Origin of the sequence: Dyadobacter jiangsuensis (assembly GCF_003014695.1) — a bacterium.
GTDB classification, from domain to species: domain Bacteria; phylum Bacteroidota; class Bacteroidia; order Cytophagales; family Spirosomataceae; genus Dyadobacter; species Dyadobacter jiangsuensis.
Genome location: NZ_PYAS01000029.1, coordinates 1 through 40,613 on the forward strand (window position 1 = coordinate 1; position 40,613 = coordinate 40,613).

Below are 40,613 nucleotides of genomic sequence, written 5' to 3' on the forward strand. Positions count from 1 at the left end.
AACTGCTTCTGCAGCTTTTTTCTGCTACCGGCCGCCAGATAATTAGGTGGTCAATTTGCCACGGAATCAGGTGGTCAACTTCTCCGAAATACCCACCAAACAGTCCGACCAGCTGAGCTGGACTCAGCCCAGACCAGACACTTCCCTGACCTTGATAGACGCCTTGCAACTCGATAAAAACGAGCCCATCATTGACGTTGGTGGCGGAGAAAGCAGGCTGGTTGACTACTTGTTACAAGAGGGCTTTACAGATATTACCGTTCTGGATATCTCACAAACGGCAATCGATCGTGCAAAGGCCCGACTAGGCTCGTTATCAGACCGGGTAACCTGGATTGCCAACAACGTTCTGGATTTTATTCCGTCGCGAGCCTACCGGGTTTGGCATGACAGGGCTACTTTTCATTTTTTGACTGGTAAGCACGAGATCGAAAAGTATGTCGGAATCGTTGAAAAATCCGTCATTAAAGGAGACGTGATACTGGGTACTTTTTCGATGGACGGTCCGGCAAAATGCAGTGGATTGCCCGTTAAACAATACGATCGGAGCTCGATTCAGCAAGTTTTCGGCCAAAGTTTCCGGTTGACCACAAGCGCTCACGTAGATCACATAACTCCATTCGGTACCAGTCAGAGCTTTATATTTTCAAATCTCAAAAAAAAGCCGTAATAAATGAGCAATTCGACATCTGAAATAACCAAAGAAAAGGAACACCAGGTCCGCGCAACTGATGCGATGTGCATCAATGAAAGCAAGCAAAGTCACCAATGGTATTACAACTTCAAATATCTGCTTGTAGGTGTGTTGTTCGGCATTGTGTTTGTCAAAGCCGAAGTAATCAGCTGGTTCAGGATCCAGGAGATGTTCCGCATTCAGTCTTTCCACATGTACGGGATCATCGGCAGCGCAGTGCTGATAGGAGCGCTCTCTGTTTGGCTCATCAAGACCTTCAAAATCAAGACCATACATGGAGAAGAAATTACTTTCTCTGATAAAAAATTCAACAGAGGACAAATTTATGGCGGGCTGACATTTGGACTGGGCTGGGGACTTACCGGCGCTTGTCCTGGACCCTTATTCGCCCAAATTGGTGTAGGAGCCACGGTGGTAATCGTGACCCTACTGAGCGCCATCGCCGGGACATGGGTATACGGGCGTTTCCGGGAGCAGTTGCCCCACTGACATTAACACTGAGGGGATGGGATATCAAATTAAATAAACCCGTCTCCCCTGACATTTTCAATCCATTTGGTAATCTTGTGACGAAAACTTCATTCAGTGATGAAAAAAGCCTCAATCTTATATTCTTTTGCGGGCGTAGCGATCGGGGCAGTCCTGGGGTATTTATACTACCACTTCATTGGCTGCTCCTCGGGTACATGCCCCATTGCTTCAAACCCTGCCAGCTCAACCGTGTATGGCGCTGTAATGGGCGGATTGTTGATCGGTTCAATAGCCAGAAAATAGTCCGTAGCGTCATGGAAGGTTTCTGGAAGGAAAGGTATTCCCGTGAAGAATACGTATACGGGACCAGGCCCAACGCCTGGTTAAAACGCCAGCTGAATCTGAAATGAAAAGCCATTGTCAAATATTAATAATCGGCGGCACGGCAGGCATTATGACCGCCGCACAGTTAAAAGCCAGCAGGCGTTCGCTGGAAGTGGCCATCATAGAACCGTCCGCGCCTCACTGGCACCAACCTGCCTGGACGTTGGTCGGGGCGGGAAGCTATGACTTTGAGGAAACGAGAAGAAATGAAGCATCTTTGATTCCCGATGGCGCAGACTGGATTCAGGATCGGATCACGAGGGTATTGCCGGACAATAATCAGGTACAAACCAGACATTCGGGCTCTACAACCTATGATTACCTTATTATCGCCCCAGGGCTACAGGTAAACTCCGATGCCCTTCCAGGACTAAAACAGGCTTTACTGACGGATTCGGTACAGCAACTACATCGATCCTCAAAAAAACTGGGACGTTTTACAGAAATTCAAAGGGTGAAATGCTGGATGATTGCTTTACACATTTTCGAAAAAAGATCAGGGATGTATGTAAGCCCACCCCTCGGCCTGGCGTATGATCAGCTCACCGTTGGCGCTGGGCGCAAATGAAACAAACGGCCACAGCTGGTCTTTGCCAATCTTTCTTTCCCGCAAAGTATTTTCGCATTGGGCCAGTATTACCCCATTATCCAGTAATGCCCTAAGTTCGGCCTGATAAGGGCCGTTGTTCATGTAAAGCGCCACCCCGCTTCCATGCACGATCAACTCTATCTGTAACTTCCCTTTCAGGCGCGGATCATCCAGCGCGTTCTGGATGTTTTTCAGCGTCGACTTTATTTTCTTCTCCTCCTCGGAATTAAGCTGATAAATCGCTCTGTACATCTTTTCTGTCGCCTGGGCACCGTTGAATGTCAAAGGATCGGCCTTTTGTGCGATAGTTTTATACGAGAACGCCATCAGCGTGGCCAGGCATGCGAGTCTGAATACTTTCATTTTGTCTGATTGGTTTAAAGCCGCCAACTTATACAAAAGCTGTATCACGCTTTGTGACAATTGTTACATAACAGCGGGGATAACATGGTTAATTTTGCCAACGATGATAAGAAAGACAAATCATATCCCCACTTATAATATTTGCAACCTAAATGGCCAGCAGGACACAGTCAAGGACATCACCGTTTATGACCTTCAATATTTTCTGGGCATCCGGATATGATTTTCCCTCACCGGCATTCGTTTTATCAGCTGTTATATATTTCGTCCGGTGCGGGGCGCCATGTCATTGATTTTGAGCAGTACGATGTAGAACAAGGTTCCATCTATTTTGTTGCTCCCCGGCAAGTCCACCAATGGCTTTTTGATCATTCAACTCAAGGCTCTGGACGACCGTTTTGATGCTTAGCAAAAGTGAGAATCTCAGAAAGCAAACCACAGTACTGGACAGCAAATACCTACTCATCAAAGGGTTATACTAAACAAAATAATCACACTAAACGCAGTATAGCGATTTGAGGAAAAACAAACCTAGAAAACACCGATGCAAATGATCGTATGTAACATTTATCACTGACCAGGGGTTTTGCGGCAGGTACTTTTGCAGAGTACTTAATTCAACAACTACTCAGAAATGCAAAGCTCAGAAGTTTTGGGATTTTCAGCTTCCATATTAATCGGGATAAGCCTCGGGCTGATCGGAGGGGGAGGCAGCATACTTACTTTGCCGGTGCTCGTTTACATAATGGGGATCAATCCGGTACTTTCAACGGCATATTCCCTTTTTGTTGTGGGTACGACTTCACTGGCAGGGTCATTCAATTTTATGCGCAAAGGGCTTGTCAACTACAAAGCCGCCCTTGTTTTTGCCGTTCCGTCATTTGTAGCTGTATTTCTCACGCGGAAATACCTGGTTCCGATGATACCGGATTCGCTGTTTACGCTCGGCGGCTTTGAGGTAACTAAAAATACGGGGATCATGCTCTTTTTTGCCGTGGTGATGCTGGCCGCGTCTTATTCGATGGTCAAGGAAGACAAGACAGAGTCCGAAGACGCCCGCGGTGAGCTGCAATTCAACTACCCGCTGATCGGACTCGAAGGAGGTGTTTTGGGGATACTCACCGGCATTGTTGGCGCGGGAGGCGGGTTTCTGATCATCCCGGCGCTGGTCTTATTGGCAAAATTACCTATGAAGATGGCCGTTGGAACCTCGCTACTGGTCATTGCAGCCAAATCACTGATTGGTTTTGCGGGCGATATTTCAAATACGACCATTGACTGGACTTTCCTTTTGGAATTTACATCGCTTTCCATAGCAGGTATCTTTCTTGGATCCTTTCTCGGCAAATTTATTTCAGGTGAAAAGCTCAAAAAATCTTTCGGTTGGTTTGTGCTCGTGATGGGCATCTATATCATTTCAAAGGAAATTCTTTTCAAATCGTAGTCGGCACAAGCAATGTCGCAAGCGCAGCACTTTCCGATGCAGCAAATAGGAAGCCATGAAAAGGCCAAAGCAAGCTTGATATACGTATATACCAAAGAGTTACATTCGGTACAAGCTTTGCTTAATTGCTCATTGAAGCTCAATGCAACAAAATAATCAGGATTATCAAAATTAAAAACAGCCTATTCTCCAATGATGTCTCCCGATGATTCCGTTGTTAAATTAATCCGCTCATTGAAGCTGCTTACGGGTCTTTTAGCCGTTGTTTTCGGGTTGTTTTCCGTGTTTTTGCTTGTTGTACTGTTCGGCAAGCCCGAGCCTGGTCCGGATCAAGCTGCCGGTGAGAAATTAACCGAAACCAAGACGGCCGACATAGCCCGCCTTATGCCGTGGAAGGGTCCGTCTGAAAGCGATCTTTCAAAGCTTACGCCAGCCGAGCAGCAAATGGTCAGATACGGGAAAGAGCTGATTGTCCATACATCGGATTATCTCGGCCCCAAAGGCAGTGTAAAACACCTCTCCAATGGAATGAATTGCCAGAACTGCCATCTGGATGCCGGCACCAAACCTTGGGGAAACAACTATTTTGCCGTAGAGGCCACTTATCCCAAGTTCAGGGCACGGTCTGGGAAAATAGAAAGCCAGGCCAAACGGATCAACGACTGTTTTGAGCGAAGCCTGAACGGAAAGGGCCTGGATGAGCAAAGCAATGAAATGCGGGCCTTGCTGGCCTATATGAAGTGGCTGGGGACAGGTGTTCCGCCGAAACAAGCACCTGATGGCATTGGGATCTATAAAATGAATGATCTTGACCGAGCCGCCGATCCGGTAGCGGGCAAAGCGGTATATGAACAAAAATGTCAGAGCTGTCATCAGCCCGCCGGAGAAGGTATGCTCGCCTCCGATGAAATACATTATTTATTTCCGCCTCTTTGGGGCAAGCACAGCTACAATACCGGTGCGGGGCTTTACAGGATATCCAATTTGGCTGGCTATGTGAAGGCGAACATGCCGCTCGGGGCTTCCTACGATGCGCCGCAGCTCATTGATGGGCAGGCCTGGGATGTGGCCGCTTTTATAAATTCCATGCCCCGCCCCCGGAAGGATCTAAGTAAAGACTGGCCCAATCCGGCAGATAAGCCCTTCGACCACCCCTTTGGCCCCTATGCGGATCCATTTTCCGAAAAGCAGCATAAGTATGGCCCATTCAATCCCATAAAAGACTGGCAAAAGCGGCACAAGAATCTAGATGCCAGATAGCTTTCGGGGAAGCGCCGGGAGCAGGTAAAACCTAAATTTATGAAAAAGCGCTTTTTTCTTTTCGTCCTCTGGTGGATACAGACAAGTTTCCCACTTCTCGCACAGGAAGTTCCAAAGTCGCAGGAGGCAATCAGGGATACGAATACACTTCGCCATTTTCTGAAAACGGGGAAATTTTACGGTCATGCAAGATCTTACCGGTCGGCAACCCTAAACCAAAATCGGCTTACCGATTACTATGCGTGGGCGGTGGGTGGTGGAATTGGTTATCAAACGCCAAAGCTGGCCAAGCGATTTCAGCTGGGAATCAGCGGCTTTTTCATATTTAACCTGGCCTCATCCGATCTTGCTCGTCCTGATCCGGCCACCTCTATGGTAAACCGCTATGAAATCGGTCTTTTTGACATCGAACGCCCGAATTATCGCCGGGATCTTGGTCGCCTGGAGGAATTTTACCTCAAAGCTCATTTTGGTAAAAAGTCGATACTGACCCTCGGCCGCCAGGTTCCTGAATCCCCCTTTATCAACCCACAGGATGGACGTATGAGCCCGACCTTAACTGAGGGTGCAGTGCTGGACGTTAATGAATGGCCACATTTGAAATTACGCAGCCAGTACCTATGGCGAATTTCGCCCCGCTCAACAATGCGCTGGCTGGAAATCGGCGAAAGTATGGGAATGTACCCCGTGGGGGTTGGTCTCGATGGGCGACCTTCTCAGTACAAGGGACAAACGGAGTCGGATTTCATTGCAATTTTTGGCGCTACTTACAAAAAGTCGAAATGGGAGATACAGCTTTGGGACACTTACGTGGACAATGTGCTGAATACTTTTTTTGTAAAAGCAGAGTGGAGGTCGCTGGCCAAAGGCGGAACAAACTGGATGACAGGAGCCCAGCTTACTATCCAGAAAATCACAGGGAACGGAGGAAACCCTAACGCCATGTTAGCCTATGCGCAGCCCGGCAGCGCGGTAGTAACCTCAGGACGCATAGGGAAAGAATCTGAAATATTTGACTGGTATCTGAATGCAACGCACATCTGGTCTCAGCAGCGGTACCTGATGCCAAGAGAATGGGGTAAAGAACCATTTTACACCTTTATGCCCCGTGAGCGTAACGATGGGTTCGGTAACTTAACGGCCGCTACCGTGAATACCCGCTTTAAACCCAAAAAGCACATTGAGCTAACACTAAGTGGAGGATACTTCCATTTGCCTGATGTCAAGAATTTCCGACAAAACAAATATGGGATGCCCGGCTATTCACAAATCAATTTGGGGCTCACCTACCAATTTGACCAATATCTAAAAGGACTCAGCGCTTTTCTGCTGGTGGTCCGCAAAGACAAGATGGGCAGCACCTATGATGACAGCCGGTATATCTTCAACAAAGTCAACATGGTTCATGCCAATCTTATACTCAATTACCGTTTTTGACATGGTCAAGACATAATTTTCCCATCCACCATCTCGATGATCCGGTCGCAATTCGCAGCAAATTCATCGTCGTGGGTGACGGCGATGATGGTTTGCCCCTTCTCTTTGGCTAACTGACGGAAGACATCAAACACAACTTTGGTATTTTTCGAATCGAGATTTCCGGTAGGTTCGTCCCCCATGATGATTGCCGGTTCGTTGATCAGCGCCCTTGCTATGGCCACCCGTTGCTGTTGTCCTCCCGATATTTTCGATGCCTTCTTCATTTCATGCCCTTTGATATCCAACATCGTCAGTAGCTCCATGGCACTTGCTTCTATCAACTCCTTGGGCTTTTTCCCTAGTTTGAGTGCAGGCAGCATCACATTGTCCAACACCGAAAATTCAGGCAACAGGTAATGAAACTGAAACACGAACCCGATGTGTGCATTGCGGAACCGCGACAATTCGTTTTGGCTAAGCCCGGTAACGGTGGTTCCATCGATGGTGATGCTTCCCTCATAGTCGGTATCCATCGTCGAGAGCAGGTAAAGCAGTGTCGATTTACCGGAACCTGATTTGCCGACAATGGCCACAAACTCTCCTTTTTTCACTTCAAAGCCCACGTCCCTGAGTACCTGGAAGGTATCCGGCTCATGAAAATATTTGTTCAGGCCTTTTACCGATAATGCTGCGTTCATTTGTTTATCATTGATTAACCTCTCAGTATTTCCACCGGATCGACTTTGGACGCTTTGCGGGCCGGCAGGTATCCTGCCACGAATGTGATGATCAGTCCAAAGACCATTGCCAGAATATAGTCGGCTGGCAGGTAAGAGATCGGGAGCGTATCAAAAGATGCGATTTTGAAAGGAATCCGGTCTACAATGGATGCAATGATAAACCCGAGCAACAGTCCGACAAAGCCGCCGATCAGACCAATGATGACGGATTGCACCAGGAAAATTTGTACGATGTCCCTGCCCTCGAAACCCATTGCTTTCAGGATCGCTATTTCCCGCATTTTCTCGTTGACGGTCATGTTCATAATGTTGTAGATACCGAACCCGGCTACGATCAGTATGGTAAGTGAAACCGCGATCGCGATAATATCGCGGAGCGTATTAGCCGACTCCAGCTGCCCGTTGCCTTCCTGCCAGGCCTCTGTCGTATATCTGATATCGGGGCGAACGGCACCGGCAACCGCTTTTGCTTTGTTATAATCGCCGATATTGGCAAGCACTTCTGTTGCATAACTTTTGTTTTTAGAAAGCAACTGCCTGGCCGTGTTGATCGAGATCAAAGCACGGGTCTTGTCCACATTGCCCGTTCCTGTCTGCATCAGACCGGCCACTTTAAGGATTTTGCTGACTCCGTCCGATGTGGTAAGCGTAACATTATCCCTCACTGACACGCTGAGCTTGGCCGCCAGCCCCGTCCCTAAGACGATGGCGTCGGAACGCCTTTCCAGCTCGTTCAGGTCCCCCTCGGTCATGTATTGAACGGTATTGAACATCCTTATCTCGTTGGTTACATCAATGCCCGACAGGGTCCCGCTTACTTTGGTCACCCCGTTCCGGAAAAACACGTTCTGGTTGACCTGCTCGGTAATGTTCACTACCTCTTTGTTGTTTTGCAATGCCTGTACGACCTCCTGAGCATTCCTTATGCCCTCGGTATAACTAATGTGCCTGGCATTGCTTACGCTGCGCAGGGTATCTCCACCGCTGTCCTGGGGGATAAGTATCGTTGGCTCTCCGCCCTGTTCATTATACACCCTGATGTGAGCCATGGTGGTAAAGGTGATCTCGGTTTGCGCGCCGTTCACGCCATTCATAAAGCTGTTCATGAAAATGTACATCGATATCCCGAAGGTTACGCTGAGCACCGCTACGATCAGCTGCCTTATTTTGGAAGTCAGATGGACCCATGATATTTTCGTATTTACGTTTGCCATTTGTTGTTTTATAAAATCCGGCAATCCAAAGCCACTTAATCTTGCTGTTGAGCGTGTACCGGTTCATGCTGCGAACAGGCGCCATGAAAACATCGGCGTACATGGTGTTCGGTTGTGTCAGGTGCCGGGTAGTTCAACGCCTTGCTTCGCGTCTTTATCATTCTCAGGTAAAAGGATGATGTCTTTTTCTGTCAGGCCGGCTTTCACTTCCACCCAGCTCCCAACTTTCTGCCCCGTTCTGATCGCCCTTTCCTTTCCGTCCCGCATTTGTACAAACTGCCCTCTGACCAAAGCCGCAGACGGGATCACCAGCACAGACCTGATCTCATCCTGCGTGATATTGGCCTGCAACTGGGTACCCGACAATAGTAGCGGCGGCGGGCTTACAAACTCTGCTTCTACCGAATACGATTGTGCCGTCTGGTCGAATGCAGGCAATATGCGCGTGACGGTAGCCGTGAAAGTCGTATCGGGATAATTGTTCATCTGTATGATAGCGCGCTGACCCAAGCCGAGCCGAGTGATATCATCTTCGGCGATAAAAAGCCTTATAATGTGGCGGCCGCTGCCAATCCTGGCAATGACCTCGCCCTTTCGCACCAGCTCACCCTTCTTTTTGAGTACGTCTAACACAATGCCCGGACGCTCGGTAATGGTTGCGTACTCACTCAATATGGCCTGCTGGGTTTTTACCTGTTGCAGACTTCGGGCGGCATTCAGGCGCAGTGCATCCTGAACCTGGCTGTAATTTTCTTCCAGCGCCACAAGGTTACCGCGTGAAGTTTTGTAAGCTAGCAGGGCTTTTTCCAATTCCAGCTGCGAGGCTGAATTTTTGGTTCGTAATTCTGTATAGCGCTCATAGTTGATCCGGTCCTGATCGAGTTGTGCCCGCGCCACAGCGATTTGTGATTCCAACTGTGCCAGCTGTGGCGCACCAGGGGCAGCGTTTTTCCGGGCATCGTTGTATACAATCCGCGCATCGCGCAACTGGGTGCTGGGAACATCGCTTTTGATACGGACCAGGACCTGCCCGACGCCAATTTGATCCCCTTCACGCGTATGGAGCTCGGTTATCGTACCCTCCGCCGTAGCGGCGATCACGTATTCATTTTCCTGTTCCAGATGTCCGCTGGCAAAAACAGCCTGGCGCAAACTTTTCCTGACCGGCCGGGTTTCCTGCGGGCTACTGCATGCCCCGAGGCACGTCAACAGAACCACTGTAATTACTGCCGTGCAATTTGACTTCATTGATTCTGATGTTATAGTTTTTTCCGCAGATACCGCTGGTAATAGCTGATGTAATAGTTGCCAAGGCTTTGCATGTACTGGTTTTGCACGACCAGCAGGTCCTGGAATTTCTCCAAGCGTTCGTCCAGGCCAATGATCCCGCTCTCATACCGGTCGTTGGTGTGGCTGTCGCTGCTGCTTTGCAGGCTCATGATCGCTTCCTGTTGTTTTAAGTCCTCCGTATTTTGCCGGTACTGGATTTCCAGGTTTTCGTCTTCCTTTTGGGTCACGAGGGCCTGATTGTCCAGCACCTGCTGCTGCTGACGGAGCTGTATTTGCGCCTGGGTGATTTTTTCCCTGGCAGACAGCCCGTTGAAAATGGGTATGGCGAGCTTTATACCCCAGAATTGCTGGGGTAAGCTATTGGCCGAGGCCAAGTTAAACATTTGATCGGTCGCCCAGTTGCGGTTGTATTGGTAACCCACAGAAAGAGAGGGATATGGCAGCGCCCTGCTTTCCGTGAGCTGCCGCTCATTCAATTGCAGCTGCGCCTTGTGGACCTGCCAAAGCGGGTGCATAAGGTTAGCCCTTTCCTCTTCTTTGCCGATGAGCTTCGGCGTAGAAAGGCCGCCAGAGAGTATAATCTGCTCGGAGGTATTCAGCTGAGACTGGAACTGGTTGTACAGCTGCGCCAGGGACGCCGAGAGGTTTCCTGCCTGCTGGACGGATTGAAGGTGCTGTATTTTGCTGCGATTCAGATTTTCCTCGGTAAATATCCCAGCTTCGTATTTGTCCTTCGCAATGCGGTAAATGCTGTCAGATGCTGCAATGTTGCCCTCGGCAATGCCGATGTATTTTTCGGTAAGCAAAATGGAATAATAGGTCTCGGCAAGCTGGTTATATAGCTGAAACCGGGCATAGCGGGTATTGGCCTGGCTGAGCGTTTGCGCTGCCTGCGCTGTCTTTACCTCAAACCGTTTTTGAAAATGGATCGCTTTCCAACTGGCCTGCACGCCTGTGCTGTACAGGTATTTCCTGCCAAAAGTATACTCTTGGAAAGTCCCCTCCGGGGCCGCTGGATTGAACAGGCTGGCAGGGACCAGCGTGGGCTGAAGCGTGATGTTATCGTTAAATCCCGCCGATGCATTCACCACCGGAAGCAAAGCGCCTTTCGCCGCCCTGATTTTTGATTCTGCAACTTGCTCCTGATTTCTTGCGCTTTGTATGCTCAACGCGTTCTGATCCGCATAGCCGAACACATCGTCGAGCGAACCGAACCTGATCTGTGCCTGGCCGGGAAAACCAACCAGGCAAACGAAAGGAAGCAACCCAAGTATTGACTTTAAATGAATCATATTCACCAACTCTTGGCTATATGCCAAAAAACTAAACAATCGATATCACATCATTTGCATCTTTTCCAAAGCCTCTTCTGGCTGATCACACCAACCTTTCCGGTAATTTCGAGTTCGTCATTGCTTGGCATTGCAATGCTGACACTAACATGTCGGTCACGTGCTGGCATATACGCCTTGCCGGTCCAGCGGTCCTTTTGGTAGGTGATGTTTATTAGCACGACATCTCCAACCTTTACGCTCGCGGCGGTATTTTTCAGCCAGATAATCTTTCCCGAATAACTTCCATTGCTGTCATAGATTTCGATTTTACGGTCGCCGTCCGGGCTGAGCCATTTTCCGGTAATTGCGCTCTGGCCATAGCCAACGCTACACCAAGAAATAAGGACGCCCGTGATTAGGTATCTCGATTTGCCGAATAAACTCATCGCAGCGTGTTTGTTTGATTTTTTAAAATAAGCATCTGGCCTGACGCCAGTTTTGCCAAAATGGAATGAAGAGGACATATTGCCGGTTAAAAGGGACCGAATAGATGCCGGAATGTTGTGCTGACGGATCCCTGGTCTGCTACCGCATGACCAGGGCATAGCTCACCCTCAGCGTCAGCGATGGCAAAAAGAAAGAGCTGAAACTTTCCTGGGTCCTTTCCTGCAATATCGGTTCTGCGAATTGTTTAATGAGTATGTTGCCAATGGGCGAACTGGATTCGATTGCGGTACCGCTACCTATATTCCACTGCGCCGACAACTCGGTATGAAATCCAAAACGTGGTATTTTGCTGAAACCAAAGCGTCTGCCGAGGGTAATACCCAATCGTTGCAGGGTGACTTTGGATATGATCCGGGTGGTTTCATAAAATTCCCTGAGCCGGGCATTTTTTTCTATCAGGTCCAGTATTTTGTCTTTTCGGCCCTGAGCATCCAGGAAGTCATAGTTTTCAACTAACTGCTGTGTTGTAGACGGGAGCGTAAACTTCTGGTTCTGGAAATTCAATCCCGCGTAAAACCTATTACGCTTCGCGAAATGATAAGCAAGGCCGGTTTCAAAGACGGTGCCATCCCTGAGATTGTCCTTGATAAACTTTCGCCGCATCTGCTGTTCCACTTTTTTGTTCGGTAGGGCATTTAATGCAACAGTCGTGTAAAACCGGGAAAATTGTCCAAAGCCCAGGTAGCCTGAAAGTTTCGGTTTCACCATCACTTCAAGGCCAATGGCTTGCTGAATCGGAAACTGACTTTTTAAGGAGACGATCAGGATCGCAGCACGTTTTCCGGCGATCTTCTTGTCGCCAGTTTGGGCCATTGGACCCGAATGGACAAAAAAAAGCAGGTAAACTAACGGCCAGTAAGATCCGGCAGCACGGATCAGCGCTATGTTTTTCATGCGGGAATACATTTGTTCAGGGTGCCGTTATTTCCCGTGTCTCGCTTGTGTGCGCGCTAAAATATCCCAGCGCGCCGCCTTGCATATTGCTGACCGGGTTGGCTGGGGACGCCGCGCTGCCATCGCCCAGCGCGCCGCGGTCGAGACTGTACCAGTACTGATACCCGGCCTGATCGATGCATTGCATTTCCACTTTGATCTTGTCGCCAGGCAGTATGTCATTATCATCGTCTGCCGGGTAACGCAACGGGGCAGTCACCTGGTTACCATCCGTCCGTTCGTCATTACGGATAAAAATCGTTTTTTCCTTCACCCCGTTTCTAAATTGAACAAAACGGTAAAAGTTGGTCTTGCCCGCCGGGTCTGTGTAGGTGACATTAGCAAGATAGCGCTCCCTGTTAGAAAGATTGGAACCGTCCGGTTTAACAAATAACGAGTCCATTTTGACCCATTCAGGCATGATCGAAGTTGCCGTATATTCGCTTCCGTTTAGTGTAACATGCAGGCGATAGGTCATTCCGGGCTTTCCCAGCAAAAGGGAGTCCTGATAAAATCCCTGCTGCGTTTCCGTTAATGGATAGACATTTCCCTGGGCGTCTGAAATTGTGACAATCGCGCCGGAAACGCCCGGATAGGTGCCTGGGTTTTCAAAATCAGTCGTTTGGGAAATCACTACCAGCGCGCCTTTCTTTTGATTGGTGATCTGTCCTTCAATCACATACGGCTGATCGGCCGGGCTCAGTTCGACATCAATCACCTTTTCACAGGAAAAAAGAAAGCATGTGAGCAGCAGCAACGCGGCTGTATATTTTCTGGTTGACATATCTTCGGTTAAAATTTGAAATTGTAGCTGATCGATGGAATGAATTTAAAAAGCGCCGTTTGGACTGCCTCCGTTCTGCGCGGAACCGACTCGCTGTCCCGGAATTCGATCGTGTACGTATTTTCCCTTCCATAAGCATTATAGAGGCTGAATGCCAGTTCCTGTTTCAGCTGTTTGCGGTCGCGCAGTTTCATCGTTGCGCCCAGGTCAAGCCGGTGATAATCCGGCATCCGGTAACCGTTCCGTTCGGTATAATAATAGTAGGCCGTCTGGCCATCCACCTGATATTTGCCGGCCGGAAAAGTGATGGCGTTGCCGGTGTAGTAGACCCAGTTCGCAGACAGCGTCCATTTGTTGTTCAGCTGGTAAATCCCTACCAGCGCAACATCATGCGTACGGTCCTGACGGGCGTTGTACCAAAGGTTGTCGTTGATACCATCTATTTTCCGTTCCGTTTTGGACAAAGTGTAGCTGATCCAGCCGGTCAGTTTGCCCGACTTCTTTTTGAGCTGCCATTCGGACCCGTAAGCGCGCCCCTTGCCGAATAACAGCTGGGTTTCAATCGCATCGAAATTGCTGAATATATTGGCCCCGTTGCGGTAATCGATCTGATTTTGCATGGTTTTGTAATAAATCTCCGTACTAAGCTCATACCGGTTCTCGGCGAGGTTTCTGTAATAACCCAGTGAGACCTGGTCGGATATTTCCGGTTTGATATTGTTGTTGCTCGCGATCCACTTGTCTGTCGGGTTGGAAGCGGTGGAATTGGATATCAGGTGCAGGTTCTGCACGTTCCGCGCGTAAGACGCCTTCACAGAAGCGAGCTCGCCCAGTTGATAGCTGGCAGACAGCCTCGGTTCCAGGTTGAGGTATGTTTTGGCGATCTGCCCCTTATTGTAATGCAGGGTGTCGGTTACCATCCCGGCCGGGGTCACGGTATAATAATCACCCCCGCCAATAGCGCTGAATGCCGTGAGCCTGAGCCCATAGGTCAGGTTCAGTTTGGAAGAGACCTGCCAGCTGTTCGACGCAAACGCAGCATTCTCCCAGGAAAACCGTTTTTGCAGTTCCGAAGCATTGATACTCGATGAACCGGTGGGCGTCACCTCGCCCGGCGTGATCGTATGGTGAATTGCATTCACCCCGAAGCGCACTGTATTTCTGTTATTGGGAAACCACTGGAATTCCTCTTTGAGGTTGTAGTCGCGGATTTGCGAAAAGATATCGAACTGGTTTCCACCATTCTGAATGGCGACATTGTAATCGTAGTTACTGAAAATCAAGGAAGTATTCGAAAACAGTTTGCTATTGAAGATGTGGTTCCAGCGCACGGTTGCCGTTGCATTCCCCCATTGCAACCCGAAGGTTTCCCCCATGCCCATATCATCCTTTCCAAAGTAGCCCGAAACGTATAGGCGGTCTCTTTCGCCAAGACTGAAATTGAGTTTGGCATTCAGGTCATAGAAATAGAGACGATAATCCCTGTACTCACTCGAAGCCTTTAGAAACGCGTCCGCGTAGGTTCGCCTGGCGGAAAACAGGAACGAGGATTTGTCTTTTTGAATGGGTCCCTCCACATTCAGCTTAGCCGAAATAAGCCCGATCCCGCCACTCACCTCATAGTCCTGGTTGTCCCCTTCGTTCATTTTGATATCCAGCACCGAGGAAAGCCTGCCGCCGTACTGGGCGGGCATTCCGCCTTTGTAAACAGTCATGTCTTTGATGGCATCGGCGTTGAAGGTAGAGAAAAAACCGAGCAGGTGAGACGCATTGTAAACGGGTGCTTCATCCAGCAGGATCAGGTTCTGGTCGGTGGCCCCGCCGCGAACGTAAAAGCCGCTCCCGCCATCCCCCGACGACTTGATCCCCGGCAGCAACTGCAAAACTTTCAGCGGGTCCCGTTCTCCGAACAGAACGGGAACAGTACTTATCTCCCTGATATTCAATTTTTCTGCACCCATCTGCGTGCTGGACACCTTGTCGTTTTTGTCGGCCGTAACGACCACCTCGTTCAGGGTGGTGGCCTGGTCCGATAAAGCAATGTCCAGTTTCTCGTCCTTGTCCAGCGATATTTCAAACGCCTTTTCGCTGAAACCAACCAGCGAGTAAATCAAAGTGTAGCTACCGGGCGGAAGGCTCAGCGAGTAAAAGCCGTATTCGTTGGTTACAGTACCGGTAGCGGGTAATTGCTTTACCCTCACCGTAGCGCCAATCAGCGTTTCGCCGGTAGCCGCATCCTTCACAGTGCCGACAAGAGTAGCTTGTTTTTGTTGTGCCAACGAACCGCCTGCCACCAGCAGGAGCAGGCAGAGCGTCAGCTTGATGAACCGGATCATAAATTGAAATGATGTTTAGTGCGGAAAATGCCCGTTAGTCGGGACATTGTAACAATTACTCCACCTTGCCGACCACCACATAACTTTCGCCCCCATTTTCGGAAACGGATTTTTCATAGTAAGTGTCGTTGATTTTGTAATATTTCCGGCCTGCGATGTAAACACTTTGGGCGCCTTCGGGCAATGCGGATAGTTGGGACGGATTGCTATTTACCGCCAATTCCTTGGGAGGCTCTACAACCTCGTACCGGCCCGGCGAATACTGTACATAATATACGCCACCGGCATAGAAATAAGGCATTCTGCCGATTGTGACGCTGGCGTAACCCACGGGCAGAACGGTTACACGAAGGCCAACAGGTGGCCTGACCACTACATACTGGCGACCATACGGTTTATAATAAACGCCGCCGTAGTAGTGATACCGAACACCGGCGTGCACGACGATTTTCGATTCGCGAGGCGGCCTGCGGATCACCGTAACTGAGGATTGGGCATTTGCATGCAATGAAAGGGCCATCATGGTCATGACCAATAGCCTGTTGAGCGTTTTCATGGAATGTTATTTTCATTTGAAATGACTAAAACCAACGGGCTGATAAAGCGTTGATTTCTTTTCAAATTTAAAACCAGTCACAAGGCCACTTCCGGACAATCGACATGAAAGGGACAAAAATGCGGCTGAACAGGCCAGGATCAATGGACTTCCAGCCAACGCAAAAATTCCGAAGACTTGACTTTGGACACGATCACCGGCTCGGAGGCCGGAATGGTCAGCTTCACAACAAGCCGTCTTGTAAAATAATGTTCGGCGTTGACAATGCTGTTGCGGTTAACGATAAACTGCCTGTTGGCCCGGAAAAACAGGGAACCATCTACCAGGGTTTCCAGCTCGTCGAGGGTTTGGTTAAGTACATATTTCTGACCTGAAAACGAATGGGCCCTTACCACGCTGTTTTCGAAGTGGAAGTAGGCAACCTCCGCTATTTTCAGCGGGATGATCTTATCCTGGTAGTGGATCAAAAGGGTCGATTTGTAAGAACCCGGACCTAGCTTTTGAAGCATCAACTCCATTTTCCTGGTCAGCGTCTGCTCATAGCCGCCATTGTCAGGCTGGCCCCCAAATACAGCCCTCATGTGTTGATATTTCCTCAGACTGGCTTCCAGTTTTTTTTCGTCGATGGGTTTGAGCAGATAATCGACGCTGTTCGTCTCGAAAGCGCGGACGGCATAGGTATCGTAAGCCGTACAAAAGATGACCAGTGCGCTGGGTTTGATCTGTTTAAAGATCTCGAAACTCAGGCCATCCGCCAGCTGGATGTCGGAAAATATCAGGTCAGGTGCGCTGTTTTCCGAAAACCATTTTACGACACTCTTTATCGACGGTAGTATTGCGGCTATTTCAATGCTATCATCAAGCATTTCCAGCTGAGCTTTAAGCTCCCTTCCCGTTTTTATTTCATCTTCAATAATCAATACTCTCATTTCAATAGGGGCAATTTGACGATAAAACAGGCGCTCGTACTAATGATTTCAATCTCCTGGTTGGAAAGTAGCTGGTAACGTTCCTTAATGTTATTCAGCCCTTTTCCCGTACTTTCTTCCACAGACATTCTGGGTAGAACATTGTTTTCTACACAAAGCATTTCCGATTCAATATAAATACGGATGCTGAGTGGCGCTTCCACAGATACAATGTTATGCTTTACCGCATTTTCTACCAGGATCTGTAAGCAAAAGGGAGGTATTCTGTGGCTGAGGCTGGTTTCCGGGAGTTCGATGGCTACACAGAGGGCGCGTTCAAACCGTTCCTGCAAAATGTAAATATAAGACCGGGCAAATTCCAGCTCCTTTTCCAGCGAGGTCAGGTGTTCCTGCTCGTTGCCAAGCAAATAACGGTATACATTGGCCAGTTGCATGACGTATTGTTTGGTCGGAGCATCTGCGGCAATCGTTCTGAGTGTGCTCAGCGAATTAAAAAGAAAATGAGGATTTACCTGTTGTTTGAGCAGACTGAGCCGCGCTTCCAGATTTTCCTGTTTAAGTCGTTCGTTCTCGATTCTGGAATTCTGACTGTCTGTGACCAGCTGGAGATAAAAGGATACAAAATATTCAAGTCCTCCTACCATGAGCCCTCTGAACGCCATCATCATCAGTTTCCGGTCCTGAGGAAGGCCGCGAAGACTCATCATTGGGAAGTTTTCCGTATGCATTTCCCGCAGAGGATAAAGAATAACAATGGCGACCGACGCGCAGGCAACGAGGGCGAGGCCCGTTTTCTGCGCCTTTCCCCTGATCCAGGTGGCACCAAGTATGTAATGATTTGTGATCCAGCAGGAAATAGCTATCAGAAATGTGATGCCGGCATTCCTTAATACGATGTCGCTCTTATCCACCTGGTCCAATCGTATCGCGCTCGATATCAAAACGATCAACGCTATGAATATCGAAATGATAAGCCCTGGCCAAAGATTGAATTTTTTCATCATTTAAAATAAATCAAAGGAATTGAAAATTAGACAACCACTGGGCGCCGATAAACATGAAGGGGACAAAATTGAACTTTAAGCGGCCGCCCTGGCCCTTAACCGGCCGACTATACTGCATCATCTAACCTTTATATTATTATATTTACAACCGGTAAAACAGCGGACTCATGGATAAATTTCACTGGGCAAAATATATTTTTAGCTTCTGGATCGTAGCGATCATAGCTGCCCTTACAGCCAAGTATATTACAAGTAATGCCTTTGTACTGATCATTCTATCAGCCGCTCTTTGCTGGCTATCCATCAAAGGCTTTTCGGCCACAAAAGCTTACCGATAACGGGAGCGATCTGCATTTTTCGCTGACATCGTCAATCGTTCGGACGTCACGGGCTTTGTAAAATGGAAACACTGATCATTTTTTTAATCATTTTCCTTCCAATGGGTTGGCTAATCTGGCGCATGGTCCGACATACGCGAGATACGATCGGGAGCAATTCTCCGATGAAAGTTCAGCGGATTTACCGGACGACCATGCAGTCATTTTTCGTCAGGTCTGAGTATTTGTTTGTCCTGATGGGGCTCATCATGTTTGGCGTGACCATGCACGCCGTATTTTTTGCGCGCTTCTCTACCCCATATCCAGAAATTGGCAGGGTTGTGGTCTTTTTACTCTCTTTGGCTTCGCTAGCCGTGCCGGCCATGATCGTTAGCGTCGATCTTAACCACTGGCCATATTCAAGAGGCGTTGTGATTACAAGCTTCCCCGAAGTGCATCAACTGAAAATTGAGCTTTCAGATGCGGTGCTTGTTTTGAAGGAGGGAGACATTTCCCGGATACAGGTTTTTCATAACAACGGCAAACTTCAACTCGGCTTCGCTGTATTCTATTTAACCAGCCGAGACCACTTCATTCTACCTTTCAAAACAGAAGGCATGTGGGTAATTCAGGAATATTTCAAAGGGCTACCTGTTGAGTACTTTGATCGGCTGGTACCGCTTATCAGAATCTACCCAATGGAATCCGCGACATGAGCGCGACACCGGCAGAAGGATATAAAAAATATCGCTGGTTCTGGTTTTACCTGCAAACTGGAATGGGGCTATTCATGCTGTTTGCCACATACATGATGTGGGCTAAAATGAAAGAAGAAGACGAGATTGTCAAAAATTCACCGCTGGTGTGCATGCAGGTTACCGCGCGAGAGCGTAGCGCAGGTATTTCCAAACTACCCGACGTTATCCATGCTAGCTATCAAGGGCGAAACTATACTTTCGAGTGCGGGCGCAAATATTTCAGAAGCACCCTTGGTGTAGATAGCATTCAGGTCCACTTTGATGCCTTGAAAGATCGGGCCGTTTTACCTGTCCTTAATTTCCCACACTACACATTTCTTGTGGTGATGATTGCCGGAGCCGCTGTGATGACGATTGCCGATGCGGCAGTCACTGCGCGGAAATATCGCTAAATCAGTTGCGAATCATAAATTGCCCCATCCGCCATGTGAAGAATCCAGCGGTCAGCTTTTTAAATACGCAAACACCTTTTTGCTACTGCCATTCCTAATTGAATTGATCATTAGTATCCCCGGCGTTTCTGAGATCGTCAAAAATCGAAAAAAACTGCTGATATCAACAGGTCATTTCACGCTCGTTGAACAGGCTGCGCATGTTACAAAGAAAAATCACCGCCTTTTCACTCCCATGTCCGGTAACTGCCATACCAGTCGTCGTCAACATTAAAAGCGCATTCGAAGCTGCACTTTTATTTACCTGAAAGCACGCCACAATGTCTTCAAACACCGCCCCTTCCTGCCGCTGCAAAAGCAAATAAGTGAAGTCCCTTGCGGAAATGGTCGTTAATCCTAAATGTTCTAAGTGCCTGCTATGCTGCTCAATCCGATCCCAGGGCTGTTGCAAATGACTAATGATTTATAAAGAAGCAAGTAATTTTTTTTCAGTTCTCATTCACCAATGGCTAATCGTTATTGAAGGAGATATGAACTTTTAGGTCCTTTCTTTGCTCTAAGAGATCTGCATACGATGAATGAGGAAATTATCAAGGAAGACAATGCATATGGCTGGATGGGTTTTGCCTTGCCTGGGTTACTTGGAGTAGTGATAATTCTAACGACATACATGATGTATTTGGACGCCAGGTGGAAAGATGAAATGTCGGCGCGCGCGCCAGTTGTCTGTATGAAGATCCAGTACGGTACAAGGGGCGCAGGAACAGTAAAAAATCCTGACGAGATTTATGCCGAGTACAAAGGCAAAACCTACCACTTTGCAATGGGCAGAAAATATTATCGGAGCCTGCTTGGCGTAGATACAATTGCAGTTTACTACGACGAAGCCAGTGACAGGGCAATTCTGCCGACTTCCGGAGAAGTTCGCCACTTCGCTCCTTTATATATTTGGATCGGCGCTATCGGGGCCTTGTTGACCGCAGGGAGTATCTGGCAGCTGGTTAAGACTACCAGAAGGTAAACTTACTTCGAGCAGACATTAAGACCTAGATATATTCACACACGAAATCACAACTGAATTTACATTAGTCAAAATGTCATTTATCATCGCTATTGATGTTTCTTTCAGCATCCTTATCGTCAAATTGCCGGATTAATGTGCGAAGTATTAGCTTCATTCTTGCCGAAATCGTTTCATATCCAGTCTGCCCATACACGTTAACTTGCTCGGAGGGATCTCTTTTCAGATCAAAAAGCTCCCATGAATCTACCCGGTTGTAAAACCTGATGAGCTTGTAATCCTTCGTACTGACGCCCAGATGCGGTGAAACCGAGTGCTCGCCATTTTCATAATAATGGTAATACACCGCGTCCCTGATTTCCGCAGCTTCGCTTTTGAATAGCGGCAGCATCGATTTCCCCTGCATCTCGGCAGGAGCCGCAATACCCGCCGCGTCCAGGAGCGTAGGCGCAATATCCAGGTTCATCACCAGCTGCTTGCTGACAGTACCCGGCTTAATGACGCCAGGATAACTCATTACCAACGGCGTGCGGAAGGATTCCTCATACATAAACCGCTTATCAAACCAGCCATGCTCTCCCAGGTAAAACCCCTGATCCGAAAGGTAGATGACAATGGTATTATCGCGGAGCTTGTGTCTTTCGAGGTAATCCAGCGTGCGGCCAATGTTGCGATCGAGCGATGCGGCGGTGCTGTAATAGTCTTTCAGGTAGCGCTGGTATTTCCACTCCACCAGCGCCTTGCCGGTCAGCTTCTTCGATTGCAGGTCCGCTTCGATCGCACCGTAGTAGGCATCGAACCGCGCCCGCTGCGCAGCATTCATCCTGTTCACCGAAGGTTCGCCCTTTTTACTGTAACTCAGCATTTTCAGGTCGTAACCCATTTGCATGGTTTTATCGATACTCATATCCTGAACCGCAGCCGCGGCCCGCGTGCGGTACTCGTCGTAAAAGTTCGGCGGTAACGGGAAATCGACGGAATCATAGCGCCCAAAATCCGCCGTATCGGGCAGCCAGGTTCTGTGCGTAGCCTTGTGCCCGATCACCAGGCAAAAAGGCTTGTCCGGATCGCGGGCATCGAGCCATTCTTCGGAAATATCCTCGATAAGGTTGGTCACATACCCTTCCTTTTTGATCAAACGGCCGTCCATTCCGATAAACTCCGGGTTATAATAGGAACCCTGGTCGGGCAGGATATTGTAAAAATCGAAACCCTGCGGCTGCCCGGCCAAATGCATCTTTCCGATCCAGGCCGTCTGGTACCCGCCCGCGCGAAGGTGTTTGGCAAAATTGTCCTGTCCGTGATCGAACTTCGAAGTTTCGTTATCCTTGAACCCGTTCTTATGACTGTACTTCCCCGTGAGGATAACCGCGCGGCTCGGCCCGCAAATGGAATTGGTCACGTAAGCCTTATCGAACCGGACGCCGTTTCGGGCAATCCGGTCGATGTTCGGCGTTTTAACCAGCTTGTTTCCGTAAGCGCTGATCGCCTGAAAAGCATGGTCGTCCGAAATAATGACCACGATATTGGGTCGCCCGGCCCGCGCACCGGTCGATTGCGCTTCCGCCCCTTGTGAACCAAAGGCGACCAGAACGCCGATTAATAGCTTGATTTTCTGATACATCGATATATTAATTTCTTCCAATTCCAAAAATGCATTGCCTCTCCTTCCCGCAAATCTAAACCGAGATCGTAAAAAGCATTGCCGTCAGGCGTGATAAGCAGCCAGATTCCTGAAAACGACACGGGCTGTCTGGTCGGTTACGTCGACCCGGATCGCGCGGCAAATTACATCGCCGAACTGTTCGATCCGCTTCTGTCCTACCGATTCCCCGGCCGCGACAGGCCGCCATTGACCGTCGCAGAGCGCTTCCAGGTTGTATTTTCTGATGCGCTCGCCTTGCGAAATATCTTCCTGGATTACTACGTGGTTGATTTTCTTATTCCCGCCGAAGTCCAGCGTCAGCTCCGGCCCCGAACCTTTCGTCCGGCCTACCGGCTTCTCAAACCGGCGCCGGATTTCATCGCCGAACGCTTTGAGGCGCCTGATATCCGATTCCGGCACTAGTCCTTCGGGTGTAATCACTTCGCCGATCACCAGATTGCAATTCCTGCCCACCGACTGGTAATACATGTCCACGAGTTTGTCTTTTGAAAAAGCGGCATTGTCCTGGTCCGGTGCCCAAAACCAGTTATGAACGTTTCCCTCTCCCCTCAGCGGCACGTCCACCATACCCGGCGACCAGATTGCCCCGTTTTTCTCGCCCGTACTCAGCAGAGGCCTCCAAACGGGCGAGTTGTGGGACAGAACCGGATTGTCGGGCATCGTCGACCAGCACGGATAGCCCGCATATCCCTGTTCGTTACCGATCCAGCGGTGATCCGACCTTTTTGATGAATTATAAAAGACGGAATCGGGCTGATAACGGTTAAAAATGGGCAGAACGTCGGGGCCTCCTTCATCGGGCAGCTTGGTTCCAGCATCGAACCATATTTGCACCAATGGCCCGTATCGGGAACAAATCTCCTCCACCATTTTTTCGGCCGCCCGGTTAAACGCCCTTTGCTTGTCGCTGCCGCGCCCCTTTCCGTGATCGACATAATAATCCCATAAATCCCAATAGCCGTTACGGTGCGTGCTGATGTACACGCCCGGCAGGATACCCGCCTTATGGCAGGACTTTACAAAATCGCCGAGTACATCCCCTTTTCCGTTCCGCCACGGGCTTTGTTTCAATCCGTAGGGGTAGGCGTCGCTCTGCCATTGAAGAAAGCCATTGAAATGCGTGGCCGTGAATACCGCATATTTTGCGCCCGCAGCCTTGGCAGCCTCCATCCATTGATCGGTATCCAGCTTCGCCGGATTATACCGGACGGGATCGAACTTCCCCTCGTACAGGTTATTGTGATGCGTAAAATCGGCAGCGGCCACCGACAGGTCAAAATGATAAATTAACCCGATTTCTGCTTCCTGCCATACCTGCTGTCCCTTCGTAGGACGGGGCTGGGTGCCGGTTTCGGAGGCAACGCGCGCATACCGCGGCGCACCGGCAAAAGAAGACAAATGCAGGCCGGTCGTGACTCCGGCGGTTTGCAAGGCGATATTTTTAATGAATTTACGTCGGTCGGATTTCATACACTCAAAGTTCGTTGGGCCATTTTACCTGATCATTTCCTTTTAAATAGCGGGGCATCTGAGCGTTGACCGCTTTCAGCCTGGCTGTCAGTTCGTCGGCCAGCTGCCTGGTTATTTCGGGGTTACTTTTCGACACATCGGTGAGCTCGCCAATATCCAGCCGCAGATTATACAGTGACACTTTCCGGTCTTTCATACTGTAAATCAGCTTCCAATCGCCCTTACGGATCGCACTCGCGTGGTTGATTCCCGGCCCCGTACCTCCCCAACGGTTAGGGTAATGCCATATCAGGCTCCGTTGGTCGTCTTTCCGGCCGGGTTGGAGCAGGTACGGCATAAAGCTCACGCCGTCGGTTTGCTGGATCAGCTTTCCAGGCTTCACTTTGGCTATTTCCAACAGCGTCGGAAAAAAGTCTTCGATGATCAGATACTGGTCCGAAACAGATCCCGGCCTCGCAACACCCGGCCAGCGTACCAGCATAGGCTCGCGGATACCCCCTTCGTGAAGGGACCCTTTGCCTGCTTTCAGCGGGAGGTTCTGTGTATGCGGCTGCCCGCTGCGGGGTGGCGTCAGGCTCAGCCCTCCGTTGTCCGACATAAATATGATGACGGTGTTACGCGCCAGGCCGTTTTTATCGAGATACTCCATAATGTCGCCCAGGCTAGCATCCATCCCTTCCACAAGCGAGGCGTACTTGGCTTCTGTGGAATCGAGGCCGGCAGCGAGGTAGCGGCCAAAATACCTATTGTCGGCCTGCAATGGCACGTGCAAGGCATAATGCGCCATATACAGGAAGAACGGGCGCTTTTCCCGTACCGGCTGTGCCAGGGCTTTCAGCGCATTCTTCGTGACCGCATCGCTGAGGAATGTCTCGGACCCATAGTATTCTTCCAGGCCGGGAACGGCGTGATAAGTAATCTTACCGAGCTTGTTCCCGTAATTTTCCGTCCCAAGGTAGCTTTGGGGATGCCCTGCCGCATGGCCGCCGATATTGACCATAAAACCCACGTTGGCCGGATTGGCGCCTGGCGTGCCCATGGCTCCCCAATGCGCTTTCCCGGCGTGGATCGTGTAATAACCGGCATCCCTGAGCAGCTGTGGAAGCGGCGTTGCATGGATGGTCGCCGGCACACCGGGCTCTGGGCTGAACCCATTGATATTCCAGTCGACCCGTGCAAAAGTATCGTCGGCGGCATCCGCGTTGTTGCCGCGCATGATCTGCGTCCAGTTGGTCACCCTGTGCCTGGCCGGGCTCATACCCGTGATCAGGCTCACGCGGGTGGGCGTGCATACGGGAGCCGCGTAGGCGTTCGTGAATTTGACCCCTTCGCGCGCCATGCGCTCCATGTTGGGGGTGCGGTAACGCTTGTTAAGGGGCGTCACCTCGGTATGGAACGGGACGGAGGTATCCTGCCAGCCCATGTCGTCGACCATGAAAACAATGATATTGGGCTTCGTTTTCTGACGGGGCTGCGCCGAGAGCGGGCAATACGTCACGACTGCCGCGAATGCCGGCAGGCCTATTTTGTACAATAATCGGATCATATTACGGGATCAGTCAAAGGAAAGCAGGTGCAGGCAGTGCTGCCCACACCTGTTAAGCTAAATAGGAAAGAATGAATGTTACTGGTAACCCGGGTTCTGTTCCAGGTTCTTGTTGGCATCCCGCTGCTGCTGCGGAATAGGGTACAATACCTGGTGCGGCTGTGCATTCCATCCGCGCGCCTTACCGCCCGAAATGAATTTCTCATGCCTGATCAGGTCTTCGCGCCGCAAGCCTTCGCTGTAAAATTCGCGGCCCCTTTCGGCCAGCAGAAAATCCCGCAGCGCGGCTTTACCGGTAAAGTCGGCCAATTTTACTTCGGTCGCGGCAGCCCTTTTCCGCACCTGGTTGACCAGGTCCAATGCCTTCTGGGTCGGGCCATCGATTTCGTTCAGCGCTTCGGCAAGACTCAGCAAAATATCCGCGTACCGTACATACACGATATCGTTGCCGTTGTTTTCGCCTACTGCATGCGGATCGGGGACGTATTTGAAACTGCGCACATTATCGAGTGCCTTTCCCGTTGCGTCCTGCAACAGCTCTACCTGCTTGCCACTCAGATCGGTATAATTGGTTACCAATAGTTTACGTCTCAAATCGCCTTCTTCGAAGGTTTTGTAAAATGACGTATAGGTCCTGAACTGTGCTCCGAAATTTACCCAATTCGATTGAATCGGATAGTTGGGGGGAAATGCATGGGGCATGTAGTTGTTCTGGTAGCCCGACTGTGCAATGCAGGGTGCCCGGTAAATATATTCCTTGTTTGCTTCTCCCTGGACCGAGAACATGGCCGGATAGTCGGCGTAAAGGCTGTAATAGTTCAGGTCGATAACCTTCTGCGCGGTTTCCGCTACCTTTTGCCAGTTCTTTTCATGCAGGTAAAGTTTTGTAAGAACCCCCAGCGCGGCGCCTTTGCTGGCCCGGCCGATCGGCTCCTCAGCCACCGGCAGTTTGTCGGCAGCAAATTCCAGGTCGGCGATCAGGTAATTGACAAACACGTCATTCGCCGGCCGCGGGGTCTCTTTTCCGATCCGCTCGATTTCCTCCGGTGCGGCATTCCGGGGGATCTCGATGATCGGTGTCGGCCCGAAGAGGTTCAGCAGGAAATAGTAGGACGACGCACGAATGAAACGCGCCTCCGCCCGGGCGAGGTCGACTGTCGCCGGGTCAACGCCCTGTAAGTCACTCGCAACATCTAGTACGGAATTGGCGCTGGCGATCGCCTGGTACATTTTCACCCAAAAAGAGTTCAGCAATGTTTCATTCGCCGGCCAGTTGAACTGGATGAAAGGCACCGCTTGCGCTTCCAGCCCTCCTCCGGTTTCCCAGGAAACATCCGTATTGAATTCATTGAACAGGAAGGTATAGTTCCGGCTGTCGTACGCGATGATACGGGAACGCGCATAAGCGCCGGTGAGCAGCGCATCGAGGCCGGATTTGTCTTTCAAAAAAGCCGACGGGTCATATTCGGTGTAAACTTTCTCTTTGAGAAAATCTTCGCACGACGTCGCACCGGTCAGCAGGGCAATGGCGAACAGGGTATTTTTTATAATTCGTGTCATCGTTTCGGATCGTTAGAAGGTTACATTCACACCCAGCCTGAGCGTTCGGTTGAGCGGATAGTCGTTGTAATTCGCTTTGGTGACGCCTCCCGTAGCATTAGCGTCCGGATCGAAGCCGATCATTTTCGTGGCGGTAAAAATGTTGTCCATAGCCGCATACACATTCACTTTCGAAATAGCCGGGTTGGATTTGAGCGGCACATTGTACCCCAGTACTACATTTTTAAGCCTGAAAAACGATGCGTTCTGAACAGTAAGCGAATTAACTATACGCCCGGAAAAATAGTTGGCGGCATTTACCCCGGAAGGATATTTCGTCGACGGGTTTTCGGGTGTCCAGCGATTCAGGGCTACTTCCGCCAGGCGGTTTCGATATTCGTTAGTCGGCAGCAGCGTCTCGGCCATATTTCCGTTCAGGGTATGGATACCGCTCACCGCCTGGACGAAAACATCGAGGGTAAAGCCTTTGTAGGCAACATGGTTGTTGAGGCCGAACGTCAGTTTCGGAAACGGGTTGCCCAGCACTACCTGATCGTTGGTATTGATCACATTGTCGCCATTCTGGTCACGGAAACGCGGCTCGCCCGGTTTCGCACCGGGTTGCGCCGACTCTTTTATTTCGGCTTCATTCTGGAAAATGCCGTCGATCTGGTATCCGTAATACGACTGCATGGCGCTTCCTTTCTGAACAATCATATAGTTGCTGATAAAGCTGCCCAGCGTGCCGGTCAGCACTTGCGGAATGAAGTCGGGGAGCTGGGTCACTTCGTTTTTCAACGTGGAAACGCTGAGCATCGAAGTCCATTCCAGGCCCTTCCGGCGAATATTGACGCTGTTCAACCCAAAGTCGAACCCGGAATTGCGCACCTGCCCGAAGTTGACGCGGATGCTGGAATACCCCACCACGGCCGGGAGCGGCTTGTTGAAGAGCTGGTCGTTGGTTTTGCGCACATAATACTCGATGCTGCCGTATATCCGGTTTCCGAACAGGCCGTAATCCAGCCCGATGTTGTATTCGGAAGTAGTTTCCCAACGCAGGTTTGCATTAGGCAGGCGCGCGGGGATCACTCCCTGGCTGATCGAATTACCGAATATCGCCGAGCCTCCCGATACAAGCGTTTGCAGGGTTTCGTAATTCTGAATACCCTGGTTACCAAGCTTTCCGTAGCCTGCACGCAGTTTCAAGTCGCTGACTGTTCGTGAAAGCCCCCGGAAAAATGCTTCGTCGGACACGCGCCACGCGAGCGCGAGGGAAGGGAAAACTGCATATTTATGATTTTCTGCAAACCGCGAAGTGCCGTCTACCCGCACCGAGGCCGTTAGCAGGTACCGGTCGTTGATGCTGTAATTGGCACGTCCCAGGATACTGTGCAGCCGGTTTCTGCTGCGGTCCGAACTGACCGCGTCGCCATTCAGGTTATCCCCGCTTTGCAGCAGGTCCGAGCCCGTCACATCCGACAGGAACCCGCGGTTGGAGGCCGATAGCCCTGCCGTTCCGAACTGCTCGAACGTCGTCCCGGCCATGAGTCCGAGCTGGTGCGCCTTGCCCAGTTTTTTGTTGTAATTCAATAAAAATTCCGAAAGCCAGTGGTTTTGCTCCGAGCCGCTCTTCGAACCGATCCCTCCCGACGATTTCCCGTTGATCGTCATGCGGTTATTGTAGTACGACCCTTGTGTACTAAGCACATCTCCGCCCACCCGGATCGTCCCGGTGAGATCTTTCGAAAAATGAATATCGGTGGAAAGCGTCCCGTAAAACGCATTTCTGACATCCACCATATCCACGCCATCGATCAGCGCCAGGGGGTTATCTAGTGCGATAAAGTTGTTGAGGTAGTATTTTCCCGACTGATCCAGGCCGGCGGGCAAGGTGGGGTCGAACTGAATAGCCGTATTGATCGGCCCGGCCGCTTCGTTGGCGGCATTGCTGACGAGAATCTGGTTGTTGACACCCCGCGTGAAGTTCGCATTCAGTTTAAAATCAATGAAAGACTTGGGCTTAAAGCTGACATTGGTCCTGAGATTGAACTTCTTGAACTGGGATTCCTTCACCAGCCCTTGCTGATTGAAATAGTTCAAACCGACATAGTAATTACCTTTCTCGGTGCCGCCCGACATCGATAACTGGTGATTTTGCACCGGTGCGGAATTCCTGAAAATCTCATCCTGCCAATTGGTACCGGCCCCTACCCGCGCGATTTCGTCGGCTGAGTAAACCGGCTCCCGTCCAGCAGCCGCACGAAGGTCGTTCAGCAGGTTCATATACTGATTACCATTGAGGACATCGATCCGTTTGGCCACCGACTGAATGCCGTAATACCCGCTGTAACGCAATTCCGACTTGTCTTTGCCGCCGGTTTTGGTCGTAATGAGGATTACCCCGTTCGCAGCCCTTGTGCCGTAGATCGCCGATGCAGAGGCATCTTTCAGTACTTCAATGGATGTAATATCCTCCGGGCTGAGGTCGGCGATGGACACCGAAGGCAGGCCGTCGATCACATAAAGTACATCGTTGTTCCCGTTGATGGAATTGGCCCCGCGTACCCGCACGCGCGTGGCGCCCCCGGGTGCTGAGCTGGCCTGGCTGACATTCACACCGGGCGCCCGGCCGTTGATCAGCTGCGCCGCATTCTGATTGGGCCCCTGCGTGAAATTGCCTTCACTCACCGATACGATCGCCCCGGTGACATCACGCTTCTTCTGAACCCCGTAGCCGACCACCACCAGCTCGTCGAGCGATTTGCTATCGGTCACCAGCTGAATATTGATCGACGTTTGCGCGCCTACCGTTACCTCCTGCGAGACGTACCCTACAAACGAAAACGACAACACGACCGGTGCTCCGCCTTCTTCAAATGAAATGGTGTACTTGCCGTTAATGTCTGTCGAGGTACCCGTTGTTGTTCCCTTCAAAACCACGTTGACGCCCGGGAGGCCCTCGCCTTTTTCGTCTGTCACCTTTCCCGAAACCTCGCGGAGCATCACGCTCGCAGCGGCGCTCTTCACAGGGCTGCGTTTCGGAATCGCAGCCCCGGTAGGGCCGGGCTCAGCTTTCCGTTTGATCACGATCGTTTTGTCTATCTGGGTGTAAGTGAGCCTGGTGCGATTGAGCAGCCGGTCGAGCACCTGTGTTATCGGCGCCTCTTTGACCGAAATGCTGACATTTCTGTCCAGCTCGGTCAGGCCGTTGTCATACCAGAAAATAATGCCGGTTTCCCGGGCGATGGAATTCAGTACTTCCTTGATCGGCACGTTACGCTGCGAGAGGGTGACCTTTTGGGCATTCACCCCCGCGAAGGCGTACACGCAGGAAAAAAACATTAAAAAAAGCATTGGTTTTACCCTCATAAGTAGTTGTCTTTCAAATTCGGGAGTAAGTTTCAAATTGCGAAAAAGGCCCTGCCTCCCTCGCCGGAAGCACAGAGAATACCTGCAAAATTTCATAATTTTGTCGGATTGGGGTTGGATAATAAGTTCTCGATACTTGGTGTTTACACCGGTCTGGCTCCATAACATCCGCTTCGGATGTTGGAGGCCGTCAGTGTTGGTAGCACTTTCGGCCTTTTTTGGAATTAAAGTAAGGGTTTAGTTCATAGGCTGGGGTTAGGTGGATATTAAGGCAACACTACAAGTCGCCGGCCTTCCGCGCGGACGTGTATATCATTGATTTCCAATATTTTTAAAATTTGAGAAAGGGATGAACTTCTCGAGATCCCGCCGTTGAAGCTGCGCTGCGGCACCGGGCCTTCGTAGGCCACCTCGACGTTGTACCAGCGCTCGATCTGCCGCATGATCGTCGGGATGTCGGCTCCCTGGTAGCGGATGATTCCTTCCTTCCACGAAACGGCCTCCCCGGGGTCCACATCCGACCTGACATGATAGCTACCATCGGAGTAAATCGATTCCTGTAACGGCTTCAATATCACCCCCCGAGCTGATCCCGGGCGGCTCACGCTCACGCTGCCTTCGATCAGCGTCGTACGGATTGCCTTTTCGGCGGCATATGCCATGATGTTGAAATGCGTACCCAGTACCTCCACCGTTTCTCTCCCGCCTACCCTGACCCTAAACGGCACCGAAGCATTGCCGTTCCTGCTTTTGGCGACCTCAAAATACGCTTCCCCTGAAAGCTCCACCTCGCGCGCCGCGCCCGTAAAGGCAACCGGGAATCTCAAAGAAGATTCCGAATTGAGCCAGGCTCTGGTACCATCCGCTAACACCACGTGAAACTGCCCTCCCCGAGGCACACGGAGTACATTATACGCAGACGTCTCCGCACCGGTTCCTTTGTTTTGGTACACGACCTTATCCTCTTCTTTCGAGAAAACGGCCCCGTCCTGCTCCGTGCGGGTGCCGTCGGCTATCTCTTGCAGCGCCAGCTCGCTCCCATCGGCCAGTTCCAGGGTAGCCCTGTTGCCGGCAAAGTAAATCTCGCCGGGACTTGTCGCGGCAATTGTTCCCTTGCTGGTACCTTGCTGTTTCTTCCAATAAAAATACCCTCCTGCCGACAGCAGTACAATGCTCACCGAAGCAGCAACCGCGGCCCTGAACCACAACGGCCTATGGCGGCCTTCATTACGGAGCCGGCCGGATATCTGCGCGAATAATCTGTTGCGGTACGCCTCATCGCTATCTCCCCGGTCGCCGGGTATCATCACGCCGTCTCCGCCGGTTTCTGCGAACCATTCATCATACTCGCGCTGCTCCGCGGGCGTGGCGGTGCCTTCCAGCCACTTTCGGGCCAGTTCAGCGTACTTTTCGGGAACTTCGGGATCTTCCATTACATGCCTTTTTTAAACATGTGTCAAAACCCACCGCTACCCCTTAGTCGACCTATACTTTTTTTAGATTTTTTTGAACGCTGTCAGAAGAGCGACAACAGCAGTCCGTTGATTCCCCGTTTAATGGCTTTGAGCGCCTTGCTGATATGCGCTTCTACCGTCTTTTCGGAAATATTCAATGTTTGGGAAATTTTCCTGTGCGAGTAGCCCGACTCTCTGCTGAGTTGGTAAACGAGCTGACATTTTTCGGGAAGGCTGGCAACAATGTGTGCCAGGCGGGTTTCCAGCTGCTCGAATTCAAGTCCGTCATGCGCAGAAAAGTACCCGCTTCCCGAGGCGGCGAGGTTGTCGTCGAGCGTATCCTTTTTCAGGCGGGCAGCGAGCAGCCTGGACACCCTGTATTTAACCGCGACTGCCAGATAGTGGTTTAGCGATGTAGAGATTTCAAGCACTTCCCGCCGCGACCAGATCGAAACGAAAATCTCCTGTACTACGTCCTCCGCCTCATCTATATTTCCTAGTTTTTTTGCAGCAACGTACAGTAGTGGTTTCCAGTAGCGATTGAATATTTCACCAAATGCCTGGTTATCACCTTTTTTCAAAAGGCATAATAAATCTTCGTCGCTGCAACCATCAATCATGCTTTTATTTGGTAATGAAAGCCAAATATAAGTCAGAACTTTGTATAACGATGAAACATCAGCTGGTTACCGATGAAATATATAAGCTAGATTGCATTCATCCTATTCTCGTGTATCGTGGAGGAAATCCAGATCTACTTTCAAGACATAAAAATGGCCGGAATTTCTTCCGACCATGAAAGGCTCAATCTAGCAACCAATTTCTCATAGAAATCAGGTGGAATCAACCAAGAAATTTCTTGTCCCCTCTTTCTCTCTCGAACTACGGAAGAATTTCAAGCCCAGACATTGATGAGCCGCCAGAAACTTGTAACCTGAGGGGCTCAAAAATATCAATAAATCTTGGTCAATTCTTGTTCTTGCCCTGAGCCTTAGCAACCAAATCTCGGTCTCACCTCATAACGTGCAATTTTTCCGTCAGCGAGATCATGACTATACTAATTTTCTTGTCAACGATTTTTGCATAATACTGGGTAGTTTTAATGTTCTTATGCCCCAGCATTTTCGAGATACTTTCAATGGCCACATCGTTAGCTAACGTGACCGTAGTGGCAAAGGTATGCTGGGCGAGGTGAAAGGTAATTTCCTTATTTATCCCACAAACATCACCAATCTCTTTTAGGTAGGCGTTCATTTTTTGGTTGCTCAGAACTGAGAGAACGCGATCGTTTTGACACTTGACGTGCCCCAAATATTTCTTGAGAATCGCTTCTGGTACGGGTAAAAGCGGAATCCTGGACGGAACATCTGTCTTTTGACGCTTTATTGTTATCCACCTTCTCCCATCAAAGCCACTGAAAATATGGGAATTCGATAAATTCTTGACGTCGGCATAAGATAACCCGTTATAACAGCAAAAAAGAAAAATATCCCGAACTATTCTAAGTTTTATTATTTTTTCAATGGTAGGGTTCGTTTCAACGCCATCCCCCGACTCTGCCTTGATCGCTCTGAGACGATGCTTTAATTTCTTCACCACAGCCTTGTACTCCGCTTTTCGAAAATTCTGACCCAGAAATTCTGTCTTCTGAGGACGTAGTAGTTTGCCTTTCACAAATTGCTTACGAAACATCAGGCAGTACTGCTTGTGCGAGTAGCGCATTCTCGCTGAACCCTTTCATCGAATAATACAGTAGATCAAGCTTGTTGAGCACAATACTTTCTCATTGAAGCCTTACCCTTAGCTCAGAATTTTCCTTGCAACTGAAACAAATCGATCTTTCTTTACGATGACTCAGGAATTTGCGCATATGGCATTTCGAAGCCTAGTCTAAGTATATATCATTCTACTATCGATGGCGAAAGCTCGTGACAAGTATAGCAAAGTCTATCAGATCGTAGGAGCGGCACGCCTACATCGGACACCTTTTCGTTCTAATATTGACAAACCCACCGCCTTGGCTGGAACCAAGACGATGGATTTGAATTTTCCTATTTTGGCATCAGAACCGTGTCAATTACGTGAATCACCCCGTTTGACTGAAAAACATCAGCAATGGTGACCATTGCTTTGTTGCCTTTGGCGTCGGTCAGAATGATTTTCTTACCCTTTTGCATTGCTGTAAGATCTCCACCTGCCACGGTTTTTAACATGGCCTTGCCACCCCCGTCCTTAATAGCCTTCATCAGGTCGGCAGCGCTCATATTGCCGGAAACAACGTGGTAGGTCAGAATGCCTGTTAGCATTGCTTTGTTTTCCGGCTTTACCAGCATATCAACAGTTCCCTTCGGCAGTTTATCAAATGCCATATTGGTCGGAGCGAATACCGTGAATGGACCTGGACTCGATAAGGTTTCGACCAGTCCGGCGGCTTTTACAGCTGCAACCAGTGTTGTGTGATCTTTTGAATTTACGGCATTTTCAATGATGTTTTTGGATGGATACATAGGCGCTCCACCGACGGTTACGGTTTTCTCTTGTGCGAACGAATGATTTCCAATCACTAATAAAGTGATCATTGCGAGAAAGAAATTTAGCTTTTTCATTGTGTAAGTCAGCTTGAAAAGTGAACAGTTAAGTGTGTGTGTGATCGATCAACACGACCAATCTACGTCCGCCAATCTGCTCCTGGATCATTCTGCAACAATATTGAGGCTAAACGCAGCCAGATTTTACACACAAATAACTAATTATTAGACAGTTAAATCTCATCAAATCGTATACTCATACGTCAATAACGTATAGTACATATGGACAAAATCAAGATTCACTTGGAAAAAATATTTTTTGGGGGTCTTCGATCTTATTCTGTAAAGCCCGCGTAAGTCTCCCCGAAACTCATTCAAAATGAAAGGGAAATAAGCTCATTAACTTTTACTTACGAAGATCATGCACACAAGCAAGAAGTACAGCTCCAACAAAGCAGAGGATGAAAGAGCATTACATGTCAACAGACGACTGTTTTTAAGTTCGGCGGGATTGACCACCGCCTTCGGGACGATTTTGATCGTAACGGGTTGTACCAAGGAAGACCACCAGATACCTGGCATGGGCGACGCGGTAGACCTTGGCTCGGGCGACATTGGCGTGCTCAACTATGCATACGCACTCGAACAACTCGAAGCGGCATTTTACGCGAAGGTGATCGATTCGCCTTTTTCCGGCATGACCGACGTGGAGAAAACGATCCTGACAGACATCCGTGACCACGAGATCGTTCACCGCGAATTTTTCAAGGCCGCATTGGCAGACAAGGCTATCAAAGGGCTGACTCCAAATTTTGACGGAATCGACTTTGGCAGCAGAACCGCTGTACTCGGCGCCGCCAAATTGTTTGAAGACACCGGTGTAGCCGCATACAACGGCGCGGGAAAGCTCATTAAGGATCCGAACTACCTGCTCCTGGCAGGAAAAATTGTTTCTGTGGAAGCGCGTCACGCGGCTGTTATCCGTGACTTGATCAACCCCAAATCTGCTGATTTTGCCGGTGACGACATTATCGATCTGAACGGAATGGACAAGGCCGTTGCGCCGGCCGACATTCTTGCTGCAGTTAAGGGCTACGTGAAAGACACGATTACTGGCGCCAACGTAGGTAAATAATCATTCACACTAAGAGGATCAGAAACAATGGATATTTTCAAAATTATAGATCAGTTTCAGCAAATCGACGGCGATGCAACGGGAAGACTCGAATATGCTTCACGACGTTATTTTATGAATAAGGTGGGGAGTAAATTGGCTTCGGCAGCTATTCCGACTGCATTTGCAGCGATTGTCAACAAGGCCTTCGCACAATCCGCGGCAGCCGTCGACGTGCTTAACTACGCACTGACGCTCGAATACCTGGAAGATGAGTTTTACAAAGGAGGGCTTGTAGCTGCAAATCTTATTCCTGCGTCGGACAAATCGATATTCATGCAGATTGGGAAGCACGAGTCGCAACACGTGGCATTTCTGGTAAAAGCACTAGGCGCGAAAGCCATTGCCAAACCGATGTTTGATTTTACCTACAAAGGTGCATTTGGCGATGTATTCACCAATTACAAAACGTTCGTAACCGTTTCGAGTGCGCTTGAAGATACAGGTGTGCGAGCTTACAAAGGTCAGGCGGGGGTTTTGATCGCGGACCCGCAAATTCTGGAATACGCTTTGCAGGTTCACTCCGTTGAAGCCCGCCACGCGGCGGTTGCTCGCAGGTTAGCGGCTTCATTGCTTGGTATGCCTGCGATGAAAGGTTGGATCACCGGCAAGGAGGGTGCAGTACCTGCTATTTACGCAGGTGAAGAAAATATGACTCAGGGCGGAGTGAATATCAAAGGCCTGGCTTCAAAAACGGATGCGGCTGTCACGGAAGCATTCGACGAGCCGCTGACGAAAGATGCGGTACTGGCGATTGCCGGTCCATTCATAAAAGGTTGATTGAGTTGATAGTAAAGCAATTGATTGTCAATTTAAAAACCGTTGTGCTATCACAACGGTTTTTTTCCAGTCTAATCAAGCAGACCAAGAGCCGCTTGAGGCTTCTTCGTGCATCAAGGCGATTTGGGATAAAAACCAAACGTAATTTTATATTACTAATAAATCCAAAGTCCAACTGGCGGCGTAAATGGGCTATTAAAACTACGTAACTCGATCACGTTCCCATGAAATCACTCAACTTTCGCCTGAGGCTGGCGACTGCTGCCCTTAGTTTCATCCTTTCGTTCTTTATGTTTTCTTGCCACGATCACCGCGTGCCGCCAACCGGGCCGTCACTTCCCGACAGGATTTTCTATGCATTGTCGGATGACAACCAACAGCATGGGATCAATATCCGAAATACAAGCGCGCCGTTACGCACTTTTGCAGTGGTTGGTCTTGAACAGGGCGATATAATTAAAGGCATCGATTTCCGCCCTGCCACCGGACAACTTTACGCGATCAGTTCGATGAATAATCTCTATCAAGTGAATGTTAAATCCGGCGATCAGCAGGGAAAGGCTACCCGCATTGGCTCAGCGCCGATTGCCGCCACTCTGAACGGCCATATCGGTTTTGACTTCAATCCCACCGTCGACCGCATCCGGGTCGTGACCAGCTCGACTCAAAACCTGCGCCTGCATCCTGAAACCGGCGCAATTGTTCCGGGCGATTCACCATTGAATGGCTATGCCAATCCAATGATCGGTGCGGTGGCTTATACCAACAGCCGCGCGGGCGTTACCTCTGCCCCCGCGGGCGCAGGCACGACCCTCTAAGACATCGACCCTTCGACAGACATGTTATACATCCAAAATCCTCCCAATCCCGGAGGTTTGGTACCCACTGTTAACGAGCTTATCGTTCTGAACATTGGCCGATTCCCAGGACTTGGCAACACCATTCAGAATCGTAGCGGTGACTTTGTCGTGAAAGTCTTTGAGCAGCTTATTCAGCCTCGCGTTGAGCTGGGGATAGTCCGCAAGCGAGAATGGCCTGTCTGGGTTGTATGAAAGTGGGCCAATTCGGCCATGATCTACCGAGTAACCCATCCTGATCAATTCCTTGATCGCATCGTCGAATAGACGTCTTACGAGCCTTGCGTAGTTCTCGCTCCTCTGGATCTGTTCGAACCAGGATTGATAATTTGTCATTGTGGTAATGACTAAGTGTGTGTAAATAACTTATCACAATAATAATGATTTTGAGCGAATTACCCAAGGAAAGCAGACGTTTCGACGAGGTGAGAGGTTGTCTTACGGCAAGATCTTACCGCAAACGAAAAAGGGCATTCGACTGTGAGTCAAAAGCCCTTAATTGTGTGTAAAAAAGTGTGCATTTTTCATAGCTCACTGATTTACAGCCTTATTTGTGCAACCCCACGGTACAAAAGTCGAATCATTTGCTGGATGATTTGAGGAAATTGGCGGCGTTGTTTCAACGCCAGCCATCTCAACCATCTACTGGCGTTCTTTCGCTTCGGGGGTAACCGGGGTAAAGAAGTTGACCAGGTTACCATCAGGATCGCGAAAAAGCAGCGACCGGTTGCCCCATGGCATTGTGGTCGGTTCCTGCACTAGCGCTGGTCCAAGGTAGTCTGCAAGTCGTTTGAAATGAGAATCCACATCGTCGACGCGAAATTCAAGGATGAGCGAACGGTTTGCGGCAGGTGACGCCACGCTGTCGCCACCAAACAGCTGCAGAGTTCGCGTGCTTCCAATCGCAAGTACGGCCAGCGGAGTGCGGAGCTCTGCAAAATCATCCGTGTAGCGGACAGCAGGGTAGCCGGTAACCCGCTCGTAAAAATCGACAAGGCGGGCGATATTGGCGGTGATAATACGGGTCGAAACAAATGTCATAAAAGGAATCGTTCAGTTTTTGGATTCCCAAAGAAATACCCGCCGGTTGACAGCCGTATGTCAGTAGATACAAAAAATACCTATGCAGTTTTGAGAATTTCCTCGATTTGCATCAAATGATTGATATCATGGCCTGCATAGTACATGACAATATCACGTATGCTTTCTACACCGCGTTCCGCGTGGATACCATAATAATTCCATTGGTTGGGTTCCAACAAATCAAACAACTGGATATTGGCTTGCCGTAAACACTTAAACAATGCCAAAGAGTCGGCTACTGATATATTCTTATATTTTCCTCTGAGAGCCCATTCTGCTTGGTCGAACGCCTGTATTTCGGTTCCAGGTTTGCTCAGAATTGTGCGGATTCGATATGCACCAACTAATTCGTCATCGGCAAGATGTGCGACAATTTCCGTAATGGACCATTTTCCTGCCGAAGGACTCTTCAGTAGTACTTCAGGATGAGCGCCCCTTACTAGGAATTCAAGTGTGGCTGGCATCTTGGCCTGCAACTCCAGGGGGTTCCTACCTTTTACATAACTTAGTATGCGGTTTGTATAAGCTTCAAAAGATTCCGTCATAATATTGATCTTAATTAAAGATGCAATTTCGGAGACACGAACTAGAGACGCCTGATTTATCGACAAACAACGCATTCTAGCAGACGGACAACTATCCCTGTCTTACACATCATTAAACATCTATGGCTATCCGAAAGTCTTACGGTTTGGCTTAGTAATTAAACTTACTTCAGCGGTGACCTTTGCTTTTAAAGAGCTTAGTTCAGGCCAGGCAACACGAATCGAAATTCTTGCCTCTAAAAACTGTTGGTCTTCCACTAAACAGGATGTAACCGAACCGGCAATCAGCCACAGTTGAAAGTAACCTTATCTGCAATAATTCTTCTGCCACAAGCTAACGCTTGAAGCCAATAATCCTGGCTGCTGTATTTTTGCGGCGTGAAGCTCTGAAAAGCAGGCTTGAATATTTATGTGTATTACTTTGGTGAGCAAAATCCTCCCACAAAGCGAACGTCAAATCGCGTCTAACAATATCAGGAAGATAAATTTCACCACCAGACACGGAGAGAAATGCCCTTAGATAGTCTTTCTTTGAGGCCAGCTTCGAAATATAGGCATTCGCGCCTTCCCGGAGGTATTGCAGCAAGTCGAATTTTCGATGAGTTGCTTTACTGTGTAGTATGGTCCTGCAATCAGGCATCACATTTCTGCAAAACATAAAAAGGCGCATCGCCTCATGCGGATCAGGGAACAATGGATCGACAAAAATGATATCCGGCACTAAATCAAGGATTTTAGCCTCAATGTTGTCAAAACTCGCCACTTGAATTTGCAAGTCGGTAAAGTTCTGTTCCAGTATTGATTTCACTCTTTCTATACTGCTCTGCTGGTCATCAAGAATGATTACCGTCTTCATAGTCATATTGCGTGCTTGCGATCACAAAGTTACTACAATCTTCGACAACCGTTGTCATAAATTACCTGTCCCGTATCCTTAGAATGGATAATTAATCCCGTAGTTGGAAATCGAAGCTTTTTTACGACTTTTGGGTGAAAAACTGGCTGAGCATAGGTTCTGACGTACATATTAGTGACCCGGTGGTCAAAAATAACTCACGGCTGTTTTCTTGGGGCTGCGATCCTTTGTTACATTATAAAGTGCGGGGTGCACCGAATTGACACGACATACTTCCATAAGTTGCAGGCTATTCAACGCTTATTAACCCTTACCTTCAAACGCCTTATCTGTATCCAGATCTTTTCCACTCCAAACTTTTTTGGCTATTCAGTCCGCTGGTGCCCCAGACCAAAACCTATTGCTTTCCGACAATCCAAGCGGCAGTAAAACCTGTGAGCAGAGAATAGCTACCAGTCGAGATGTAATACTCTCCCAGGTCGCCCTGATGGCCGTACAGTCCAGTCCCCCCGATCACCAAATGTGTCGGGGTTTTCGGTTGTTTTACGAGTTACGGCAGTGAGTGCGCAACGCACTTATTCGGGTGTAACGTTTACAGGAAGTTTTTATTGTAATGCCATATTGGCCAGGTGCTGGAATGCTCCGGCACGATAGTATATTGATCGTCCGATAACCGGAAAGGTGCCGTCGGTATTGATCAGTCGCTCCTGAATGGCAGCATATCTGACCGCTCTGCCCAAAGCCTGTTCAGAAAGCCGCTGGTATCCATCTTTGGGCGAGACTATCAGAAGAATGTCGAAAAGAAACGGCTGTATCACATAGCTGTTGTAATAATCCCAATGAAAGTCCGGCCCGTCGCCGTAAACGCCGTCCCCTTGTACCATTGCTCGTGGGCGTGCAATGCGTAATCTATCCGCATCCGGTCATCTGCATATCCGTATTTGGCAAAAAAGCCTCAATCATAGCACTGAATGGGTATTTCGGAGAAGTTGACCACCTGATTCCGTGGCAAATTGACCACCTAATTATCTGGCGGCCGGTAGCAGAAAAAAGCTGCAGAAGCAGTT

41 protein-coding genes are annotated in these 40,613 nt (G+C 49.4%); 14 read left to right on the forward strand and 27 right to left on the reverse strand.

Annotation, left to right across the window (positions count from 1 at the left end):
* The first annotated feature begins 55 nt into the window (after positions 1 to 55).
* From CLV60_RS32890 to CLV60_RS32905, 4 genes are all read left to right on the forward strand, one after another.
* Positions 56 to 670: a class I SAM-dependent methyltransferase gene (locus CLV60_RS32890; RefSeq protein ID WP_106599641.1), complete on the forward strand. Its 615-nt coding sequence runs from the start codon at positions 56 to 58 to the stop codon at positions 668 to 670.
* Positions 671 to 736: 66 nt separating this feature from the next.
* A complete protein-coding gene (locus CLV60_RS32895; protein WP_229211243.1) occupies positions 737 to 1,183 on the forward strand; it encodes a DUF6691 family protein in 447 nt (148 codons plus the stop codon).
* 99 nt (positions 1,184 to 1,282) lie between these two features.
* Positions 1,283 to 1,468, forward strand: a complete 186-nt coding sequence (locus CLV60_RS32900) for a DUF6132 family protein (protein ID WP_106599643.1) — start codon at positions 1,283 to 1,285, stop codon at positions 1,466 to 1,468.
* Between the two features lie 103 nt (positions 1,469 to 1,571).
* On the forward strand, positions 1,572 to 2,117 hold the full coding sequence (locus CLV60_RS32905) for an FAD-dependent oxidoreductase (RefSeq protein ID WP_106599644.1): 546 nt from the start codon (positions 1,572 to 1,574) through the stop codon (positions 2,115 to 2,117).
* Here CLV60_RS32905 and CLV60_RS32910 read toward each other — a convergent pair.
* The gene (locus CLV60_RS32910; protein ID WP_106599645.1) at positions 2,046 to 2,501 is read right to left on the reverse strand and encodes a DsrE family protein; all 456 of its coding nucleotides are present in this window, start codon (positions 2,499 to 2,501) and stop codon (positions 2,046 to 2,048) included. The genes CLV60_RS32905 and CLV60_RS32910 overlap by 72 nt on opposite strands.
* 219 nt (positions 2,502 to 2,720) lie before the next feature.
* Here CLV60_RS32910 and CLV60_RS35120 point away from each other — a divergent pair, with 219 nt between their 5' ends.
* The 4 genes from CLV60_RS35120 to CLV60_RS32930 all read left to right on the forward strand — a co-directional run bounded on the left by CLV60_RS35120 (position 2,721) and on the right by CLV60_RS32930 (position 6,642).
* Positions 2,721 to 2,903, forward strand: coding sequence for an AraC family ligand binding domain-containing protein (locus CLV60_RS35120; protein ID WP_106599646.1), 183 nt, complete (start codon positions 2,721 to 2,723; stop codon positions 2,901 to 2,903).
* 232 nt (positions 2,904 to 3,135) lie between these two features.
* On the forward strand, positions 3,136 to 3,945 hold the full coding sequence (locus tag CLV60_RS32920) for a sulfite exporter TauE/SafE family protein (protein ID WP_106599647.1): 810 nt from the start codon (positions 3,136 to 3,138) through the stop codon (positions 3,943 to 3,945).
* 192 nt (positions 3,946 to 4,137) lie between these two features.
* On the forward strand, positions 4,138 to 5,205 hold the full coding sequence (locus tag CLV60_RS32925) for a c-type cytochrome (protein WP_374755667.1): 1,068 nt from the start codon (positions 4,138 to 4,140) through the stop codon (positions 5,203 to 5,205).
* Positions 5,206 to 5,244: 39 nt separating this feature from the next.
* On the forward strand, positions 5,245 to 6,642 hold the full coding sequence (locus CLV60_RS32930; RefSeq protein ID WP_106599648.1) for an OprD family outer membrane porin: 1,398 nt from the start codon (positions 5,245 to 5,247) through the stop codon (positions 6,640 to 6,642).
* A 5-nt stretch (positions 6,643 to 6,647) separates the two neighbouring features.
* Here CLV60_RS32930 and CLV60_RS32935 read toward each other — a convergent pair whose 3' ends face one another.
* The 11 genes from CLV60_RS32935 to CLV60_RS32985 form a co-directional block, all read right to left on the reverse strand.
* Complete coding sequence (locus tag CLV60_RS32935) at positions 6,648 to 7,322, reverse strand: ABC transporter ATP-binding protein (protein ID WP_106599649.1); 675 nt, start codon at positions 7,320 to 7,322, stop codon at positions 6,648 to 6,650.
* A 14-nt stretch (positions 7,323 to 7,336) separates the two neighbouring features.
* Entirely contained in the window at positions 7,337 to 8,578 is a 1,242-nt protein-coding gene (locus CLV60_RS32940; RefSeq protein WP_106599650.1) for an ABC transporter permease, read from the reverse strand.
* Between the two features lie 117 nt (positions 8,579 to 8,695).
* Positions 8,696 to 9,826: an efflux RND transporter periplasmic adaptor subunit gene (locus CLV60_RS32945; protein ID WP_106599651.1), complete on the reverse strand. Its 1,131-nt coding sequence runs from the start codon at positions 9,824 to 9,826 to the stop codon at positions 8,696 to 8,698.
* Between the two features lie 11 nt (positions 9,827 to 9,837).
* Positions 9,838 to 11,160 carry a TolC family protein gene (locus CLV60_RS32950; RefSeq protein ID WP_146151640.1) on the reverse strand — a complete coding sequence of 441 codons (1,323 nt, stop codon included), beginning with the start codon at positions 11,158 to 11,160 and terminating at the stop codon, positions 9,838 to 9,840.
* Positions 11,161 to 11,210: 50 nt separating this feature from the next.
* Positions 11,211 to 11,666 (reverse strand): DUF2147 domain-containing protein, encoded by a 456-nt coding sequence (locus CLV60_RS32955; RefSeq protein WP_170118929.1) that lies wholly within the window; start codon positions 11,664 to 11,666, stop codon positions 11,211 to 11,213.
* Between the two features lie 61 nt (positions 11,667 to 11,727).
* Positions 11,728 to 12,543, reverse strand: coding sequence for a hypothetical protein (locus tag CLV60_RS32960; RefSeq protein WP_146151641.1), 816 nt, complete (start codon positions 12,541 to 12,543; stop codon positions 11,728 to 11,730).
* Between the two features lie 16 nt (positions 12,544 to 12,559).
* Complete coding sequence (locus CLV60_RS32965; protein ID WP_106599655.1) at positions 12,560 to 13,366, reverse strand: DUF4249 domain-containing protein; 807 nt, start codon at positions 13,364 to 13,366, stop codon at positions 12,560 to 12,562.
* 8 nt (positions 13,367 to 13,374) lie between these two features.
* Positions 13,375 to 15,702, reverse strand: a complete 2,328-nt coding sequence (locus CLV60_RS32970) for a TonB-dependent receptor (protein ID WP_106599656.1) — start codon at positions 15,700 to 15,702, stop codon at positions 13,375 to 13,377.
* A gap of 55 nt (positions 15,703 to 15,757) precedes the next feature.
* Positions 15,758 to 16,258, reverse strand: coding sequence for a DUF6515 family protein (locus CLV60_RS32975; protein ID WP_106599657.1), 501 nt, complete (start codon positions 16,256 to 16,258; stop codon positions 15,758 to 15,760).
* A 140-nt stretch (positions 16,259 to 16,398) separates the two neighbouring features.
* Positions 16,399 to 17,187, reverse strand: a complete 789-nt coding sequence (locus tag CLV60_RS32980) for a LytR/AlgR family response regulator transcription factor (protein ID WP_106599658.1) — start codon at positions 17,185 to 17,187, stop codon at positions 16,399 to 16,401.
* Positions 17,184 to 18,191 (reverse strand): sensor histidine kinase, encoded by a 1,008-nt coding sequence (locus CLV60_RS32985; protein WP_106599659.1) that lies wholly within the window; start codon positions 18,189 to 18,191, stop codon positions 17,184 to 17,186. Before CLV60_RS32985 ends, CLV60_RS32980 begins: the two co-directional genes overlap by 4 nt.
* 400 nt (positions 18,192 to 18,591) lie before the next feature.
* On the opposite strand from CLV60_RS32985, the gene CLV60_RS32990 reads away from it, so the two are divergent.
* Positions 18,592 to 19,224 (forward strand): hypothetical protein, encoded by a 633-nt coding sequence (locus CLV60_RS32990; RefSeq protein WP_106599660.1) that lies wholly within the window; start codon positions 18,592 to 18,594, stop codon positions 19,222 to 19,224.
* A complete protein-coding gene (locus tag CLV60_RS32995) occupies positions 19,221 to 19,658 on the forward strand; it encodes a hypothetical protein (protein ID WP_106599661.1) in 438 nt (145 codons plus the stop codon). The genes CLV60_RS32990 and CLV60_RS32995 overlap by 4 nt, the downstream gene beginning before the upstream one ends.
* Before the next feature lie 163 nt (positions 19,659 to 19,821).
* Here the strand turns inward: CLV60_RS32995 and CLV60_RS33000 are convergent, their stop codons facing one another.
* On the reverse strand, positions 19,822 to 20,109 hold the full coding sequence (locus CLV60_RS33000; protein ID WP_106599662.1) for a hypothetical protein: 288 nt from the start codon (positions 20,107 to 20,109) through the stop codon (positions 19,822 to 19,824).
* Positions 20,110 to 20,232: 123 nt separating this feature from the next.
* Here CLV60_RS33000 and CLV60_RS33005 point away from each other — a divergent pair, with 123 nt between their 5' ends.
* Positions 20,233 to 20,679: a hypothetical protein gene (locus tag CLV60_RS33005; protein ID WP_106599663.1), complete on the forward strand. Its 447-nt coding sequence runs from the start codon at positions 20,233 to 20,235 to the stop codon at positions 20,677 to 20,679.
* A 76-nt stretch (positions 20,680 to 20,755) separates the two neighbouring features.
* Here the strand turns inward: CLV60_RS33005 and CLV60_RS33010 are convergent, their stop codons facing one another.
* The 9 genes from CLV60_RS33010 to CLV60_RS33050 form a co-directional block, all read right to left on the reverse strand.
* Complete coding sequence (locus tag CLV60_RS33010) at positions 20,756 to 22,303, reverse strand: sulfatase family protein (RefSeq protein WP_106599664.1); 1,548 nt, start codon at positions 22,301 to 22,303, stop codon at positions 20,756 to 20,758.
* An 84-nt stretch (positions 22,304 to 22,387) separates the two neighbouring features.
* Positions 22,388 to 23,815 (reverse strand): alpha-L-fucosidase, encoded by a 1,428-nt coding sequence (locus CLV60_RS33015; protein WP_106599665.1) that lies wholly within the window; start codon positions 23,813 to 23,815, stop codon positions 22,388 to 22,390.
* A gap of 4 nt (positions 23,816 to 23,819) precedes the next feature.
* A complete protein-coding gene (locus CLV60_RS33020) occupies positions 23,820 to 25,361 on the reverse strand; it encodes a sulfatase (RefSeq protein ID WP_106599666.1) in 1,542 nt (513 codons plus the stop codon).
* Positions 25,362 to 25,439: 78 nt separating this feature from the next.
* Positions 25,440 to 26,921 carry a RagB/SusD family nutrient uptake outer membrane protein gene (locus tag CLV60_RS33025; RefSeq protein ID WP_106599667.1) on the reverse strand — a complete coding sequence of 494 codons (1,482 nt, stop codon included), beginning with the start codon at positions 26,919 to 26,921 and terminating at the stop codon, positions 25,440 to 25,442.
* Between the two features lie 12 nt (positions 26,922 to 26,933).
* Positions 26,934 to 30,242, reverse strand: coding sequence for a TonB-dependent receptor (locus CLV60_RS33030; protein ID WP_170118930.1), 3,309 nt, complete (start codon positions 30,240 to 30,242; stop codon positions 26,934 to 26,936).
* A 293-nt stretch (positions 30,243 to 30,535) separates the two neighbouring features.
* Entirely contained in the window at positions 30,536 to 31,702 is a 1,167-nt protein-coding gene (locus CLV60_RS33035) for a FecR family protein (RefSeq protein ID WP_106599669.1), read from the reverse strand.
* 83 nt (positions 31,703 to 31,785) lie between these two features.
* Entirely contained in the window at positions 31,786 to 32,343 is a 558-nt protein-coding gene (locus CLV60_RS33040; protein ID WP_106599670.1) for an RNA polymerase sigma-70 factor, read from the reverse strand.
* Positions 32,344 to 32,734: 391 nt separating this feature from the next.
* Positions 32,735 to 33,445, reverse strand: coding sequence for a site-specific integrase (locus tag CLV60_RS33045; RefSeq protein ID WP_146151642.1), 711 nt, complete (start codon positions 33,443 to 33,445; stop codon positions 32,735 to 32,737).
* Positions 33,446 to 33,774: 329 nt separating this feature from the next.
* Positions 33,775 to 34,329: a fasciclin domain-containing protein gene (locus CLV60_RS33050; protein WP_106599671.1), complete on the reverse strand. Its 555-nt coding sequence runs from the start codon at positions 34,327 to 34,329 to the stop codon at positions 33,775 to 33,777.
* Between the two features lie 343 nt (positions 34,330 to 34,672).
* Between CLV60_RS33050 and CLV60_RS33055 the strand changes: the two genes are divergently transcribed.
* From CLV60_RS33055 to CLV60_RS33065, 3 genes are all read left to right on the forward strand, one after another.
* Positions 34,673 to 35,386, forward strand: coding sequence for a ferritin-like domain-containing protein (locus tag CLV60_RS33055; protein ID WP_106599672.1), 714 nt, complete (start codon positions 34,673 to 34,675; stop codon positions 35,384 to 35,386).
* Positions 35,387 to 35,413: 27 nt separating this feature from the next.
* On the forward strand, positions 35,414 to 36,205 hold the full coding sequence (locus CLV60_RS33060) for a ferritin-like domain-containing protein (protein ID WP_106599673.1): 792 nt from the start codon (positions 35,414 to 35,416) through the stop codon (positions 36,203 to 36,205).
* Positions 36,206 to 36,429: 224 nt separating this feature from the next.
* Positions 36,430 to 37,023 (forward strand): DUF4394 domain-containing protein, encoded by a 594-nt coding sequence (locus CLV60_RS33065; RefSeq protein WP_229211242.1) that lies wholly within the window; start codon positions 36,430 to 36,432, stop codon positions 37,021 to 37,023.
* A 24-nt stretch (positions 37,024 to 37,047) separates the two neighbouring features.
* Here CLV60_RS33065 and CLV60_RS33070 read toward each other — a convergent pair whose 3' ends face one another.
* The 5 genes from CLV60_RS33070 to CLV60_RS33090 form a co-directional block, all read right to left on the reverse strand.
* Positions 37,048 to 37,398 (reverse strand): hypothetical protein, encoded by a 351-nt coding sequence (locus tag CLV60_RS33070; protein ID WP_106599674.1) that lies wholly within the window; start codon positions 37,396 to 37,398, stop codon positions 37,048 to 37,050.
* Between the two features lie 306 nt (positions 37,399 to 37,704).
* Positions 37,705 to 38,103, reverse strand: coding sequence for a VOC family protein (locus CLV60_RS33075; protein WP_106599675.1), 399 nt, complete (start codon positions 38,101 to 38,103; stop codon positions 37,705 to 37,707).
* A gap of 80 nt (positions 38,104 to 38,183) precedes the next feature.
* Positions 38,184 to 38,690 carry a DinB family protein gene (locus CLV60_RS33080; RefSeq protein WP_170118931.1) on the reverse strand — a complete coding sequence of 169 codons (507 nt, stop codon included), beginning with the start codon at positions 38,688 to 38,690 and terminating at the stop codon, positions 38,184 to 38,186.
* Positions 38,691 to 39,024: 334 nt separating this feature from the next.
* Positions 39,025 to 39,546: a response regulator gene (locus CLV60_RS33085; RefSeq protein WP_170118932.1), complete on the reverse strand. Its 522-nt coding sequence runs from the start codon at positions 39,544 to 39,546 to the stop codon at positions 39,025 to 39,027.
* Positions 39,547 to 40,151: 605 nt separating this feature from the next.
* Positions 40,152 to 40,430, reverse strand: a complete 279-nt coding sequence (locus CLV60_RS33090; protein ID WP_170118933.1) for a DUF2264 domain-containing protein — start codon at positions 40,428 to 40,430, stop codon at positions 40,152 to 40,154.
* Positions 40,431 to 40,613: the final 183 nt, after the last annotated feature.

What these genes read in the sequence shown, in the direction of transcription:
- CLV60_RS33075 (WP_106599675.1), bottom strand. Translation starts at nt 38,103, where the DNA reads ATGACATTTGTTTCGACCCGTATTATCACCGCCAATATCGCCCGCCTT.
- CLV60_RS32950 (WP_146151640.1), bottom strand. Translation starts at nt 11,160, where the DNA reads ATGATTCATTTAAAGTCAATACTTGGGTTGCTTCCTTTCGTTTGCCTG.
- CLV60_RS32940 (WP_106599650.1), bottom strand. Translation starts at nt 8,578, where the DNA reads ATGGCAAACGTAAATACGAAAATATCATGGGTCCATCTGACTTCCAAA.
- CLV60_RS33005 (WP_106599663.1), top strand. Translation starts at nt 20,233, where the DNA reads ATGAATGAGGAAATTATCAAGGAAGACAATGCATATGGCTGGATGGGT.
- CLV60_RS32895 (WP_229211243.1), top strand. Translation starts at nt 737, where the DNA reads ATGTGCATCAATGAAAGCAAGCAAAGTCACCAATGGTATTACAACTTC.
- CLV60_RS33025 (WP_106599667.1), bottom strand. Translation starts at nt 26,921, where the DNA reads ATGACACGAATTATAAAAAATACCCTGTTCGCCATTGCCCTGCTGACC.
- CLV60_RS32970 (WP_106599656.1), bottom strand. Translation starts at nt 15,702, where the DNA reads ATGATCCGGTTCATCAAGCTGACGCTCTGCCTGCTCCTGCTGGTGGCA.
- CLV60_RS32930 (WP_106599648.1), top strand. Translation starts at nt 5,245, where the DNA reads ATGAAAAAGCGCTTTTTTCTTTTCGTCCTCTGGTGGATACAGACAAGT.
- CLV60_RS32980 (WP_106599658.1), bottom strand. Translation starts at nt 17,187, where the DNA reads ATGAGAGTATTGATTATTGAAGATGAAATAAAAACGGGAAGGGAGCTT.
- CLV60_RS35120 (WP_106599646.1), top strand. Translation starts at nt 2,721, where the DNA reads ATGATTTTCCCTCACCGGCATTCGTTTTATCAGCTGTTATATATTTCG.
- CLV60_RS32905 (WP_106599644.1), top strand. Translation starts at nt 1,572, where the DNA reads ATGAAAAGCCATTGTCAAATATTAATAATCGGCGGCACGGCAGGCATT.
- CLV60_RS33070 (WP_106599674.1), bottom strand. Translation starts at nt 37,398, where the DNA reads ATGACAAATTATCAATCCTGGTTCGAACAGATCCAGAGGAGCGAGAAC.
- CLV60_RS33085 (WP_170118932.1), bottom strand. Translation starts at nt 39,546, where the DNA reads ATGAAGACGGTAATCATTCTTGATGACCAGCAGAGCAGTATAGAAAGA.
- CLV60_RS33050 (WP_106599671.1), bottom strand. Translation starts at nt 34,329, where the DNA reads ATGAAAAAGCTAAATTTCTTTCTCGCAATGATCACTTTATTAGTGATT.
- CLV60_RS33015 (WP_106599665.1), bottom strand. Translation starts at nt 23,815, where the DNA reads ATGAAATCCGACCGACGTAAATTCATTAAAAATATCGCCTTGCAAACC.
- CLV60_RS32910 (WP_106599645.1), bottom strand. Translation starts at nt 2,501, where the DNA reads ATGAAAGTATTCAGACTCGCATGCCTGGCCACGCTGATGGCGTTCTCG.
- CLV60_RS32935 (WP_106599649.1), bottom strand. Translation starts at nt 7,322, where the DNA reads ATGAACGCAGCATTATCGGTAAAAGGCCTGAACAAATATTTTCATGAG.
- CLV60_RS32960 (WP_146151641.1), bottom strand. Translation starts at nt 12,543, where the DNA reads ATGAAAAACATAGCGCTGATCCGTGCTGCCGGATCTTACTGGCCGTTA.
- CLV60_RS33040 (WP_106599670.1), bottom strand. Translation starts at nt 32,343, where the DNA reads ATGATTGATGGTTGCAGCGACGAAGATTTATTATGCCTTTTGAAAAAA.
- CLV60_RS33055 (WP_106599672.1), top strand. Translation starts at nt 34,673, where the DNA reads ATGCACACAAGCAAGAAGTACAGCTCCAACAAAGCAGAGGATGAAAGA.
- CLV60_RS32990 (WP_106599660.1), top strand. Translation starts at nt 18,592, where the DNA reads ATGGAAACACTGATCATTTTTTTAATCATTTTCCTTCCAATGGGTTGG.
- CLV60_RS33010 (WP_106599664.1), bottom strand. Translation starts at nt 22,303, where the DNA reads ATGTATCAGAAAATCAAGCTATTAATCGGCGTTCTGGTCGCCTTTGGT.
- CLV60_RS33065 (WP_229211242.1), top strand. Translation starts at nt 36,430, where the DNA reads ATGAAATCACTCAACTTTCGCCTGAGGCTGGCGACTGCTGCCCTTAGT.
- CLV60_RS33035 (WP_106599669.1), bottom strand. Translation starts at nt 31,702, where the DNA reads ATGGAAGATCCCGAAGTTCCCGAAAAGTACGCTGAACTGGCCCGAAAG.
- CLV60_RS33020 (WP_106599666.1), bottom strand. Translation starts at nt 25,361, where the DNA reads ATGATCCGATTATTGTACAAAATAGGCCTGCCGGCATTCGCGGCAGTC.
- CLV60_RS32920 (WP_106599647.1), top strand. Translation starts at nt 3,136, where the DNA reads ATGCAAAGCTCAGAAGTTTTGGGATTTTCAGCTTCCATATTAATCGGG.
- CLV60_RS32985 (WP_106599659.1), bottom strand. Translation starts at nt 18,191, where the DNA reads ATGATGAAAAAATTCAATCTTTGGCCAGGGCTTATCATTTCGATATTC.
- CLV60_RS33080 (WP_170118931.1), bottom strand. Translation starts at nt 38,690, where the DNA reads ATGACGGAATCTTTTGAAGCTTATACAAACCGCATACTAAGTTATGTA.
- CLV60_RS32955 (WP_170118929.1), bottom strand. Translation starts at nt 11,666, where the DNA reads ATGTCCTCTTCATTCCATTTTGGCAAAACTGGCGTCAGGCCAGATGCT.
- CLV60_RS32995 (WP_106599661.1), top strand. Translation starts at nt 19,221, where the DNA reads ATGAGCGCGACACCGGCAGAAGGATATAAAAAATATCGCTGGTTCTGG.
- CLV60_RS32975 (WP_106599657.1), bottom strand. Translation starts at nt 16,258, where the DNA reads ATGAAAACGCTCAACAGGCTATTGGTCATGACCATGATGGCCCTTTCA.
- CLV60_RS33030 (WP_170118930.1), bottom strand. Translation starts at nt 30,242, where the DNA reads ATGTTTTTTTCCTGCGTGTACGCCTTCGCGGGGGTGAATGCCCAAAAG.
- CLV60_RS32945 (WP_106599651.1), bottom strand. Translation starts at nt 9,826, where the DNA reads ATGAAGTCAAATTGCACGGCAGTAATTACAGTGGTTCTGTTGACGTGC.
- CLV60_RS32925 (WP_374755667.1), top strand. Translation starts at nt 4,138, where the DNA reads ATGATGTCTCCCGATGATTCCGTTGTTAAATTAATCCGCTCATTGAAG.
- CLV60_RS32900 (WP_106599643.1), top strand. Translation starts at nt 1,283, where the DNA reads ATGAAAAAAGCCTCAATCTTATATTCTTTTGCGGGCGTAGCGATCGGG.
- CLV60_RS33090 (WP_170118933.1), bottom strand. Translation starts at nt 40,430, where the DNA reads ATGGTACAAGGGGACGGCGTTTACGGCGACGGGCCGGACTTTCATTGG.
- CLV60_RS33060 (WP_106599673.1), top strand. Translation starts at nt 35,414, where the DNA reads ATGGATATTTTCAAAATTATAGATCAGTTTCAGCAAATCGACGGCGAT.
- CLV60_RS33045 (WP_146151642.1), bottom strand. Translation starts at nt 33,445, where the DNA reads ATGCGCTACTCGCACAAGCAGTACTGCCTGATGTTTCGTAAGCAATTT.
- CLV60_RS32965 (WP_106599655.1), bottom strand. Translation starts at nt 13,366, where the DNA reads ATGTCAACCAGAAAATATACAGCCGCGTTGCTGCTGCTCACATGCTTT.